49 protein-coding genes and 1 pseudogene (1 of these 50 cut by a window edge) are annotated in these 57,402 nt (G+C 73.0%); 29 read left to right on the forward strand and 21 right to left on the reverse strand.

The window, feature by feature from the left end:
- Positions 1–160: 160 nt before the first annotated feature.
- Entirely contained in the window at positions 161–1,441 is a 1,281-nt protein-coding gene (locus tag ACIQKA_RS10370) for a ricin-type beta-trefoil lectin domain protein (RefSeq protein ID WP_402540636.1), read from the reverse strand.
- 214 nt (positions 1,442–1,655) lie between these two features.
- Between ACIQKA_RS10370 and tpx the strand changes: the two genes are divergently transcribed.
- Positions 1,656–2,156, forward strand: coding sequence for a thiol peroxidase (gene tpx / locus ACIQKA_RS10375; protein ID WP_383448782.1), 501 nt, complete (start codon positions 1,656–1,658; stop codon positions 2,154–2,156).
- A gap of 87 nt (positions 2,157–2,243) precedes the next feature.
- On the opposite strand, the gene ACIQKA_RS10380 is transcribed toward tpx, so the two are convergent.
- On the reverse strand, positions 2,244–2,660 hold the full coding sequence (locus ACIQKA_RS10380; protein WP_356546595.1) for a Fur family transcriptional regulator: 417 nt from the start codon (positions 2,658–2,660) through the stop codon (positions 2,244–2,246).
- Positions 2,661–2,908: 248 nt separating this feature from the next.
- Here ACIQKA_RS10380 and katG point away from each other — a divergent pair, with 248 nt between their 5' ends.
- From katG to ACIQKA_RS10395, 3 genes are all read left to right on the forward strand, one after another.
- Positions 2,909–5,161: a catalase/peroxidase HPI gene (katG, locus tag ACIQKA_RS10385; protein WP_383160457.1), complete on the forward strand. Its 2,253-nt coding sequence runs from the start codon at positions 2,909–2,911 to the stop codon at positions 5,159–5,161.
- A gap of 250 nt (positions 5,162–5,411) precedes the next feature.
- Positions 5,412–8,231 (forward strand): alpha/beta hydrolase family protein, encoded by a 2,820-nt coding sequence (locus ACIQKA_RS10390; protein WP_402540638.1) that lies wholly within the window; start codon positions 5,412–5,414, stop codon positions 8,229–8,231.
- Between the two features lie 148 nt (positions 8,232–8,379).
- A complete protein-coding gene (locus ACIQKA_RS10395; protein ID WP_383156458.1) occupies positions 8,380–9,120 on the forward strand; it encodes a class I SAM-dependent DNA methyltransferase in 741 nt (246 codons plus the stop codon).
- Positions 9,121–9,200: 80 nt separating this feature from the next.
- Here the strand turns inward: ACIQKA_RS10395 and ACIQKA_RS10400 are convergent, their stop codons facing one another.
- The 5 genes from ACIQKA_RS10400 to ACIQKA_RS10420 form a co-directional block, all read right to left on the reverse strand.
- Complete coding sequence (locus ACIQKA_RS10400) at positions 9,201–10,952, reverse strand: flavin-containing monooxygenase (RefSeq protein ID WP_402540639.1); 1,752 nt, start codon at positions 10,950–10,952, stop codon at positions 9,201–9,203.
- Between the two features lie 124 nt (positions 10,953–11,076).
- Positions 11,077–12,297 carry an MFS transporter gene (locus tag ACIQKA_RS10405; protein ID WP_402540640.1) on the reverse strand — a complete coding sequence of 407 codons (1,221 nt, stop codon included), beginning with the start codon at positions 12,295–12,297 and terminating at the stop codon, positions 11,077–11,079.
- Positions 12,294–12,869, reverse strand: coding sequence for a hypothetical protein (locus tag ACIQKA_RS10410; RefSeq protein WP_402540642.1), 576 nt, complete (start codon positions 12,867–12,869; stop codon positions 12,294–12,296). The genes ACIQKA_RS10405 and ACIQKA_RS10410 overlap by 4 nt, the downstream gene beginning before the upstream one ends.
- Positions 12,870–12,942: 73 nt before the next feature.
- On the reverse strand, positions 12,943–14,169 hold the full coding sequence (locus tag ACIQKA_RS10415) for a hypothetical protein (RefSeq protein WP_402540643.1): 1,227 nt from the start codon (positions 14,167–14,169) through the stop codon (positions 12,943–12,945).
- A gap of 92 nt (positions 14,170–14,261) precedes the next feature.
- Complete coding sequence (locus tag ACIQKA_RS10420) at positions 14,262–14,414, reverse strand: hypothetical protein (protein WP_383437245.1); 153 nt, start codon at positions 14,412–14,414, stop codon at positions 14,262–14,264.
- 785 nt (positions 14,415–15,199) lie between these two features.
- Here ACIQKA_RS10420 and ACIQKA_RS10425 point away from each other — a divergent pair.
- Positions 15,200–15,781: a carbonic anhydrase gene (locus ACIQKA_RS10425; RefSeq protein WP_402540644.1), complete on the forward strand. Its 582-nt coding sequence runs from the start codon at positions 15,200–15,202 to the stop codon at positions 15,779–15,781.
- A gap of 17 nt (positions 15,782–15,798) precedes the next feature.
- Positions 15,799–17,259 (forward strand): SulP family inorganic anion transporter, encoded by a 1,461-nt coding sequence (locus ACIQKA_RS10430; RefSeq protein WP_402540951.1) that lies wholly within the window; start codon positions 15,799–15,801, stop codon positions 17,257–17,259.
- A gap of 140 nt (positions 17,260–17,399) precedes the next feature.
- Here the strand turns inward: ACIQKA_RS10430 and ACIQKA_RS10435 are convergent.
- Positions 17,400–17,561 (reverse strand): annotated as a pseudogene (locus ACIQKA_RS10435) (pirin family protein); the annotation flags it as partial.
- A gap of 535 nt (positions 17,562–18,096) precedes the next feature.
- Between ACIQKA_RS10435 and ACIQKA_RS10440 the strand changes: the two are divergent.
- From ACIQKA_RS10440 to ACIQKA_RS10465, 6 genes are all read left to right on the forward strand, one after another.
- The gene (locus ACIQKA_RS10440) at positions 18,097–18,591 is read left to right on the forward strand and encodes a Pycsar system effector family protein (RefSeq protein ID WP_383447931.1); all 495 of its coding nucleotides are present in this window, start codon (positions 18,097–18,099) and stop codon (positions 18,589–18,591) included.
- A gap of 18 nt (positions 18,592–18,609) precedes the next feature.
- Positions 18,610–19,314, forward strand: a complete 705-nt coding sequence (locus ACIQKA_RS10445) for a Crp/Fnr family transcriptional regulator (protein WP_383447928.1) — start codon at positions 18,610–18,612, stop codon at positions 19,312–19,314.
- A 110-nt stretch (positions 19,315–19,424) separates the two neighbouring features.
- Positions 19,425–20,207, forward strand: coding sequence for a hypothetical protein (locus tag ACIQKA_RS10450; protein ID WP_402540647.1), 783 nt, complete (start codon positions 19,425–19,427; stop codon positions 20,205–20,207).
- Positions 20,207–22,225: a hypothetical protein gene (locus tag ACIQKA_RS10455; protein WP_402540648.1), complete on the forward strand. Its 2,019-nt coding sequence runs from the start codon at positions 20,207–20,209 to the stop codon at positions 22,223–22,225. The genes ACIQKA_RS10450 and ACIQKA_RS10455 overlap by 1 nt, the downstream gene beginning before the upstream one ends.
- Positions 22,222–22,998, forward strand: a complete 777-nt coding sequence (locus ACIQKA_RS10460) for a hypothetical protein (protein ID WP_402540649.1) — start codon at positions 22,222–22,224, stop codon at positions 22,996–22,998. Before ACIQKA_RS10455 ends, ACIQKA_RS10460 begins: the two co-directional genes overlap by 4 nt.
- Positions 22,995–23,189 (forward strand): hypothetical protein, encoded by a 195-nt coding sequence (locus ACIQKA_RS10465; protein WP_383447918.1) that lies wholly within the window; start codon positions 22,995–22,997, stop codon positions 23,187–23,189. Before ACIQKA_RS10460 ends, ACIQKA_RS10465 begins: the two co-directional genes overlap by 4 nt.
- Before the next feature lie 59 nt (positions 23,190–23,248).
- Here ACIQKA_RS10465 and ACIQKA_RS10470 read toward each other — a convergent pair whose 3' ends face one another.
- Positions 23,249–27,760, reverse strand: coding sequence for a hypothetical protein (locus ACIQKA_RS10470; protein WP_402540650.1), 4,512 nt, complete (start codon positions 27,758–27,760; stop codon positions 23,249–23,251).
- A 430-nt stretch (positions 27,761–28,190) separates the two neighbouring features.
- Positions 28,191–29,156 (reverse strand): pirin family protein, encoded by a 966-nt coding sequence (locus ACIQKA_RS10475; protein WP_383447912.1) that lies wholly within the window; start codon positions 29,154–29,156, stop codon positions 28,191–28,193.
- Positions 29,157–29,326: 170 nt separating this feature from the next.
- Between ACIQKA_RS10475 and ACIQKA_RS10480 the strand changes: the two genes are divergently transcribed.
- The 3 genes from ACIQKA_RS10480 to ACIQKA_RS10490 all read left to right on the forward strand — a co-directional run bounded on the left by ACIQKA_RS10480 (position 29,327) and on the right by ACIQKA_RS10490 (position 30,876).
- Positions 29,327–29,671, forward strand: coding sequence for a tetratricopeptide repeat protein (locus ACIQKA_RS10480; RefSeq protein ID WP_383156475.1), 345 nt, complete (start codon positions 29,327–29,329; stop codon positions 29,669–29,671).
- A 52-nt stretch (positions 29,672–29,723) separates the two neighbouring features.
- The gene (locus ACIQKA_RS10485; RefSeq protein WP_383156478.1) at positions 29,724–30,119 is read left to right on the forward strand and encodes a DUF6153 family protein; all 396 of its coding nucleotides are present in this window, start codon (positions 29,724–29,726) and stop codon (positions 30,117–30,119) included.
- Positions 30,120–30,231: 112 nt separating this feature from the next.
- Positions 30,232–30,876: a DUF305 domain-containing protein gene (locus tag ACIQKA_RS10490; protein ID WP_402540653.1), complete on the forward strand. Its 645-nt coding sequence runs from the start codon at positions 30,232–30,234 to the stop codon at positions 30,874–30,876.
- Between the two features lie 136 nt (positions 30,877–31,012).
- Here the strand turns inward: ACIQKA_RS10490 and ACIQKA_RS10495 are convergent, their stop codons facing one another.
- The gene (locus tag ACIQKA_RS10495; protein ID WP_402540655.1) at positions 31,013–32,680 is read right to left on the reverse strand and encodes an amidohydrolase; all 1,668 of its coding nucleotides are present in this window, start codon (positions 32,678–32,680) and stop codon (positions 31,013–31,015) included.
- Between the two features lie 46 nt (positions 32,681–32,726).
- The gene (locus ACIQKA_RS10500; RefSeq protein ID WP_383156483.1) at positions 32,727–34,142 is read right to left on the reverse strand and encodes a purine-cytosine permease family protein; all 1,416 of its coding nucleotides are present in this window, start codon (positions 34,140–34,142) and stop codon (positions 32,727–32,729) included.
- Positions 34,143–34,324: 182 nt separating this feature from the next.
- On the opposite strand from ACIQKA_RS10500, the gene ACIQKA_RS10505 reads away from it, so the two are divergent.
- Positions 34,325–34,933, forward strand: a complete 609-nt coding sequence (locus ACIQKA_RS10505; protein ID WP_402540657.1) for a TetR/AcrR family transcriptional regulator — start codon at positions 34,325–34,327, stop codon at positions 34,931–34,933.
- A gap of 99 nt (positions 34,934–35,032) precedes the next feature.
- Here the strand turns inward: ACIQKA_RS10505 and ACIQKA_RS10510 are convergent, their stop codons facing one another.
- Positions 35,033–36,472, reverse strand: a complete 1,440-nt coding sequence (locus ACIQKA_RS10510; RefSeq protein WP_383156488.1) for a dihydrolipoyl dehydrogenase family protein — start codon at positions 36,470–36,472, stop codon at positions 35,033–35,035.
- 115 nt (positions 36,473–36,587) lie between these two features.
- Here ACIQKA_RS10510 and trxA point away from each other — a divergent pair, with 115 nt between their 5' ends.
- A complete protein-coding gene (gene trxA, locus ACIQKA_RS10515; protein ID WP_383156490.1) occupies positions 36,588–36,968 on the forward strand; it encodes a thioredoxin in 381 nt (126 codons plus the stop codon).
- A 107-nt stretch (positions 36,969–37,075) separates the two neighbouring features.
- Here trxA and ACIQKA_RS10520 read toward each other — a convergent pair whose 3' ends face one another.
- Positions 37,076–38,263 (reverse strand): thiolase family protein, encoded by a 1,188-nt coding sequence (locus ACIQKA_RS10520; protein WP_386371011.1) that lies wholly within the window; start codon positions 38,261–38,263, stop codon positions 37,076–37,078.
- A 172-nt stretch (positions 38,264–38,435) separates the two neighbouring features.
- On the reverse strand, positions 38,436–38,699 hold the full coding sequence (locus tag ACIQKA_RS10525) for a hypothetical protein (protein WP_383156495.1): 264 nt from the start codon (positions 38,697–38,699) through the stop codon (positions 38,436–38,438).
- 163 nt (positions 38,700–38,862) lie between these two features.
- On the opposite strand from ACIQKA_RS10525, the gene ACIQKA_RS10530 reads away from it, so the two are divergent.
- The 3 genes from ACIQKA_RS10530 (at position 38,863) to ACIQKA_RS10540 (ending at position 41,325) form a co-directional block, all read left to right on the forward strand.
- Positions 38,863–39,570 carry an alpha/beta fold hydrolase gene (locus tag ACIQKA_RS10530; protein WP_383437256.1) on the forward strand — a complete coding sequence of 236 codons (708 nt, stop codon included), beginning with the start codon at positions 38,863–38,865 and terminating at the stop codon, positions 39,568–39,570.
- 14 nt (positions 39,571–39,584) lie between these two features.
- The gene (locus ACIQKA_RS10535; RefSeq protein WP_366378589.1) at positions 39,585–39,815 is read left to right on the forward strand and encodes a hypothetical protein; all 231 of its coding nucleotides are present in this window, start codon (positions 39,585–39,587) and stop codon (positions 39,813–39,815) included.
- Between the two features lie 82 nt (positions 39,816–39,897).
- Positions 39,898–41,325, forward strand: a complete 1,428-nt coding sequence (locus ACIQKA_RS10540; RefSeq protein ID WP_402540659.1) for an SPFH domain-containing protein — start codon at positions 39,898–39,900, stop codon at positions 41,323–41,325.
- 336 nt (positions 41,326–41,661) lie between these two features.
- On the opposite strand, the gene ACIQKA_RS10545 is transcribed toward ACIQKA_RS10540, so the two are convergent.
- Together ACIQKA_RS10545 and ACIQKA_RS10550 are read right to left on the reverse strand one after the other, a co-directional pair.
- Positions 41,662–41,829 carry a hypothetical protein gene (locus tag ACIQKA_RS10545; protein ID WP_383156502.1) on the reverse strand — a complete coding sequence of 56 codons (168 nt, stop codon included), beginning with the start codon at positions 41,827–41,829 and terminating at the stop codon, positions 41,662–41,664.
- A 77-nt stretch (positions 41,830–41,906) separates the two neighbouring features.
- On the reverse strand, positions 41,907–42,737 hold the full coding sequence (locus tag ACIQKA_RS10550) for a TIGR02452 family protein (protein WP_383156505.1): 831 nt from the start codon (positions 42,735–42,737) through the stop codon (positions 41,907–41,909).
- A gap of 286 nt (positions 42,738–43,023) precedes the next feature.
- On the opposite strand from ACIQKA_RS10550, the gene egtA reads away from it, so the two are divergent.
- From egtA to egtD, 4 genes are read left to right on the forward strand one after another with little or no spacing between them, the layout of a single operon-like run.
- A complete protein-coding gene (egtA, locus tag ACIQKA_RS10555; RefSeq protein WP_383447901.1) occupies positions 43,024–44,301 on the forward strand; it encodes an ergothioneine biosynthesis glutamate--cysteine ligase EgtA in 1,278 nt (425 codons plus the stop codon).
- Positions 44,298–45,659 (forward strand): ergothioneine biosynthesis protein EgtB, encoded by a 1,362-nt coding sequence (gene egtB / locus ACIQKA_RS10560; RefSeq protein WP_402540662.1) that lies wholly within the window; start codon positions 44,298–44,300, stop codon positions 45,657–45,659. The genes egtA and egtB overlap by 4 nt, the downstream gene beginning before the upstream one ends.
- Positions 45,659–46,411, forward strand: coding sequence for an ergothioneine biosynthesis protein EgtC (egtC, locus tag ACIQKA_RS10565; RefSeq protein ID WP_383156512.1), 753 nt, complete (start codon positions 45,659–45,661; stop codon positions 46,409–46,411). Before egtB ends, egtC begins: the two co-directional genes overlap by 1 nt.
- A complete protein-coding gene (gene egtD, locus ACIQKA_RS10570; RefSeq protein ID WP_402540664.1) occupies positions 46,408–47,373 on the forward strand; it encodes an L-histidine N(alpha)-methyltransferase in 966 nt (321 codons plus the stop codon). Before egtC ends, egtD begins: the two co-directional genes overlap by 4 nt.
- On the opposite strand, the gene ACIQKA_RS10575 is transcribed toward egtD, so the two are convergent.
- The 3 genes from ACIQKA_RS10575 to ACIQKA_RS10585 all read right to left on the reverse strand — a co-directional run bounded on the left by ACIQKA_RS10575 (position 47,268) and on the right by ACIQKA_RS10585 (position 50,402).
- Positions 47,268–48,215, reverse strand: coding sequence for a lysophospholipid acyltransferase family protein (locus tag ACIQKA_RS10575; protein ID WP_383437276.1), 948 nt, complete (start codon positions 48,213–48,215; stop codon positions 47,268–47,270). The two genes, egtD and ACIQKA_RS10575, sit on opposite strands and share 106 nt — an antisense overlap.
- The gene (locus ACIQKA_RS10580; RefSeq protein ID WP_402540665.1) at positions 48,212–49,012 is read right to left on the reverse strand and encodes a GNAT family N-acetyltransferase; all 801 of its coding nucleotides are present in this window, start codon (positions 49,010–49,012) and stop codon (positions 48,212–48,214) included. Before ACIQKA_RS10580 ends, ACIQKA_RS10575 begins: the two co-directional genes overlap by 4 nt.
- Positions 49,013–49,154: 142 nt before the next feature.
- Positions 49,155–50,402: an extracellular solute-binding protein gene (locus ACIQKA_RS10585; RefSeq protein ID WP_383437282.1), complete on the reverse strand. Its 1,248-nt coding sequence runs from the start codon at positions 50,400–50,402 to the stop codon at positions 49,155–49,157.
- Positions 50,403–50,677: 275 nt separating this feature from the next.
- On the opposite strand from ACIQKA_RS10585, the gene ACIQKA_RS10590 reads away from it, so the two are divergent.
- The gene (locus tag ACIQKA_RS10590) at positions 50,678–50,893 is read left to right on the forward strand and encodes a dodecin (RefSeq protein ID WP_366378578.1); all 216 of its coding nucleotides are present in this window, start codon (positions 50,678–50,680) and stop codon (positions 50,891–50,893) included.
- Between the two features lie 105 nt (positions 50,894–50,998).
- Here the strand turns inward: ACIQKA_RS10590 and ACIQKA_RS10595 are convergent, their stop codons facing one another.
- Positions 50,999–51,487, reverse strand: coding sequence for a hypothetical protein (locus ACIQKA_RS10595; protein ID WP_390108487.1), 489 nt, complete (start codon positions 51,485–51,487; stop codon positions 50,999–51,001).
- Between the two features lie 338 nt (positions 51,488–51,825).
- Here ACIQKA_RS10595 and ACIQKA_RS10600 point away from each other — a divergent pair, with 338 nt between their 5' ends.
- From ACIQKA_RS10600 to ACIQKA_RS10615, 4 genes are all read left to right on the forward strand, one after another.
- Positions 51,826–52,848 (forward strand): MsnO8 family LLM class oxidoreductase, encoded by a 1,023-nt coding sequence (locus tag ACIQKA_RS10600; RefSeq protein WP_391095413.1) that lies wholly within the window; start codon positions 51,826–51,828, stop codon positions 52,846–52,848.
- A 188-nt stretch (positions 52,849–53,036) separates the two neighbouring features.
- On the forward strand, positions 53,037–55,421 hold the full coding sequence (locus tag ACIQKA_RS10605) for an ATP-binding cassette domain-containing protein (RefSeq protein ID WP_402540666.1): 2,385 nt from the start codon (positions 53,037–53,039) through the stop codon (positions 55,419–55,421).
- A gap of 356 nt (positions 55,422–55,777) precedes the next feature.
- Complete coding sequence (locus tag ACIQKA_RS10610; protein ID WP_402540668.1) at positions 55,778–56,899, forward strand: M23 family metallopeptidase; 1,122 nt, start codon at positions 55,778–55,780, stop codon at positions 56,897–56,899.
- Between the two features lie 75 nt (positions 56,900–56,974).
- Positions 56,975–57,402 carry the 5' portion of a GNAT family N-acetyltransferase gene (locus tag ACIQKA_RS10615; protein WP_402540670.1) on the forward strand. The gene runs 274 nt beyond the window's last position, so the window shows 428 of its 702 coding nt (coding positions 1–428); it begins with the start codon at positions 56,975–56,977; its stop codon lies off the right edge, out of view.

The following is a 57,402-nucleotide window of genomic DNA, read 5'->3' on the forward strand; positions in this document are numbered from 1 at the left end:
CGCGCCGGCGCGCGCGGCGCCGCGCGGGGCCGCCCCCCCGGGCCCCTCCCCCCCCCGGGGGGGGCGCCCGGGGGGGGGCCGGGGGGCGGGGGGGCGGGGGGGGGGGGGGGGGGGGCCGGCGCCGCCCCCCCGCCCCACGGGGCTGTCGGGACCGTCCGGGCTACCGGGTCACCGTCCACTTCTGGTTGGCGGTGCCCGCGCAGGTCCAGATCTGGAGCCGGGTGCCGTTGGCCGAGCTGTTGCCGGTGGCGTCCAGGCACTTGTTCGCGCGCGGGTTCACCACGTCCCGGGCGTCGTTGGCGACCCAGCGCTGGGCCTCCGTGCCGTTGCAGTCCCACAGCTGGAGGGGCGTTCCGTCGGCGGTGCCAGCGGAGGTGACGTCGAGGCACTTGCCGAGCGCGCGGACGGTTCCGTCCGCGCCGACGGTCCACCGCTGGGCGGCGGTCCCGTTGCAGTCGTACAGCTGGATCGGGGTGCCGTTCGCGGTGTGGGAGGCGGCCACGTCGACGCACTTGCCGCCGATGCCGGTGATCGGTCCGCCGCCGGCGGGGGCGTCGGAGGTGGTGACGCGGACGTGGTCGACGACGAGCTGTCCCGGGAAGGGGGTCGAGCCGTCCGGGTCGCCGGGCCAGTAGCCGCCGACCGCGAGGTTGAGGATCAGGAAGAAGGGCTTGTCGAAGGCCCAGGCCCGGCCGCCGAGGTCGGCGGGCGTGCGGGTCTGGTAGACGGTGCCGTCCACGGACCAGGTGATCCGGCCCGGCGACCAGTCGACGGCGAAGGTGTGGAAGGCGTCGGCGAAGGCCTGCCCGCCGGGCAGGGTGTACCCGGCGCCGATGCCGCCGGAGCCCGAGTAGCCGGGGCCGTGCAGGGTGCCGTGGACGGTGGAGGGTTCGAAGCCGACGTTCTCCATGACGTCGATCTCGCCCGAGTTTGGCCAGCCGACCTGGCCGATGTCGTTGCCGAGCATCCAGAAGGCGGGCCACATGCCCTGGCCGCGCGGCACCTTCATGCGGGCCTCGACGTGCCCGTAGCGGGTGGTGAACTTCCCGGCGGTGTTGAGCCGCGCCGAGGTGTACTCGCACCGTCCGTACCAGCACTGGTAGTTGCCCGGGTTCTCCTTGCGGGCGGTGATGACCAGGTGGCCCTGGCCGTCGAGCGCGGCGTTGCGGTTGCCGGCCGTGTAGTACTGCCGCTCGTGGTTGCTGACGTTGTCGCCGGTCTCGATCTGCCACTTGCTGCCGTCCACGGCGGCGCCCGCGGGGCCGTCGAAGTCGTCGGAGAAGGTGACGGCGGCCGCCCCGGCGGCGGGCTGGAGGGCGGCGGGCGAGCCGGCGGCGGGGCCGGCCGAGGCCGCCGGGCCGAGCGCCGTGACGGCGAGGGCCAGGGCGAGGGCGGACAGGGCGGAGGACAGCGTGCGCCGTCGTGCGCGGGAGGAGGTCATGGCTCTCTCTTCCGTCGGATGTGGGGGGGGACGGCACCGTGGGAGCACACCTCGCATGCATGTCAGGTACATGACACACATGGAGGCCGACCACTTCGCCGCCCACCTGATTTAAGAAGTGAAGGAAGGGGGCGTCAAGGGGTGCGACCGCGCGAGCGGCCCGGACTCCGTACGATGCGCTTCGTTGCCACTCGTACCCCTTAAGGAGATCACCATGGCCCAGGTCACGCTGAAGGGAAGCCCGGTGCAGGTCAACGGCGCGCTGCCGGAACCCGGCAGCCAGGCGCCCGACTTCACGCTCGTCGCCGAGGGCCTCGCCGACAAGTCGCTGAAGGACTTCGCCGGCGTGCGCAAGGTCCTCAACATCTTCCCGAGCGTCGACACCCCGACGTGCGCCTCCTCCGTTCGCGCCTTCAACGAGAAGGCCGGCGCGCTGGAGAACACCGTGGTGCTCTGCATCTCCGCCGACCTGCCCTTCGCGCAGGCGCGCTTCTGCGGCGCCGAGGGCCTGGAGAACGTCAAGAACCTCTCGACGCTCCGGGGCCGCGAGTTCCACACGAACTACGGCGTGGAGATCGCGGACGGCCCGCTGGCCGGCCTGACCGCCCGCGCGGTCGTCGTCCTCGACGAGAACGACAAGGTCCTGCACGCGCAGCTCGTGGGCGAGATCGCGGACGAGCCCGGCTACGACGAGGCCCTCGCCGCCCTGAAGTAGTCCACCCGGCGGCCCCGGAGCGGGAGCCGCCACCGCGGAGGGGGCCGTCACCGACACCGGTGACGGCCCCCTTCCGCGTGCGCGCGCTCATCCTCCCGAGCAGTCCGGGCACAGCCCCCGGTACGTGACGTCGGCCTTCTCCACGGCGAAGCCGAAGCGCTCCTCCGACGGGAGGACCGCCAGCGGGTCGCCCGTCGGGTGGACGTCCCGGATGAGCCCGCAGCCCGAGCAGACCAGGTGCTGGTGCTCCCGGCGCGCGTTCGGGTCGTAGCGCTTGGCCCGCCCGTCCGTGGAGAGCTCCACGACCTCCCCCAGGGCGACGAGCTCGCCGAGGGTGTTGTAGACCGTGGCCCGCGCGATCTCCGGCAGCCGCTCGACGGCGCGCGCGTGCACCTCGTCCGCCGTGAGGTGCACGTGGTCGCCGGCCAGGACCTCCGCGACCACGCGCCGCTGGGACGTCATCCGCCAGCCTCGGGATCGCAGCCGTTCCAGCAGGTCGCTCATAGGTTCACCTCTTCGGCTCGGACGCGGGGCCCGTGGTGTCCGGTGTGCGGCCGGTGCTCCTCGGACAGGATTTGGCATTGTTCTTGACTTGGACAAGGTCCATTGTAGGATCGATTTCGTTGATGGCCAAGGGACAGGAAGACCTCAGCGCGGCGGGAGTCCGATACGTGACGGCTCTCCGGGCACGACCCGGCCGCTCCGATCGCACTTCCTGAGTACTGTTGTCCGCCAGGTCCGGAAGGATTCCGATGTCTGAGAACCGCGTGCCCGAGAACGAAGCGCCCGAGAACCACGACGCGATCGTCGTGGACGCGAAGCTGGACGAAGCCGGGGGCGGTTGCCCGGTCGCGCACGGCCGCGCCGCCCACCCGACCCAGGGCGGCGGGAACAACCAGTGGTGGCCGAACCGGCTGAACCTGAAGATCCTGGCCAAGAACCCCGCCGTGGCCAACCCGCTGGGCGAGGAGTTCGACTACGCCGAGGCGTTCCAGAACCTCGACCTGGCGGCCGTGAAGCGCGACATAGCCGAGGTCCTCACGACCTCCCAGGACTGGTGGCCCGCCGACTTCGGCCACTACGGCCCCCTCATGGTCCGGATGGCGTGGCACAGCGCGGGCACGTACCGCATCAGCGACGGCCGCGGCGGCGCCGGCGCCGGCCAGCAGCGCTTCGCGCCGCTCAACAGCTGGCCGGACAACGTCAACCTGGACAAGGCCCGCCGCCTGCTGTGGCCGGTCAAGAAGAAGTACGGCCAGAACCTCTCCTGGGCCGACCTCCTGGTCCTCACCGGCAACGTGGCCCTGGAGACGATGGGCTTCGAGACCTTCGGCTTCGCCGGCGGCCGCGCGGACGTGTGGGAGCCCGATGAGGACGTCTACTGGGGCCCCGAGACCGTCTGGCTGGACGACAAGCGCTACACGGGCGACCGCGAGCTGGAGGAGCCCCTCGGCGCGGTCCAGATGGGCCTCATCTACGTCAACCCCGAGGGCCCGAACGGCAACCCGGACCCGGTCGCGGCGGCCCGCGACATCCGGGAGACCTTCCGCCGGATGGCGATGAACGACGAGGAGACCGTCGCGCTCATCGCGGGCGGCCACACCTTCGGCAAGGCGCACGGCGCCGGCCCGTCGGAGAGCGTCGGCGACGACCCCGAGGCCGCGCCGATCGAGTCCCAGGGCTTCGGCTGGGCGAACTCCCACGGCACCGGAAAGGGCGGCGACACGATCACCAGCGGTCTGGAGGTCACCTGGACCACCACCCCCGCGCGGTGGGGCCACGACTTCTTCAAGCACCTCTTCGAGTACGACTACGAGCTCTCCAAGAGCCCGGCCGGCGCCCACCAGTGGGTGGCGAAGGACGCCGAGGCGATCATCCCCGACGCGCACGACCCGTCGAAGAAGCACCTCCCGACGATGCTCACCACCGACCTGTCGCTGCGCTTCGACCCGGCGTACGAGCAGATCTCGCGGCGCTTCTACGAGAACCCGGAGCAGTTCGCGGACGCCTTCGCCCGCGCCTGGTACAAGCTGACCCACCGTGACCTGGGCCCGATCTCCCGCTACCTCGGCCCGGAGGTCCCCTCCGAGGTCCTGCTGTGGCAGGACCCGCTGCCGGAGCGCGAGGGCGAGCTGCTGGACGCCTCGGACGTCGCCTCCCTCAAGGAGCGGATCCTCGCCTCGGACCTGACCGTCGCGCAGCTCGTCTCCGCGGCCTGGGCCTCGGCCTCCTCCTTCCGCGGCAGCGACAAGCGGGGCGGCGCCAACGGCGGCCGCATCCGCCTGGAGCCGCAGCGCAACTGGGAGGTCAACGACCCGGACCAGCTGGCGCAGGTGCTCCGCGTCCTCGAAGGCGTCAAGTCCGCCTTCGACGCCGAGGGCGGCAAGAAGGTCTCGATCGCCGACCTGGTCGTCCTCGGAGGCTCCGCGGCCGTGGAGAAGGCCGCCAAGGACGCGGGCTTCGACGTCGAGGTGCCGTTCGCCCCGGGCCGGGTGGACGCGAGCCAGGAGCAGACGGACGTGGAGTCCTTCGCCGCCCTGGAGCCCAGGGCGGACGGCTTCCGCAACCACCTCGGCAAGGGCAGCCGCCTTCCGGCCGAGTTCCTCCTGGTCGACCGCGCCAACCTGCTGAACCTGAGCGCCCCCGAACTGACGGTCCTCGTCGGCGGTCTGCGCGTCCTGGGCGCGAACCACCAGGGCTCGAAGCACGGCGTCCTGACCACGGCCCCGGGCACCCTGACGAACGACTTCTTCGTCAACCTGCTCGACATGGACACCATCTGGCGGCCGGTGGCCGGTGACGCGAACCTCTTCGAGGCCCACGACGCCGCGACGGGCACGGTCCGGTGGACCGGCACCCGCGCCGACCTCGTCTTCGGCTCCAACAGCGAACTGCGCGCGCTGGCCGAGGTCTACGCGAGCGACGACGCGAAGGAGAAGTTCGTGAAGGACTTCGTCTCCGCGTGGGACAAGGTGATGAACCTGGACCGGTTCGACCTCGTCTGACCCCACTCCGGCCGCGGCCGGACGGCGCCCCCCGCCGTCCGGCCGCGGCACGTCCGGCCCGGACGGCTCCCCCGCCGTCCGGGCCGGTCCCGTTCCCGGCTCCGCCCCTCCGGCGCGCACACGACGCCGTGCGGGGAGGCAACCCCGGCACGTCCGCCGCCGTCCTCCGGGGCGAGAGGGGGCACCGGGGAGCCGGGCGGCCGACGCCACCGGCGGTGCCCCCACGGGAACGAACGTGAGGAAGACCGTCTTGATACGTGGCATACGCGGCGTGACCACCGCCGCCGCCTTACTCGCGCTGGCGGCGGCGACGCCCGGCGCGGCGCACGCGGGGGAACCGTCGCCCGGACCGGCGGCGACGGCCCGGGGGTCCGGGCCCGGGAAACCCGAACTCCCCCCGGGCTGGCGGGTCACCGGGACCGGCGCGGACCGGCAGCTCGTGTGGACGTCGCCCGGACCCGTCCCCATGGGCGACGCCCGGGTCGAGTTCCACGCCGGCGACCGGCTGCTCGGCCGTCCGGCGGCCGATCCCGACGGACGCGCCTTCCGGCTCCCCCTCGGGGACGCCCGGCTCGACGGGGGCGACCGGCTGCGGGTGACGGCCGGCGGCAAGCGGCTGGACGCCGCCGCCCCCTCCGCCCGGCCCCGGCCCCTCGCCCCGCCCACCGGGCCGCAGGCCCCGCCCCGGCCCGCCGCGCCGGAGGCCTCCCTCCCGGCGAACCCGGTCGACCCGGGCACGCCCGGCCCCTACCGGACCGTGAGCGGCGAGTACGCCCTGCCGTCCGTGAAGCTGCCCGACTTCCCCGTGCCCGTCGAGATGCGCGCCGTCGTGGTGGGTCCGGCCGGCGCGCCGGGCAAGCGGCCGGTGGCCCTCTTCCTGCACGGCCGGCACGCCACCTGCTACGCGCCGGGGACCGAGGACGCGACGGGCGCGTGGCCCTGCCCGGCGGGCACCCGGGAGATACCGAGCCACCGGGGCTACCTGAACGCCCAGAAGCTCCTGGCCTCCCAGGGCTACGTGACCCTCTCGATATCCGCCAACGGCGTCAACGGGCAGGACCACAGCATCGACGACGCGGGCGCGCAGGCCCGTTCGTCCCTGGTCCGGCTGCACCTGGCCCGCTGGGCCGACTGGTCCGCGAACCGGCGGGGCGCGCCGGCCGCCGTGCGGAGGACCGCGCCCGCCGACCTCTCGCGCGTGCTGCTCGTCGGCCACTCGCGCGGCGGCGAGGGCGTCAACCGGGCGGCGCTCGACAGCCTCTACCCGCCGCCGGCCGACCGGGACGGCCTCCACGGGCCCGTACGGTGGAAGATCCGCGGCAACGTCCTGATCGGGCCCACGATCTTCGGTCAGAACCCGGCCCCCGACGTGCCTTCCACGACGATCCTGCCGGGCTGCGACGGGGACGTGAGCGACCTCCAGGGCCAGATCTACCTCGACGGCACCCGCGGCGTCGGCCGGGGTGCGGCCCTGCACAGCTCGGTCTACATGGTCGGGGCCAACCACAACTTCTTCAACACCGAGTGGACCCCGGGCCAGGCCCAGGCCCCGGCCTCCGACGACTTCTCGTCCGGCGAGACGCCCGACCCGGTCTGTTCCCCCGGCGCGGCGACCCGGCTGACCGCCGGGCAGCAGCAGAAGGCGGGCGCGGCCTACGTCGCGGCGTCGGCGCGGCTGTTCGTCGGGGGCGACGACCGGGTGCGGCCGCTGCTCGACGGCACCGGCCGCCGCGCGCCCTCGGCGGGCCCGGCCCGGGTCCTCACCCACGCCGTCGGCGGGCACCGCGTCCCGGCCTTCCTGCCGGACGCCTCGACGGCGGTCTCCGGCTCCGGCCGACTGTGCGCCCAGGTCGATCCCGACGCCGCACGCGCCTGTCTGAACCCCGAGGAGGGCGGCGCCTCCCCGCACTTCGCGGTCTGGGACGCCTCTCCCGAGCCGGGCCGCGACGCCGTCGCGCTGCGGTGGGGCGCTGCCGGGAAGCCGGTCGCGGTACGCCCGTCCCGGCCGGTCTCGCTGGCCGGCTCCGACGCCCTGGCCCTGCGCCTGGCCGTGCCGCCCAACAGCGCGGGCACCCGGTTCGACGTCGCCGTGACCGACGCCTCGGGCCGCCGCGCGCACCTGGGCCGCGTCCGGGTCGACGGGCTGCCGGGCAGCGACCGGACCGCGTCCGTGTGGGCGCGCGAGGTCCGCGTTCCGCTGTCCGCCGCGAGCCGCGCGGGCCTGGACCCGAAGCGGATCGCGTCGCTCGAACTGTCCCCGGGCGGCGGCGCGGGCCGCGCGTGGCTCGTGGACGGGTGGGGCTGGCGTCCCGGCACCCCGGCGGTGCGGCCGGCCGCGCTGCCGCGCGTCGACGTCGGGCGCCTGACGGTCGACGAGGGCGACTCCGGGGTGCGGACCTACCGCGTCCCGGTGCGGGTCTCCGGGAAGGGGGCCGGACAGGTCCGCCTGTTCGTGCCCGGCCCCGACGGCGACGGGGCCGTCTCGCGCCTGGTGACGGTGCGCCCGGGACGGCACGACATCGACGTGCCGGTCGAGGTCCGGGGCAACACCCGCTTCGGCTACGACACGGCGCACGACGCGTTCGTGAAGGCGGTGCGCGGGGCCGTGGTCGGCTCCCACCGGGGCGGTGTGACCGCCCGCGACGACGATCCCCTGCCCACGGCGACCGTGACCCCCGTCGCGGACGACGTGGCCGAGGGCCGGGCCCTGGCCTGGCGGGTGACGCTGTCCGCCGCGGCGGACGCCGACATCGTGGGCACGGTCGACGTGCTGCCGGTGACCGGCGGCGCCGAACTGTCCACGGCGGACGTCGACCCGGAGTGGCTGGAGCAGCAGATCGGGGAGGTCCCGGATCCGGCGGTGCCGCTGTCCGAGGCGGTCCCGGGCGGTCTGTCCCTGTGGTTCTCCGTCCCCGCCGGGGAGACGGGCGCGGAGCTGACCGTGCCCACCGTCGCGGACGGCGTCGAGGAGCCGACGGAGTCCCTGCGGGCCGTCCTGTCCCTCTTCGACGGCTCCTGGGAACCGGTCCCGGGGCCGGAGTTCACCGGACGGGTGCGGGACGCGGCGTAACCCCGCCCCGCACGGGAGACAGAGCGGCCGGCGGGCCCCGGGGAGAGGTCCCGGGGCCCGCCGGCCGTCCTTCCCACCGTCCGGAACGCGGGCGGTGGGGACGAAAACGCGTCGACAGCGCCCCGCGCGCCTGGCAGTGTGACGCCCCGTGACGAGCAGCGAACTGTGGACCCGTGAGACCGCCGACCGCTACGACGCCGAGGACGCCGGGATGTTCTCGGCCGCCGTCCTCGGACCGACCCTCGACTTCCTCGCCGAACTCGCCGGAGACGGCCGGGCCCTGGAGTTCGCCATCGGGACCGGGCGGGTGGGCGTTCCGCTCCGGGAGCGCGGCGTGCCGGTGGTGGGCATCGAACTGTCCGAGCACATGGCGGCGGTCCTGCGCCGCAAGGCGGACGAGGAGACCCTCCCGGTGACCGTGGGGGACATGGCCACCACCGTCGTCCCCGGCGAGTTCTCCCTGGTGTACCTCGTCTACAACACGATCTCGAACCTGCTCACCCAGGACGAACAGGTCGAGTGCTTCCGCAACGCCGCGCGGCACCTGGCGCCCGGCGGCCGGTTCGTCGTCGAACTGGTCGTGCCGCCGCTGCGGTTCCTGCCGCCCGGCCAGGTCGCGGTGCCGTTCGACGTCTCCGAGCGGCACCTCGGCTTCGACACCTTCGACCTGGTCGAGCAGGTCCTCGTCTCGCACCACCTGACCCGCGACGGCGACGACGGCCGCTACCGGCGCGGCAGTTCCCGGCACCGGTACGCCTGGCCGGCGGAGCTGGACCTGATGGCCCGGATCGCCGGACTGGAGCTGGAGCGCCGCGTCGCGGACTGGAGCGGCGCGCCGTTCGCCCAGGACTCCGCGCAGCACGTCTCCGTCTGGCGCAAGCCGGCCTGAGCCCGGTCGGTTCGGAGGGGGGCGAGGCCTGTCGCCGAGCGCCGATCCGCGAGGGTTCCCGGACTCCGGACTCCGATCGCTCACGGCCCGGGATCCGCTCCCGGCGCGCGGTCCGGGTCCGGGTCTCGGTCCGGGTCCGGACCCGGGTCCGGGAGGGAACGCCCGTCCGTGGAGGAGGCGAGGACGAAGCCGGTGTAACCGTCGCGGGCTGCGGCGTCGCACTCCTCCCGGTACCGGTCGAGTCCGCCCGCGTAGGCGAGGAACACACGGGGTTTGCCCGGGACGTTCGCCCCGGTGTACCAGGAGTCCACCGCCGGATAGAGCGTACGGGCGGCGAGTTCCGCCACGCGTGTCCCCCAGGCGGCCTCGGCGGACGGGGTGGCGTCGATCTCGGTGAGGCCGTTCCCGAGCAGGTGGCCGACGCAGTCGGTGATCCACTCGACCTGCTGTTCGAGGGACACCGTGATGTTGGTGAGTACGGAGGGGCTGAGCGGCCCGAGGACGGTGAAGAGGTTGGGGAAGCCGGCCGAGACGAGCCCGAGGTGGTTCCGGGGGCCTTCGGCCCACCGCTCCCGGAGCGTCGCGCCTCCCTTGCCCACGATGTCGATGGCGAGCTGGGAGCCGGTGAGGGCGTCGAAGCCGGTGGCGAGGACGATCACGTCGAGGTCGTGCTCCCCGTCCGAGGTCCGGACGCCCCGGGGGGTGATCCGCTCGATCGGGGTCGCGCGCAGGTCCACGAGCGCCACGTGCGGCAGGTTGTACGTCTCGTAGTAGCCGGTTCCCAGGCAGGGGCGCTTGGTCGCGAACGGGAACGTGCGCGGGGAGAGCAGCTCCGCCGTCGCGGGGTCGGTCACGATCGACCGGATCTTGGACCGGACGAACTCCGCCACGGTCTCGTTGGCCTTCCCGTCGGTGAGGATGTCGGTGTAGGTGCGCAGCAGTCCGTTGAGGAAGCCCTCGTCCCAGGCCGCCTCGTAGGCGGCGGTGCGCTCCGCCTCGTCCGCCTCCAGCGCCGAGCGGGTCGGGGGCGCGAAGACGGTCCCGCCCCGCGAGCGCCGCTGGGCCCGCCGGAACTCGGGGTACCCGGCTTTGAGCGCCGCGCGCTCCGCGGCCCGTAGCGGGCGGTTGCGGGCCGGCAGGACGTAGGCCGGGGTGCGCTGGAAGACGGTCAGGGAGGCCGCCTCCTCGGCGATGACGGGAACGGCCTGGACGCCCGAGCATCCGGTGCCGATGACGGCGACCCGCTTCCCGGCGAAGGAGACGTCCTCGCGCGGCCACCGCGCGGTGTGGTGGACGGCGCCGGTGAAGCTGTCGGCACCGGGGATCCCCGGGTCCTTGGGGACCGACATGCAGCCGGTCGTCAGGATCACGAAGCGGGCGGTGACGGTCCGTCCGGTGTCCGTGGACAGCCGCCAGCGGTGATCGTGCTCGTCGTACACGGCGCGCGTGACGCGCGTGCGTAGGACGACATCCTCGCGCAGGCCGAACCGGTCGGCGACGTGGTGGACGTAGCGCAGGATCTCCGGCTGGGCGGCGTACCGCTCGCTCCACTCCCACTCCTGGTCGAGTTCCGGGGAGAAGGAGTAGGAGTACGAGGTGCTCTCGATGTCGCAGCGGGCCCCGGGGTAGCGGTTCCAGTACCACGTTCCGCCGATGTCGTCGCCGGCCTCGAAGGCCACGGCCGTCAGGCCGAGTTGCCGCAGCCGGTGGAGCTGGTAGAGGCCGGAGAGCCCGGCCCCGACGATCACGGCGTCGACCCGGTCGGCGGCGGCGGACGGGTGGCCGCCGGCCGCCGCCGGGACGCTCGTCGGCGGGTTCGTCGGACGGCTCATCCGGTGGCTCCTGTTCTGTCGGACCGGGAACGAAGGACTGCGGGAACGAAGGACTGCGGGGGCGGGGAGGCTGCCGTGGCGGGTGCGGGGTCGTCGTCCCGCGTGCGTACCGCCCGGCCGCCCGTCAGGCGGGGCGGCCGCCGCCCCTCGCCACGGCGGGGATGACCGCGAGGGCGAGGGCCCCGGCGGCAGCCGTCAGGACCGGGTATCCGCCGCCCCCCATCACCAGCCCCGAGGCCATGCCGCCGGTCGCGCCCGCCACGGACATCCCCACGTCCGCGAGGCCCTGCACCGCGGCCCGGTTCTCGGCGGGCGCGGCGTCCGTGAGCACGGCCGTGCCGCCGAGCAGGGCCAGGTTCCAGCCGGCTCCGAGCAGGACCAGCGCACAGGCCAGGAGGGGGACGGAGTGCGGCGGGGCGAGACCGGCGAGCAGAGCCGCGCCCAGCAGGACGGCTCCGGCCGCGACGGCGACCCGCCGCCCGCCGATCCGGTCCGCGAGCAGGCCGCTCAGGGGTGACGGCAGGAACATCGCGCCCACGTGCAGGGCGATGACCAGCCCCACCGCCTGTGTCGTGTGGCCGTGGCCCGCCATGTGGACGGGCGTCATGGTCATCACGGCGATCATCACGAGCTGCGCGGTGATCATCACGGTGGCGCCGGTGACGACACCGGGGGCGGGGCGGCCGGTACGGGCGGCTCCGGGCTCCCGGGGCGGGGCCGGGGGCAGTTGGTCCGGGCGCGACCACACCAGCAGGACGAGCGCCGCGGCCACGTACACGACCGCCGCCAGCAGGAAGGGGCCCGTCAGCCGTGGCAGGCCCCAGGCGTCGGCGAGGTCTCCGGTGGGTCCGGTCAGGTTCGGGCCCACGACCGCTCCCAGGGTCATGGCGAACAGGACGGTTCCGGCGGCCCGGCCGCGTCGCTCGGGCGGCGCGAGGTCGGCGCCCGCGTAGCGCGCCAGGAGCCCGGTGACCGTACCCGCCCCGTAGACGAAGAGGGCGGCCAGGAGCAGGGCGGGCCAGCGCGCCGCGGCTCCCGCGACCACGCCCGCGCTGCCCAGCGCGGCGATGCCGTTGCCGAGCGCCAGTGCCGGACGGCGCCCGAAGCGCTGTCCGACGCGCCCGAGACCCGCCGCTCCGAAGGCCGCGCCGATCGTGTACAGCGCGGCCGGGAGTCCGGCCAGACCGGTCGAGCCGAGCAGGTCCTGGGCGAGCAGCGCGCCGACCGTGATGCCGGCCGCCATGCCCGCACCGCCGAACACCTGCGAGATGCCGAGCACCGTCAGGGCGCGGCGCTGTTCAGGGGAGAGACCCGCCGCCGTGGCCGAGGGGGCCGTCCGGGTCACGCGTGGTCCCGCGCGGGGACCGCCGGTCCGTCGGGCGTCTCCGTCCCGCCGGCCAGGCCGGCTATCTCCGCCAGCGACATGTGCAGTTCGTCGTGCAGGAACCGCACGATCGTCCAGTGCGGCAGGGCGTCGGCGTCGAAGGGGCCGAACGCGGCCGTGTAGAGGGGGATCCAGCGCAGGGCCTCCTCGGCGGCGGTCTCCCGTCCGGGCGCCTCCTGGTAGGCGTCGTAGGAGATGCTCCGGTGGTGGACGAAGTGGCCGCCGGGCAGCCGCCGTTCGCACAGGTCCCGGTACTCGCGCGTCTGCAGGATGAGGTAGTGCCATATCTCGTCGATCTCCTGCTCGACGGGGAGGAAGAGGCCGCCGAGGCGGTCGGGGTGGCGGGAGACGAGGTAGAGGTAGCGCAGACACTCGCGGACCCGGTGCCGCACGACCGCCGCGGACGGGGCGTCCGGCTCGGCCGTGAAGTGACGTACCACCTCCTCGTGCAGGGCCGGGCCGAGCAGTTCTTCGGCGGTGGGCGCCCGATCGGCGGCGCTGTCCGGGGGGACGTGGGCGGTGGACGTGGGCACGAGGCTCCTTCGGGGACGTCGTCGAGCGCGTCGGCCGGCCCCGTGGACGGGGGACGACGGGCGACGGGATCGGTCAGGACGGGTCGTGCGCGGTCAGCCAGGCGTACTTGCCGGAGCGCCCGACGGAGAGGGCGGTACGGTGCTCCACCCGACAGGTCCGTCCGGTCAAGGCACGGACGGAGGAGGTCAGTTCGGCCGTCTCGCCGGCCGTGAGCGGCGCGTCGTCGAAGGTCGTGTACGCCAGGCGGCAATGGTCTTCGCCGACCAGGTGCAGCCGGTGCAGGAAGACGCGGGTGCAGACCCCGGCGATGCGGGCGTCCAGGTCGGCCTGGGAGACGGGCCCGCCGGGCGTGCGCAGCAGCTCCTTCTCCCGCCCGCAGAAGGAGACGATCCCCTTCGGATCGGCGCTGCCGTCGCGCGTGCGGACGCAGTCGCCGGACCGGTAGCGGACCAGCGGCATGTAGGGGTTGCGGGTACTGGTGACGATGAGGCTGTGGATGCCGCTGCCCGGTTCCACGGGGATCAGCTCCACGCTCATGTCCTGTAGATAGGGCTGGTATCGGCCTTCCGCGTCGCTGTAGAAGAGGTAGCCGAGTTCGGTGCTGCCGAAGAGGTCGACCACCGGGCAGTCGAAGTGGGCGCGCAGGTGGGCGCGGACGTTCGACGGTGTGTACTCGTAGGCGTGGACGATGCCGGCGGGGCGGGGAAAGTCGCCCCACAGGCCCCATGCGGAGACTTTGCGGACCAGGTGCGCCAGGTGGTAGCCGGAGCAGTCGAGCAGATAGGTGCCGTCGGGGTGGGCGGTGGCGGCCCCACGGATCTCGGCGAGCATGCACTCGACCTCGTCGCGGTCCCAGTCGGCCGGGTCGAGGCGGCGGTTGAGGTACAGGGTGCGGTCGTCGAGCCAGCGTTCACCGGGGGTGGCGCCGGGCTTGCGGGCGTTCACCCGGGCCACGTGCTCGGTGGCGAGGACGGTGGTCAGTGAGACCCGTCGGGCGCCCTCGTGCCACGAGGCGCCGAGATCGGGGTGCTCGCTCCACAGCCGGTAGTACGAGCGGAGCAGGAAGTAGGGCGGCCGGATGATCTGCATGCGGGCGTGGTTGGTGCCGGTGGAGAGCACGAACTCGGCCTCTCCCGCCTCCAGCGCGCGGGCCAGCTCGGGAGTCATCCAGTTGTCGGGGAAACCGCGGGCGATCTCGGGTTTCTCCAGGACCGGGAAATGACCGCGTTCGACGGAGGCGCGGTAGATCGGGATGTCGCGCACCTTGTCCAGGACGTCGGCGCTCGGCAGGCGCTTCACGGGAGCTCTCCGGGGAGGGTCGGCGGCGGGCGGAGCGAGCGGGGGCCGCCGGCGCGGCGACGACCGCGCCGGCGGCGTGGGTCACCGGCGGGTCAGGAGATACAGCCGCTCTTGGGGGCGGCGCTGATGCAGCCGCTCTTGGTGGTGGCGCTGATGCAGCCGTCCTTGGCGGCCTGGGCGGAGTTGGCGGCGACCCACTTGCGCCACACGGACTCCTCCGTCATGTGCTTGATGAGCTGATCCATGGTGGAACCTCCTGAAAGAGAAGAGGGAGGGGTGGACTTCCGTCAAGAGATGGTTCTGCGATGGTCATCCATCGGCACCGAAGGTAAAGAGATGGTCAATCGACCGTCAAGGGCAGGCTTGCCGATTGACCTGAACTGCACGCCTCGCGCGAACGGGTCCCGGCTCCTCCGGGAACCCCGGAACGGCGGACCCTGGTGGCCACGAAGGGGCCGATGACCACGTGGTCGAGGGGGTGGGGCGGCGCATGGCCCACGATCGCGGATCCGGCCAAACAGCCCACACTTTCCGGGCTCTTTCCCGGCCGACACGTGCGGTCGGCCCGCCGCGCGACTTTACTTGTCTATGGTTCTCTTGACCATCGGTTGGGCATCCCTTGGTGCGATCCATAGGTATGGACCGCACCGGGAGGAAGGGCGTGCCGCGAGCCGTGACGACCCGGAGCGCGTCGACGTTCCGCGCCGTCCCGCTGCCCGTGTCCACGCCCCTCACCCCCGGGACCTGCCCCACCCACGCCCACGTCCCCGATCACCCCACCGTCGGGCGGGCCGAAAGCACCCCTCTCGGCCCGCCCGACCACGCGCCGAAGGCCTCGAACCGAGGACCGGCGGCCGGGCTCGACCACGCCGCGCCCAACGCCGTGCGCGGCCACGCGTCGAGCGGATCCGCGGCCCCTTCCGGGGCCGCGCCACAGATGTTCCGCCGCTGACCGGGCGGAACGCCCCCCACATCTCTGTCGTGCAAGCCCGACGCGCCGTAACGGCGCGCCAGGAGGAATCACCACACCATGCAGCCTCTCATCGACAACGCACGTACCTTCGGCCGTCGCCCCGAGGAGTTCGCGGGCCTCGCCGCGGGCCAGTCCCCCGAGGTCCTGTTCATCACCTGCTCCGACTCCCGGGTCGTGCCGGCCCTGATCACGGGCGCCCGGCCCGGCGAACTGTTCGAGCTGCGCACCGCCGGCAACATCGTTCCCCCGTACTCCTCCGCCACCCCCACCGGCGAGGCGGCGACGATCGAGTACGCCGTGGAGGTCCTCGGCGTCAAGGACGTCGTGGTGTGCGGCCACTCCCACTGCGGCGCGGTCGGCGCCGTGGTGCGCGGTGACGACCTGAACTCGGTTCCCGCCGTACGGGACTGGCTCGCGCACGCCGCGAAGGAACCCGAGTGCTCCGACCCCGCCGACCCGACGGTCGCCGAGGCCGTGCAGAACCACGTCCTGACGCAGCTCCTGCGACTGCGCTCCTACCCCTGCGTCGAGCAGCGCCTGCAAGCCGGCGGACTCCGCCTGCGCGGCTGGTACTACGAGGTCCACACCGGACTCGTACGCGAACACCGGTCGGACACCGACGCGTTCGAGACGCTCTGAGGGGACGGGTGACCACCGTGCTGTCCAAGTTCCCTCATTTACGTCAGGACTTCCTCGCCTCCATCGTCGTCTTCCTCGTCGCGGTGCCCCTGTGCGTGGGGGTGGCGGTCGCCTCCGGCGTCCCGGCCGAACTGGGGCTCGTCACCGGCATCGTCGGCGGACTCGTCACCGGCCTCATGCGCGGCAGCAGTCTCCAGGTGTCAGGACCGGCCGCCGGCCTGACCGTGATCGTCTTCGAGGCGGTCAGCGAGTTCGGGGTGGGCACGCTCGGCGTGATCGTGCTGATCGCCGGCCTGCTCCAACTCGCCATGGGGTTCTTCCGGATCGGCCGCTGGTTCAGGGCCATATCCGTCTCCGTCGTCGAGGGCATGCTCTGCGGCATCGGTCTGGTGATCATCGCCGGGCAGATCTACGCCGCGGCCGGCCTGAAGGCTCCGGAGACCGGCATCGGGAAGATCACGGGCCTGCCCCGCGCGTTCGCCGACGCGCTCGGGAGCACCGAGGCCCTGGCCTCCCTCGCCGTCGGCGCGGGCACCATCGCCGTCATCGTGCTGTGGCGGAGACTGCCGAAACGGGTGCGGTCCGTGCCCGGGGCCCTCGCCGCGGTGGTGCTGGCGACGGCCGCCACGCTCGGCCTCGGGCTGCCGGTCGCCACCGTCGAGGTGGAGGGCCTGCTCGGTGTCGTCCAGCCGCCCGGCGCCGAGGCCTTCGGCGAACTGGCCGGCCCCGCCATCTGGGGCACGATCATCGCGTTCGCTCTGATCGCCTCGGCGGAGAGCCTGTTCAGCGCGGCCGCCGTGGACCGGCTGCACGACGGTCCGCGCACCGAGTACGACAAGGAGATGGTCGCCCAGGGCACGGGCAACACGGTCTGCGGCCTGCTCGGCGCCCTGCCCATGACCGCGGTCATCGTCCGCAGTTCGGCCAACGTCGACGCCGGTGCGAGGACCAGGGCGTCGCGGGTCCTGCACGGCGTGTGGCTGCTGCTGTTCGCCGCCGCGCTCCCGTTCGCCCTGGCGCTGATCCCCCTGCCCGCGCTCGCCGGCATCCTCGTGCACGCGGGCTGGAAGCTGATCCCGTTCCGCCAGCTCGCCGCGTTGTGGCGGGAGCACCGGGGCGAGGCGGCGATCCTGGTGGTCACGGCCCTCGCCATCGTCGTGGTGAACATGTTCGAGGGCGTCCTGATCGGTCTGGCCCTGGCGGTCGCCAAGACCGCCTGGGAGGCCTCGCACGTCAGACTGGAGGTCGTCGACAAGGGCGCGGGTCCCATCGAGGCGTGCCTGGCGGGCAACGCCACGTTCCTCCGCCTGCCGAAGATCCTCGACACGCTGGAGTCCCTCCCGCAGGACCGCCCGGTCGAACTCGACCTGTCAGGACTGCACCACCTCGACCACGCCTGCCGCACGGCACTGGAGAGCTGGGCCGAACGGCACAGCGCGACCGGCACCGAACCGGTGAAGCTCACCACCGCGGCCTGATCCGGAGGACGACGGGCCGGCGCCCCCGGCCGCCGGAGGCGCCGGGGCTGCCGCAGCCCCGGCGCCCGGCGGTCCGGGGGCGGTCGGGTGAACGCGCGCGGGGGCGTCGGGCCCCGGCTCCCCGGCCGTGCCCCTCCGGGTCACCGCACCCGCCCGCGCGGCTTCAACGGAACGGCGGGCAGCTCGGGAGCGGACAGGCGGGCACCGTCGTAACCGTGCACCTCGCCGAAGCGCGAGCCCCGCTCCCAGTCGTCGCGCGCCTGTGCGATCTCGTCGCCGGACCGGGCGACGAAGTTCCACCACTACTTGATCTGCCGACGTTTTCGCAGGTCAGAGGCTCGCTAGTCCATCAAAGTCAGCAAAGTCAGCATTGGAGTGTCTCTGGACGGCCGATTCAGCCCATAGTCCAGCCGCTGATTGCGGAGGGGGGACAGACAGCAAGGACCGATGCTGGGCATCCGGTCGCAGTCGACGAGGTGCAGCTAAGGCTCCCGGGGCGCGATGCGCGCCCCGGGAGCCTTCGGGAGGTCGGTCGCACTGCGCAGAGGACTGGATCGCGTTCCACTCGGTGGAGGTAGTGACCTCGTTGAGGACGCATGCGGTGGCCCGTCGTGCTGGTTGCGGACGGCCTGTACGGCGTCGGCGGGCAGGTCAAGGGTATACGGCCCTTCAGGCAGGGTCAGACCCCAGGCGGTCAGAGCGCGGTCAGACTCGTCGCTGCCGTTCCACCACGTTCAGGCCAAGATGTCCGCCGTGCGTTTTCGTTCGGCCGTGCTTGCGCAGCCTTCAGCGCAGCACCAGTGAGTAGTCAATCGCTGTACCCAGGGGGATGTCACCGTGCCGACTGAGCCGACCGAAACAGCGTGGAAGATCCAGTCCGCCGTCGCGGATGCGACGGCCAAGGCGGACTCGAAAGCCGCGCTCGCCTTGACCCTGCAGTCCACCGCGCTGGCCGTACTGAGCCTGCTGGCGAGTTCTCGGCGGGCAGCGGGCGAGTTCGAGTCCGCTGCGTCGCAGACGCTTTTATGGCTCGGTGTCGTACTCATCATGGCGGGTGTCTGTTGTGCCGCGTCGGCTGTTTCTCCCCGGCTCGGCAAAGAGCGGCGAGGGCCAGAACCGGATGGCGACTTCCTATACTTCGGACACCTGCGGCTCATGGAACCCGCCGCATTGGAAGGCGTGCTGCGCAACACAGATCCACTGCCCTCGCTTACCCGACAAGTCGTGGTGATGAGCGAGATCGCCTGGGCCAAACACCGCCGGGTGCAGTGCTCTCTCGTCCTGTCAGTCGCGGGCTGCGGCTGCTTCGCCATGGCCACCGCCTTCGCGTGAGGGTGAGGAGGTGTCACGGTGAACTTCCTTTCCCTCGTGCCTCCTGAGGTATGGCGCGACTTGCTCGAACGCGGGCATCGGCGCACCTACCGGAGCCAGGCGGTGCTCCTTTCACAGGGCGAGTCGCCCGACGGTGTGATCGCGCTGGTCGACGGTCTCGTCAAGGTAGTACAGGGCAATGAGGCTGGGGACAGTTTAACGTTGATGCTCCGCGGCCCCGGCGAGGTCCTCGGTGAGATGGGTGTGCTGCTCGACCGGCCGCGTTCGGCGACCGTGACAGCGGTACGCCCCTGCACGGGTGTCGTCATGGCTGCGCACGCCTTCCGCGGATATGTGGCCCGGCATCGCCTGGAGCCTGTCGTGTACCGGCTCAGCGTGGACCGACTGAACACTCAGGAGCGTCTGCGCGCCGACCTTGTTCACCTGCCGCCGCCGGCCCGCCTGGCACGGGTGGTCGTTCATCTCGCGGACGAGGTGGGGCACCGTGATGGGACTGGTGGTGTCGTCGTCGAACTCGGCATACCCAGGGAGGATTTGGCCACGATGGCGGGCATGAGCCGGTCATCGGCATTTGCCGCCCTCGCGCGTCTCCAGTCCGACGGCATTGTCACGCTCGGCCGTCGGCGGCTCGTTGTCAGAGATCCTGCCCTGCTGAGGGCCGCAGCCCAGGACGACGGGGTGGGTGACGGCGACCGACCGCCGCGCGGAGCTCCTGTGATGTGACGTGCGGCACGCCCGTACCGTCCAGCGCTGGACGGTCGGCTCCCCGCTCCTCGAACAGGTTGGTGCTCTTCCCGCCGCATGGGCAGGGAGAGCTACGAGAGGAGCGGCGCATGCTGCCGTCATGGGAGCCTTTGTGGCCCTACCGGGCCGTGCTGGCCGTCGACGCCAGGGACTTCGGATCACTCGACAGCAAAGGGATGCAGCGAGTCAACGCCGACATCCCACCTCTGCTGGCCCAGGCGCTGAGCGCCAGCAACGTCAGCGCGCACTGGGAACGGCGCGTGTTCGGCCAGCACACGGGCGACGGTTACGTCGCCGGCATGGACCCCGAGGTCTTGCCCGCCCTGGTGGGGCACTTCCCCGACGCACTGCGCCAGGCGCTCTCCCGTCGGCGGGCCGAGAACCCGCACCTCAAGCCCCTGCAGCTGCGGGTCAGCATCCACGTCGGCCCGTTGCCTCAGAGTGGTCTGGGCGTGCCCATGGTGCACACCCACCGGCTCCTGGACGACAAGGCGCTGCGGGCAGTGCTCGAGCGCGGACATCCCGAGATCACCAACACCGCCGTGATCGTCTCCCAACGGGTGTACGAGGACGTCTTCGACAGCGGCTGCGTCAACGACGACGTACTGCCGACGCACTTCCATCGGCATCTGGTGAGGGTGAAGAAGTTCGAGCAGCCGGCCTATCTGCACCTTCCCGGTTTTGACTGGGGGCTCGCGGATCCGGACATCTTCGAGCCGTCCGCTGCGGCGGCAAATGAGGAGGAGCCGGGGTCTGGGGCGCTTGTGGCGTCGGCTCCCACGGCTCCGGCAGGTCCCGGTGCGGTGAACTTCCACCAGTACGGCGAGCACGGCAAGCAGGGCTACAACTTCTACGACGAGCGGGGGCGGTAATGAACGACCGCAGCAGCGAAGCATCCGAGCCGCCGTACCACGGAATCAATCCGGTGAGGCCCCGGGTGCACCAGGAGCCGGCCGACGCGCCGCCATCGAACGCGTCGGAGTTCCACCAATACGGCGATCACAGCGTCCAGGCGGTCCACTACGCCGTACACCTGAACGGTGACTACGTCCAGACTCTGCCCATCGACGGCAACGACCTCGCCTACCGTGCGAGCGAAGACGGTCGCTTCGTCGAGCCCCGGGATCCGAACCGTCTGCTCGACGCGGCCAAGATCCTCGAAGCGCACGGCGTCGTGGTGCTGTGCGCGTCCGCCGGCAGCGGCCGACGGACCGCAGCGGTGCGACTCCTGCGCCGTACGGCGGGACCGCAGGAGCCGGAGCTGTTCGACCTGGAACCGGAGTGGACCAAGCCCGGGACCCAGTGCTTGCCGGTGCGCTCGGCGACGGGCTACCTGCTCGACCTCTCCGACCTCCCGGACGAGCCGCCCGCCCGCTTCGGCCAAGACCTGGTCCATCATGGAGCCGCACTGTGTAAACAGGGGTCTTTCCTGGTCGTGCTCGCCACCCCAAACGACTGGCAGGGCGCATGGGCCGACGCCACCGGCGACATCACGGTACGGCTGGAGTCCCCCAGTGCGCGGCGCCTCGTCGAGACCGAGCTCGGCGCGCACGGTCACGCAGACCGGGTGGCCTGGCTGACGGACGAAAAGCTCTCCCCGATCTGGGAAGCCGACCCCTCCGCCCGTGACGCGTGCTGGCTGGCCGGGCTCATCGGTGCGGTGAGCGACCGGGAGCAGCTCAAGGAAGCCGTGGACCGTTTCGGGGACTGGCACACCACGGTAGAGAAGCTGCTCAATAAGCGCGGTGCCGTGGACGGAAACCCGTCGTTGCTGTCCACTCGGGTCACGGTGTGGGCCGGAGCGCTGCTCGACGGAGGGCGGCGCGGTTCCCTCGTCCGCGCGTCCGACGACCTGCTCGCCTCGCTGGGCCAGGCCCGGGGGCCGGCCGACGTACTCACCGACGCGACGTCGTCCCGTCGACTCCAAGCAGCTGGGATCGAGTCCGTCGGTGACCGCGCCCACCACGACCGCAGCTGTCAGGGGTTGCCCGCCGCCATCCTGCGTCATCTTTGGGAGGAGTTCCCCACCCAACACGACCTGCTGACGAGGTGGGCGGTCGGTGTCGCCGCGAATCGGTCCGTACCGGAGGACGACGCCCGACTGGCAAGCGAGGCCCTCCTGCGCCTGGCAGTGCGTCAGCACGACAGGCACGTGCTCGACGCTCTCGCAACGGGACTCATCGGCCCTCGGCGGATCTTGGCCGTCGAGGCGCTCACAAAGGCCGCGACCGACGCCGAACTCGGCCGCTATGTCCGCGACCGCCTCCTCAACTGGGCGGAGTCCAACAACGCGGAGAAGGTCGATCTGGTCGTCGACGTCTGCGGCGGGCCCTGGGGCCTGGAGCAGCCGGCGCTCGCCCTGACCCGCCTGGGCAAGGCAGCGGGTGGGAAGGATTTCGGCGCCGAGAAGCTGGTCGATGCCTTCCGGGAGCTTGTCCGGCACGCTCCTGGCCTCGTGGACAAGACGGTCGTGCAGTGGCTGAAGAGGCACGGGACCGAGGCCAGCGGAGAGGCGCACCGCCAAGCGTTGGGATCCTTCCTGGCACTCGTCTCCAGTGACACGGGCACGGACCTGGTCCTCGCCTCGGCCGGCGACGCGTCCAGCAGGGAGCACTTCGTCCATGCCTGGCAGACGCTGCTCACCACCAACGACGCCGTGGAGGCCGTGCTCGACCAGCTCACCCGCTGGCAAGAGCGGTTCGAGCACGACGCCGACCAGAGGGACGCGGTAATCGCCCTGCTGGCTGAAGTCTTCGCCCCGCCGCGGCTGCGGTTGCGGCTCGACCGGCTCTTGGTGGCAGACGGAGCGGTGGTCCGGCCGTTCTGGCGGGACATCCTCGGCCACGCCATGCAGCACTACAGCCTCGTCCGGAAAGCGTCGGAGGCATGACCGAGCGTCCCGGTCCCTGGTGGAGACGGCGGGTCGGCCGGTTCAAAGCGTACTGGCCCACCTGCCTGCCGGGCGTCCGCTTCCTGGCACATGGCACTCTCACCCATCTGGTCCCTCACCGGGCGACCGGGACCTACCACGCGACCGCCGCACGAGCGGCGGCCCGTCTGGCCCTGGACGAACTCGGCCGCGGCATCGCCGGGAGGCATCGACCCGAGGAACTGGAATGCGCTCAACAGAGGCTCACCCTGGCGGTCTCGGCGTGGCACAGCCCCGACAGCCATCCCGGCCTCTGGCTCAGGGCACAACTCACCCTGCTGCTCCCCCAGCAGGACGCCGAGCGAGCCCAAAGGCACCAGAATGCCCTGCGCGAGGTTGAACTCGGTCTCGCACAGGACCGGTTGCGCCGGCAAGAACTGGCTCGGACCGTGTGCACCGACCGTGACAGCGCCCGCCTGTGGTGGCTGGAGCGACATCTGGACGACCTGTCGGCTCTCAGCTGGGCATCGTTCAGGGACACGATCCTGCCCCTGGTGGGGACGTCGGTCACCGAGCACACGCAAGCCGAGCGGCTCGCCCACTCCCTCCTCTACGTCTGGGAGCGATTGGACGACGTGCCGGGACGGCAGGCGCGGTTCATGGCCACGGCCCGCACGCTCTTCGAGCAGATGGGTTGGTCCAACGGATTCCCCTGGCCGTCGCCGTCCGACGACCTGGAGTCTGTGGCTCCGTCCCCGGCAACCGTCCCCTACGCAACGGAGGACGAGCAGTGAAGACCTTCCTACTGCGCTGGCTGCTCGATCCGCTCACCAGTCTGCTCGCCCTCCGCCTGTGGTCCCGGGAGCGCAGCCGCAGGTCGTACGATGCGGCGTGGCGGCTGGCCAGGGTCATGCGTCACCCGGACGAGCTCCTGTACCGCGTTCACGGCCACCGACCCGACGATCCTGGAGACCTGCTTCCCTGATCACTGGGCGGTGCTGTCCTCCATCGCTGGGACCGGCGCACCGATCCCAGCGATCGCACCTACTGCTTGTGGGGGCGCGGGATATTGATCACCATGGGCCGAATATGAACAAGGCCTGCCTGGGAGAGGCTCATCGCTTGGTCCAGCAGATCGACCAGCAGCTTGTCAGGCTGAAGCCTCCTCGCCCGGGTCTTACGACTGTCCCCCGTGGCAGTCCAAAGCTCGATGGGATACCAACCGACGATGTAGATGCCTGCATCCGTCCCCGCTTCGGGTAGATACCGGCCAACCAGCTGATCTTTTTGAGCCGTTGGAACTTCATCGTTCCAGGCACCCTTGACCTCGATGACCAGTTTTATGGACTCCCTTGAAGCGATGTTGGGGTCGTCACCCGGTGAGGGGATCGCTTCGATGAGGAGGTCAGTACGGTCGCCGGCGCCGTATGGATCGGTCGGGTGGATCAGCACCTCACGGTTGATAGCGACGCGGTGACCGGCCAGCCTCAGACTCAGCTCGTGCGTGAGGTAAGCGCACAGGGCTGCTTCGGGTTTGGGGCGCCAGACATCGGGGATTGCTGGGCTGTCTGCGGATGGCTTTCGAGGAGTCTTCCCTGGTGTACGGTCCCATAGCAGTTCGCAGTGGGCGGGAAGGTCCTGGCTCATGTCCTCGATGGCCTCCTGCACCATCTCCAAGAGGTCTGTAGTGGTGCGGATGACGCGCCGAGCTGGGTCCTGCAGGAGCCGTATCACGTCCTCCGTACATACTTGACTCCAGCTCGCAGCGGCATATTGCTTGGTCGCCGCGACGAGCGCTGCGGCGATAGCCAGCCGATTGGGGTACTGGGCCGCAAGTTGGCGCAGTTGTTGAACTGCCTCTGTGGTGGCTCGTCGACTTAGCTCAGGAAGTAGGCGGTCTCTCCATTCTCGGGCTTGCTCGTCAGCGTCGATCCAGCGCGCGCCACGAAGGGGCCGGTCCTCTTCGGGGTCGTACAACCCGCTGAGCCACAGATACAAGTCGCCAACACCGGCCTCACTGAGGGAGCTTTGGATTCGCTCCGCCACAGTCCTGGCGCACGCTTCGGCCAGTCTCCGACCGAGCTCGGGGTCGGTTGCCGTGAATTCCTTGACGCGTGGCCAGTGCGTCTCGGCGTCTGCGGTCAGCAGGGCTTTGGCGGCGAGGACAGCGGCTTGTGTGGCAAGCGGAGTTTCCCAGGCTCTGTCGAGGGTGCTGTCAATAATGCTGCGCGCAATCCGACTGTCGGTAGTGAGAAGAGAGGCCAGAATGCTGTGCCAGTTCCGCAGCGCGGCCTCGCGTGCCTCATCGCTCTCGGGCAGACGAATGGGCTGGCCTTCGCTTGCTGGTGAGCCTGCTTCGGCCCTTTCCGCCGCGTTGGGCACGAGCCCGAGGCAGGTGGAAAGTTCCGTAGCAAGGTGCTCTATGGCCGTACGCAATTCTGCAGCCCAGCGCGGGTCGATGGGGTTAAGTTCGATGGGTTGTCGGCCTGTCGTGAGTGCGGCGCGAGCTGCCTGGGTGACGCGCAGAGCCAAAGACTCAGGGGCGTGACGGGCTGCAAGGCGCAGCAGGTCCACCCGTGCGGGTTCCATGTAGCTCGTCGACATTCCCAGGTACTCGGTCAAAAGCGCGGCGGTCCACGAGCTCCACACCGACGGGGGCAGTTTGAATAGGCGGTCTGATCGTTGGAGTTCGGTCAGCAGGGCATACCCGGCCCATGAGCACTTGTTGCGGCGCGAGTGTTGCAGCCAGGAATCCGCGCGGTCGTGTTCGGTTGTGAGATAGCGCAGGGCTAGCTCAGGGAGGTCCGTCAGACCGTCATCGAGTGCTACGGCGCCCGGCCAGGTTGACATGGCGTCTGATGCGTCCTGCACCAGCCTTCCCGTCCGCGGGTCCACGCGTAGGTTCCATACGAACTGCCACAGACTGTCGTTGTCCCCCTCCCTAGCCTCACCGAGGAGTCGCACTTGCTCGGCCATGAAATCCGCTGCTTCCGGCCAATGCTTTTTGCCGGCACTGTGGTTGCGGCGGAGCGCCTGAGCGAGACGACTATCGAGGGCTATCGCATCGTAGAAGGAACGCACATATGGCCATGCCGGGTGCTTGTCGTCATAGGCCAGTTCGAACGCATGGTGGTCATCAGGAGGAAATGTGCAGAAGGCCAGCTCGCCGTAGACCTGGATGTGCGCATGGTCGCCGGACGCCGCTGCCTGGGCTGTTTGCTCCAGCATCCACGGAAAGTCCTTCCGGTCCACCAACTGGTGGCGGGTAGCTGGCTCGGGGGCCGAAGGTCCGTCGAGCCGCAGCAATGGGCGGCGTTCCCAGTCGTACGCGATCAGGCAGGCCGCTTCCCGCGGGTCGACATTGGCCCGCACAGCTTCCGTGACGAGGGCTTGGGTCAGAAGCCTGCGCAGTGACTGAGTCTCCTGGGTTTCGTGCCCGTGCTCGTCGGGTTGCAGGCAGTCCGGGACCTCGACCTTGTGGTGGTCACGGAGGAGGCAGATGATGATCTTCGCCAAGGTAGCCGTGTGCTGATCCGCTTGCGGGGCCCGGAGCGCACGATCGATCACCCCGTTGATCAACGAGATCTCGAAACGGTCATGAGTGAAGACGAAGCCACTGTCCGGCTGGAGGATCGCTCTATGTGTCCAAGCCAGGAGCTCAGGCAGATCCTCCTCCCTGCACTGCTGGGGCATGCTCCTCAAGAAGTGGGCGAAGTTGCCGTATAGGTCTGGGGACGGGGGGCGAAGGGCGGCCAGCATCGTCGCGGCGTCCAGATGGTGCGGCCAGAGTAGGCTCAGCAGGGTGCCTCGCAGCTCGTGCTCGGGGTCCACACGCTCGGCGTAGGAAAGGTCAGAGAGCGAGTCTAGAGTCCCAGCTAGGACAAGCGCTGCACGTCCTGGGTCACACGTGAACGCGGCGCGGGCCGCCAGACGACGTTCCGTCTGGTGCCATGCCTCGTTCCTCACCAGCTGCAGCAGCGCATCAGCCAACCTGGGATGAGCCATGCCGGCATCCTGGGCCAGCTGGATCGCCAGGCGGATTCGCGCTGTGGTCTGCCAATCGGCCACACCTTCGCCGGGGGTCGCCTCCAGCACGTCGGCGAGCTGGTCAGCGAGCCCAGGATGGCGCAGGTCCCAGCGAGAGAGCTGCCACCTTGTGTCGCTCAGTTCCACTTGTGCCGCACGTTCCAGCAGTCTGCTCACGGTCAGTCGGCGGACCTCGTCGGAACGCACTAGAGCGCTGTGAACTGCCAGGCTTTCCGGATCGGCGGTTGCCAGCCAGCTGCTGGCAGAGGGCTTCATGGCCACCAACCAGGCGGCAGTCTCCCGCAGAGGTGCGGGGATTATTGCTGTCTCTCCGTCCGGTGAGCCGATCAGGAAGAGGTTCTCCAGCTGCCGCGGCGTGGTCTTCCGATCGGTCAGGTACCGGGCAGCGAGATAGGCCGCTACGGAAGAATGCCGGAAAGCCACCCTGTCGTCGTCCGGTGCTGTGAACAGCGCGGTAGCCAGGCATTCCTCGACCACCTGGGGCGTCACCTCGAACGGGCCAGCAGCGGTTCGCTCCTTTCCGCCCGCCAGTATCTCGCCCGCCAGGTCGTATGTGCCCGCCTCGAAGGTGGCGCCGCGCCAAACGGTACGGTGGCCGGACAGGAGCATCCACGCCGCAACGCGGCCCGCCACCGTCAGGCGCTGCGGGGCCGTGGTGATCAGGGACTTCTTAAGTCGGCGAGCGTCGGGGTCTTCAGCAAGCCGTGCCACACCGCGAGCGAACAACTCTTCTGGCAGCCCGTGCAGCTGGCCGTCAGCCCGATAGGTCATGACCAGCAGTTCCAAGGTCAGCGGTACGCCGGCCAGCGCGGCGGCACCAGCCGCCTCAGCCCCTGCCACCAACTCTTCCCCCGGCACGCCGGCGCTGTCAGCCAGCGCCACAGCCTCCTGTCGACTCAACGGAGCGAGATCAACGCACCGACAGGCACCGAAAGCCTCGGACAATACAGGCGTCAGTGTCGCCGGATAGTCGGCTGTGCGGCAGGCCATGAGAAACCGAACCCGGCTGAGATCCCGGCCGCTGAGCGACCTTCTCAACCGCCTGGGCAGAGACGGCAGAAGTGGGCTCTCGTCAGCCTGGTCTAGGACTACCGTCAGAACTCCACCACGCCCGACGGCGCCTCCCTCCCCAGGCAAGGAGGCAAGATGACTTCCAAGCTCCTCCTGGTAGGAGAGCTCGGTGAGGTCACCACCCGTCACCCAGAGGCACGCATCGGAGTCTCTGTCCCAAGCATCGACAACGATGCGGGGCAGCCGATCTGTGAGCTGTGTCAGCAGAGAAGTCTTCCCGGCGCCCGGCTCCCCCAACACGATCATCGCGCCCGCCGCCGCAACCACAGAGGGAAGCGCCAGGGCACCCTCACGAAGCCGCCCAGCCTCCCTGACCACGTCACCATCATCCGCACGGAACGCCTCGGTGACCTGCGGGATCAGATCTTCAACAGCGACACGTTCCCCCCGCACCCTGCACACCCGAGGAACCTGAAAGCCAAACACATAACCTGCCACTCCCTCATCGTCTCAGCCCTTACTGACAAGCGCCTCTGTCGGCCCATGTACCGACGCGAGAGAGGCCCTTGCCGAGCATGACGCATCCGATGCCGCCCAGGGCGCATAGCAGGAGGGGCTCATACAGGACCTGCGTCTACCACAACGTCTCGCCAGCCCATGAACGGCGCGGGCTACAGTGCCGAGACCGGCCCTCTCTCCCCCTGCGCCGCACTGACAAAATAACTGACAACCCGTCAGTAGAGTCAGCAAAAGGTCAGCATTCAGTTGACTAAACCTGCTCGCACACGAGCACACGCTGGACACGCACCCGTCGACGGCGGTGACTGCGGGAGGCTGCGATACGTCCCCTCCCGCAGTCACCACGACAGCCACAGGCAGGGGTCGGGCATTCCCCGACTCTGCATCGGCTCAACAAAGAAAACGCAGGTCAGCGCACTCGTCCCCGCGCCTTCAGCTGCGTCGCCGGGACCTCCGGGGCGTCGAGCCGGTCACCGTCGTAGCCCACCACCTCGCCGAAGCGGTCGCCCGTCATCCAGTCCTCCCTCGCCTGGCGGATCTCCTCGTCCGTGCGGCCCACGAAGTTCCACCACATGACGATCTCCTCCGCGAAGGGTTCGCCGCCGAGGAGCATCAGGCCCGCGTCCGAGAGGGCGTGGAGGGGGAGTTCGGTGCGGCCGCAGCCGAGGTAGAGCATCGAGCCGGGCAGGACGGGCACGCCGTCGACGCGGGCCTCGCCGGACATGGCCAGGACGGCGTACTCGAAGTCGGGCTCCAGCGGGAGGTTCTTCTCGGTCCCGGCCGCGAGGGCGAGGTCGGCGCCGACGATCGGGGTGTACGCGGTGCCCGGTGAGGCGGCGCCGTCCAGGGAGCCCAGGATCACCGTGGCCGTGAGGCCGGGGGCGGTGGCGCGGGGCAGGTCGGCGTGGTGCTCGAAGCGGGGTTCCACGTGGCGGTGGGCGTCGGGGAGGGCGACCCAGAGCTGGGCGCCGTGCAGGAGGCGGGCGTGCGGGCGGGGGCTCTCCTCGGAGTGGGAGATCGCCCGGCCGGAGGTCATCAGGCCCAGCTCGCGCGGGCGGATGGTCCGGAGGCTGCCGGTGGAGTCGCGGTGCAGCACCTCGCCCTCGTGGAGCCAGCTGACGGTCTGGAGCCCCGTGTGGGGGTGGGGCGGGACCTGCATGCCGGGTTCGTCGGCGATGTCGTCGGGACCGTAGTGGTCGACGAAGACCCAGGCGCCGACCATCCGGCGGCCCAGGTTCGGGAGCAGCCGGCGCACCTCGGTCGATTCGCCGAGCCGGACGCGGCGGGGGCTGAGGAGTTCCCGCACCGGCTCGGCGACGACGAACCCGCGTCCGCCGCAGACGGTCGGCACGGCCTGGCGATCGAGATTGCTCATGGCGCCCAACCTATTCCCGTCCGGGTGCCGCGGGGCGAGACGCTCCGGTGGGGCCGCGAGAAGCCGGGACCACCGGAAGGCGTTGGTGGAATGTTCAACCAAGTCGGGGTGTTGAACCGGTCGACCGCCCCCACCGGGCGGCGGATCCTCGGCTCCGGAAAGGAAGAGCAGTGAGCGACACCTACTACGAGTTCGGCACGGCCGGGGAGCGCTGGGACCGGGCGCGGCTGTTCTTCGACGCGAAGGAGTACGGGACCGCCGTCCGCATCCTGCGCGGTCTCGTCGCCGAGCACCCGGACCAGACGGCCCAGCGGCTCCTCCTCGCCCGTGCGTACTACCACTCCGCCCAGTTGTCGCGGGCCGAGGGCGAACTGCGGGCGATCCTGGAGCGCGACCCGGTCGAGCACTACGCCCGGCTGATGCTCGGCCGCGTGCTGGAGCGGCAGGGGCGCCCGGAGGAGGCCGCGCCGCATCTGCGGATGGCCGCCGCCATGGCGGGCGAGACGGTGTCCTGACGCGTTCTTGATACCCCCGCACGGTATATTCGGCGGCCGGGAGGTCCTGACCGTGCGCACACACCGGGCGGAACGCCGTCGACGAGCAGGAGGTGCCCTCGCGCACCTCCTGCTCGTCGTCGTGCTCGCGCTCGGCGTGTTCCTGATGCACACCGTGGGCCACCCGGAGGGCTCCGACGGCGGTACGCACACCACCGCCACCGCCCCTTCCGCGCACGACGGCGGCGGCTCCGACGCCCGGCACGATCCCGGTCCCGGGACGGACACGACCACGCTGTGCGTGGCCGTCCTCGGCGTCTGGCTGCTGGCCCGGCTCGTCCTGGCCGCGCTGGGACGCGGCCCCGAACGGCTCGTGCCCTTCCCGGCGCGCCTCGCGCACGTACGGGTTCCGCACGCCCCGCCCCGGCGCCCTCCCGACCTCGCCCTGCTGTCCGTCCTGCGGATATAGGCGGCCGTCCCGCCCACGGGTGCTCCACAGCGCCCGTGAGCCGCTTCGACCCGCCCTTTTCCCTCCGTACGGAACCGTGAGGTCCGTACGCACAGCACACGAGGTACCACCCATGCGCATGCGCGCCTTCACGAACCGCGCCACCCGGACGTCCGCCCTCGCCGGCGCCGTCGCCGCGACCGGACTCCTGCTCACCGCCTGCGGTGCGGACGGCACCGCCCCGCCGGCGTCCGCCACCGCCTCCCCGTCCGCCACCGCCGCCGCTCCGGGGTCCGCCGCCTCCCGGGCGCCCTTCAACGACGCGGACGTCATGTTCGCGCGGATGATGATCCCCCACCACGAGCAGGCCCTGGAGATGGCGGGGCTCGCACGCGGCCGCGCCGAGGACGCCGGCGTCAAGGAGCTGGCCGCCGCGATCGAGCGGGCGCAGGACCCGGAGATCCGGAGGATGCGGGCCTGGCTCAAGGCCTGGGGCAGGCCCGAGTCCGCCGGTCACGCGGGCGGCCACGGCTCCGGTCACGCCATGGCCGGAATGATGTCCGAGCAGGACATGAAGGACCTGGCGGGGGCAAGGGGCAAGGAGTTCGACCGGACCTTCGCCGAGTTGATGATCGCCCACCACGAAGGCGCGGTGACCATGGCGGAGGAGGAGCGGAGGAACGGTCTCGACCCGGCGGCCAGGAAGCTCGCCGACGACGTCGTGCGGACCCAGTCCGCCGAGATCACCGAGCTGCGGAAGCTGCTCGACCGGCCCTGAACGCCTTTGGTCCGTCCCCGGTCCGGCCGCGCCGGGCCGGGGACGGACCACGTCCGCGTCAGCGCCGAGGACGGTCCGCGTCCGGATACGGTCCACGTCCGCATCGGGTACGGCCCACGTCCGGACCGGGAACGGGTCACTCCCCCGCGCGGCGCTCCACGACCACCTCGCCGCCGACCACGACGGTCTCCGCGACGGTGCCCGGGATGTCCTCGGGGGCGACGCGGAGGATGTCGCGGGAGAGGACGACGAAGTCGGCCAGCTTGCCCACGGTCAGGGAGCCGCGCTCATGCTCCAGGAAGTTGGCGTACGCCGAACCCCTCGTGTAGCCCTCGACGGCGGTGGCGACGTCGATCGTCTCGCCGGCCGTCCAGGCCTCGCCGCCACCGGGCGGGCGGCGGGTGACGGCGGCGTGGATGCCGACCATGGGGTCCATCTCGGCGACGTTCCAGTCGCTGGAGAGGGCGAGGACCGCGCCGGCCGCGTGCAGGCTGCGCAGCGGCCAGGCCTTGTGCCAGCGGTCGGGGCCGACGTTCTCGGCCCAGTCCCGGCCCGGTCCGGCGATGTCGGGGGCGGCGTGCCGGGGCTGCATGCAGGCGACGACGCCGAGCTCGGCGAAGCGCGGGGTGTCGTCCGGGTCGAGGCACTCGACGTGCACGACCTGGTGGCGCGCGTCGCGCGGTCCGTTGGCGGCGCGGGCGCGTTCGACGGCGTCGAGGACGGTGCGGATGCCCCGGTCGCCGGTGGCGTGCACGAAGCACTGGAAGCCGCGCGCGTCGAGCCGGGTGAGCAGCTCGGCGAACTCCTCCGGCGGGTAGAAGGTGTCGCCCCGGTGGTGGGAGCAGCCCGCGTACGGCTCCAGGAGGGCGGCGGTGCGGGGTTCGACGACGTCGTCGATGTACAGCTTGAGCGGGCCGACCCGCAGCCGGTCGTCGTCGTGCGCGTCGGCCGCCGCCGCGAAGGCGTCGAGGTCCGCCTCGGTGGTGCCGCGCGGGTGGAAGAGGGCGGCGACGATCCGGGAGCGCAACCGGCCCTCGGCACGGGCGCGCGCGAAGAGGGCGAGGTCGTCGAGGGAGTTCTGCGGTTCGACGACGGTGGTGATGCCGAAGCCGATGGCGTCGTCCAGGCTCTTGGCGAGCCGTCCGTACTGGCGGTCGGGCGAGGCCCAGGGCAGGCCGAGGTCGCGCAGGGCGCGGTGGCCGTCGCGCGAGAGGCCCTTGATCGCGAAGTCCTTGACGAATCCGGTGGGTTCGCCGGTGGCCGGATCGGTGACGGCCCGGCCGAAGGGCAGGTCGGTGTGGTCGCGGTCCACGCCGAGCCGCTTGAGCGCGGCGGTGTTCAGCCAGGCGGTGTGCACGTCGTAGCTGAGGACGAGGGCGGGGGTGTCGCCGGTGGCCGGGTCGAGGTCGGCGGCGGTGGGCATGCGCCCGCCGGGCACGGCCGAGTAGTCGAAGGCCTCGGCCTCGATCCACTCGGCGTCCGGGTTCGCCGCGTGCCAGGTGCGGATCCGCTCGTGGATCGCGTCGAGGGTGCGGGCGCCGGCGAGCTGGACGCAGGCGTCGTCGGAGCCGAGGCGGACGTGGTTGTGGGCGTCGACGAAGCCGGGCAGGACGAGCCGTCCGCCCGCGTCGAGGACCCGGGTGCCGGGGCCGGTCCAGGCGGCGGCGCCGTCGTCGGAGCCGATCCAGACGATGCGCCCGTCGCGGACGGCGAGGGCCTCCGCCTCGGGGAGGCCGGGGTCGACGGTGTGGATCCGGGCGCCGGTGAGGACGAGGTCGGCGGGGACGGAGGCGGTGCTGTTCATGCGGGATGGCTCCATGGCGTGCGGGAGGGATGGGGTGCGGTGGCCGTCAGGGGCGGTGCGGCGCGACGTGCCCGCGGGCGAGGAGCACGTACACCAGGGCGGAGACGGCCGCGCCGAGCAGGGTGAGGTCCGCGCCGCCGAGCGGGGCGACGAGGGGGCCGGTCCACAGTTCGGAGTCGCAGGTGAGCGCGGAGAAGACGAGGCCCGCGAGGAGGGCGGTGAGGCCGGCCGGGTGCAGACCGGAGCGGTACCAGTAGGCGCCACCGGTGTCCGCGTGCAGGCCGGCGGAGTCGTAGGTGCAGCGGCGCAGCACCATGTCGGCGAGGAAGACCCCGCCCCAGGGGGCGAAGACGATGATCAGGAGGGAGAGGAAGGAGAGGAGCGAGGTGGTGAAGTCGGTGAGGAAGAGGGCCCCGAGGGAGCCGGCGGCGGTGACGGCGGCGCTGATGACGATGGCGCGGGCCCGGCTCCAGGGGATGCCGAGGACCTGGAGGTTCAGGCTCGACGAGTAGAGCGTGATGATCGAGTTGGTGACGGAGCCGCCGAGGACCAGGGCGAGGAAGAGCGGCTGGAACCAGCCGGGGAGCAGGCTCTCGGTGCCCGCGACGGCGTCGGTCATGTCGACCTGGGTCGCGGCGGCCGCGCCGGCGACGCCCAGGGCGACGGAGGAGAGGAAGCCGCCGAGGGCCGCGCTGCGGGTGACGGCCTTGAGGGAGGTCGTGCGGGGCAGGTAGCGGGTGTAGTCGGCGGGCATCGGGAGGTACGAGAAGGGGCCCGCGAGCACGACGACGAAGGCGAGGCTCCAGGCCTGGGCGCCGGGCGCGGCGGCGGGGGCGGAGGTGTCGGCGCCGGGCAGCACGAGGACGACCAGGGCGGCGAAGCCGACGGCGAGGACGTACGCCATCCAGCGTTCGGCGAACTGGACGGTGGCGTGGCCCCAGAGGGCGACGGCGAAGGTCAGCGCGAGGGTGACGGCGAGGGCCAGGGCGCGGGGGGCGGGTCCGCCGCTCCAGCCGAGGTCGGCGAGGAAGGCTTCGAGGGCGAGGGTGCCCACCACCGTGTTCACGACGGTGTAGCCGATGCTGACGATCCAGTTGAGGAGGCCGGCGGGCCAGTTGCCCCGGCGGCCGAAGGCGGCGCGGGAGACGACGAGGGTGGCGGTGCCGGTGCGCACGCCGCTGAGGCCGGCCGCGCCGATGGCGAGGAAGGCGAGGCCGCCGATCACGACGACGGCGGCGGCCTGCCGGAAGGAGAGGCCGAAGGCGACGGCGAGGGCGCCGTTGATGACGTAGGTGAAGGTGAGGTTCGAGCCGAACCAGAGCCAGAAGACGTCCTTGGCGCTGCCGTGCCGTTCGGCGTCGGGTATGGGGTCGATCCCGTGTTCCTCGACCTGGAACACCTCGTCGCGGCCCGTGGTCCGCGCGGTTCCCGTGGTCACGGGCGCCGTCTCGTGTCCGAGCACACCGCACTCCTGTCTTGAATGCCGTTCTAAGTTTTAGAACGGCATTCAAGATGTGCGACGAGTTCCGGTCACGTCAAGACCTTCGGAGGTTGCGGTTAGGGTCGGTCCGTACGGGGCGGATCCGCGCACGACGGATCCGCGCGCGGCGGAACGGGCGGAAGAGCGGGACGGGGACGGCGACGGTGGCAGGCACGGCACGACGGCGGGACGGACACGTCACCCAGGAGCGGATGCTGGAGGAGGCCATGGCGGCGATCGCCGAGGACGGCCTCGCCTCCCTCACCATGTCGGCGCTCGCGGAGCGGCTCGGCACGAGCGGCGGCCACATCCTGTACTACTTCGGCAGCAAGGACCTGCTGCTGCTCGCCGCCCTCCGCTGGAGCGAGGCGGCGCTGGCCGGGGAGCGCCGGGCGCTGCTCGTCCGGCGGGTCGCGGCGGAACGCAAGCTGGACCTCTTCCTGCGCCTCTACCTGCCGCGCGGGCCCCGCGACCCGCGCTGGACGCTGTGGATCGAGCTCTGGGCCCGCGCGGCCGGGAACGACGCGCTGCGCGAGGCCCAGGTCGAGCTGGACCGGGGCTGGCAGGAGGACCTGGAGGCCCTGCTCGCGGCGGGCGTCGCCCGGAAGCGGTTCGTCCCGCTGGACACCGGCGCCCGCGCCTCCGAACTCCTCGCCCTGCTCGACGGGTTGAGCACCCGGGTGGTCCTGGGACAGGGAGCGGCGGGCGCCCTGGAGGTGGCGCGCTCGGCGGCGCGGACCCTGGTCCCCCGGTGCGCTCCCGCCGGGCGGTGACGGGTCGGGGGACGGGGCCTCGGCCCCGGTGGTCCCGGACGGGTCCTCGCCCCCGGTGGGCCTCCAGGAGCCACAGTCCCGGCGGTCCCCGACGGGGCCTCAGCCCCGGTAGGCCTCCAGGAGCCGCAGCCACGCCTCGCTCAGCGTCGGGTACGAGGGGACGGCGTGCCACAGGCGGGCGATCGGGACCTCGCCGACGACCGCGACCGTCGCCGAGTGGAGGAGTTCGCCGACCCCCGGGCCGACGAACGTGGCGCCGACGACGACCTCCCGGTCCAGGTCCACGACCATCCGCGCATGGCCCCGGTAGCCCGGCGCGTAGAGGCCGGCCCCCGCGACCTGCGTCATGTCGAGGTCCACGGCCCGGACCCGCAGCCCGGCCCGCTCCGCCTCCGCGAGCGAGAGGCCGACGGCGGCCGCCTCGGGGTCGGTGAAGACCACCTGCGGCACGGCGGCGTGGTCGGCCGTGGCGGCGTACGCGCCCCAGCTCCCGGAGTCCGGGAGGGCGTCCTCCTTCGCCCTGGCGGCGATGGCGGCGCCCGCGATCCGGGCCTGGTACTTGCCCTGGTGGGTCAGGAGCGCGCGGTGGTTGACGTCCCCGACGGCGTAGAGCCAGTCGGTGCCGAGGACCCGGAGGCTGTCGTCGACGTCCAGCCAGGAACCGGGCTCCAGGCCGACCGTCTCCAGGCCGACGTCCTCGGTGCGCGGGGCCCGGCCGGTCGCGAAGAGCACCTCGTCGCCCTCGACGTGGTCGCCGCCCTCCAGGACCACGGTGACCGGACCGGTGCCCCCGTCCCGCACCACCGCGGTGACCGTCGCGTCGCGGACGTCCGCGCCGCGCGCCCGGAGCGCCTCGGCGACGTGCTCGCCGACGAAGGGCTCCATGCGCGGGAGCAGGCCCCCGCCCCGTACGAGCACGGTCACCTTCGAGCCGAGGGCCTGCCAGGCGGTGGCCATCTCCGCGCCCACCACTCCCCCGCCCACCACGACGAGCCGTTCGGGCACCTCCTGGGCCGAGGTCGCCTCGCGGCTGGTCCAGGGCCGCGCGCCGGGCAGTCCGGGCAGCTCCGGCAGGACGGCGCGGCTGCCGGTGCAGACGGCGACCGCGTGCCGGGCGGTGAGCAGGCGGCGCTCGCCCTCGGGACTCACGACCTCGACCCTGCGCGGCCCGGCGAGGCGGCCGTGGCCGCGCAGGACCCGGACGCCGATCGAGTCCAGCCAGTCGAGCTGGCCGTCGTCCTTCCAGTCGCCGACGACCTCGTTCCGGTGGGCGAGGACCGCCGCCGCGTCCAGGGGACCGCCGGCCGCCTCGCGCAGACCGGGCAGCGCGCGGGCGTCGGAGCGGGCGATCCCGGGGCGCAGGAGCGCCTTGCTGGGCATGCAGGCCCAGTACGAGCACTCGCCGCCGATCAGCTCGCTCTCGACGATCGCCGCGCTCAGACCGGCCGCCCGCACCCGGTCGACGACGTTCTCGCCGACCGGTCCCGCGCCCAGTACCACCACGTCGTAGACCTGCTCGTCTTCCACCGTATGTGTCATGATCCCAGTCTGCGGGCAGGGGCCTGGAATAGTGCGGCCCGATACGCCGTTGTGCCCGGCGAGTCCCCCGGGGACCGTGAGGACACCACCAGGAGACCCCGAAAGGCAGGCAGGTATGAGCACCGTAGAGCTCACCAAGGACAACTTCGATGAGATCGTGAGCGACAACGAGTTCGTTCTGATCGATTTCTGGGCTTCGTGGTGCGGCCCCTGCCGTCAGTTCGGCCCGGTCTTCGAGGCGGCGTCCGAGCGCCACCAGGACCTCGTCTTCGCCAAGGTCGACACCGAGGCCCAGCAGGAGCTGGCGGCGGCCTTCGAGATCCAGTCGATCCCGACCCTGATGATCGTGCGCGACAAGGTGGCCGTGTTCGCGCAGCCGGGCGCGCTGCCGGAGGCCGCCCTGGAGGACCTCATCGGCCAGGCGCGGAAGCTGGACATGGACGAGGTGCGCCGGTCCGTCGAGAACGCCCAGGCGCAGGGGAACGCGCAGCAGTAGCGGACCCGCTCGGACGGGGACGGACACGAGAGGGGTGCGGGAGGATCTCCCGCACCCCTCTCGCATGTCCGGCACGGTCCCGGCCGTTCCGGCGCGTCCGCGCGGTCTCAGCGCTCCAGGACCAGCGCCAGGCCCTGGCCGACGCCGATGCAGAGGGCGGCGAGGCCCGTGCCCGAGCCGGCCGCCGCGAGCTGGTGCGCCACGGATCCGGCGAGGCGGGCGCCGGACGCGCCGAGCGGGTGGCCGATCGCGACGGCCCCGCCGCGCGGGTTGACGAGCTCCGGGTCCAGCTCCGGCCACTCGGCGAGGCAGCCGAGCGCCTGGGCGGCGAAGGCCTCGTTGAGCTCGAAGGTCCTCAGGTCGGCGAAGGAGCGTCCCGACTTGTCCAGGGCCCGGCGGACCGCCTCGACCGGGCCGAGGCCGAAGAGCTGGGGCTCGATGCCGGTGACGGCGGAGGCGCGGATCCGGGCGAGCGGTTCGCGGCCGGTCTCGCGCAGCCCCTCCTCGTCCACCAGGAGCAGGGCTGCCGCGCCGTCGTTGAGCGGGGAGGAGTTGCCCGCCGTGACGGTGCCGCCCTCGGCCCGGAAGGAGGGCTTGAGCCGGGCGAGGGCCTCCGGGGAGGTGTTGTCCCGGATCGACTCGTCGCGGGTCAGGTCCACGTCGGGGTAGGGCACGACCTCGTCGTCGTACAGGCCCTTCGCCCAGGCCTCGGCGGCCTTGCGGTGACTGGCGAGGGCGAAGGCGTCCTGCTGCTCGCGGGTGATGCCGTGCCGGTCGGCGACCAGTTCGGCGCCCTCGCCGAGGGAGACCGTCCACTCGGCGGGCATCCGCGGGTTCGTCATGCGCCAGCCGAGCGTCGTGGAGTGCAGCTGCTGGTGGCCGGCGGGGAAGGCCCGCTCGGGCTTCTGGAGGACCCAGGGGGCGCGGGACATCGACTCGACGCCGCCGGCGATCACCACGGAGGCGTCCCCGAGCGCGATGGCGCGGGCCGCCTGAATCACGGCCTCCAGGCCGGAGCCGCAGAGGCGGTTGAGGGTGACGCCGGGGACGGTGACGGGCAGTCCGGCGAGCAGGACGGCCATCCGCGCCACGTCGCGGTTGTCCTCGCCCGCGCCGTTGGCGTCGCCGAAGTAGACGTCGTCGACGCGGGCCGGGTCCAGCGCGGGCGAGCGGTCGACGAGCGACCGCACGACATGGGCCGCGAGGTCGTCGGGGCGCACCGGGGCGAGGGCGCCCCCGAACTTCCCGATCGGGGTGCGGACGGCGTCGACGATGTAGACGTCGCGGATGCTCATCGGTTCTCTCCCACGTGACCTTCGGAACGACTCTGTTCGTCTGTTCGACCGGTGGAGCCGTTTTCGTCCCACCGGGCGCGCAGAGTCTCTGCCCGACGGCCCGCCCTGTCAACGGAGCGTTTCAGGACGTACGCGGGTGATGCGGGGCACTTCGGCGGGCGGGAAGGACCGGTCAGGGAGCGGGACGGACCAGGGGCGTGAGGGCGTAGTCGAGCTCCCGGCCGTCGACGAGCAGCGCCTCGACCGTGCGCGTCTCGGGGTCGATGTCGGCCCGGACGCCGTGCCCCTCGTAGATCGGGTAGCCGGTCTCGCCGTGCCGTCCGGTGGCCTCCACGACGGCCGAGCGGACGGCGCTGTCCGCGACGGAGGCGCCGTGGCGGTCCTCGACGTGCCCGGGCACCAGCAGGATCTCGAATCGCTTCGGAACTGTGCTCATGCGTCGACGCTAAGCGCTCGGCGGGGCTCGCGCCGGGCGACCCGCGAGACCGGCGTCCCCTTCCCGCGCCGCGACGCCCTACCCGCCCGCCGCCGTACCGTGTCCGGTACCGGAGGCGCCGGCGGGCGCTCCGGACGGCGGAGAGGGACGGAGGGGCGGCACCGTGCGTCTGCACACCACCACGTGGGGGTCCGGGGACCGGACGGCCCTGCTGGTCCACGGCATCATGGCCGACCACCGCACCTGGCGACGGGTCGGGCCCGCGCTCGCGGAGCGCGGCTACCGGGTGGTGGCGGTGGACCTGCGGGGGCACGGGGCGAGCGGGCGGGGCGCGGGCCCCGGGGAGTACCGGCCGGAGGACTACGCCGACGACCTCGTGGAGACCGTGCCGGACGGCGTCGAGCTGGCCGTCGGCCACTCGCTGGGGGCGCTCGTGCTCTCCCGCGCGGTGGAGCGGCTGGGGCCGAGCCGGGCGGTGTACTCCGACCCGGCCTGGCACCTGCGGTCGGGACCCTTCGGTTACCGGGCCGAACTCTTCGTCCGGGGCAAGGAGTTGACCCGCGAGATGGTCCGGTCTCTCAACCCGGCCTGGTCGGACGAGGACGTCGAGGACGAGACGGCGGCGGTACGGGTGTGGGACGAGCGGACGGCGCACGGCCTGACGCCGTTCGTGGGCGCCGACCTGTGGCCGGCCCGGCCCGCCGTCCCCTCGCTCGTCGCCCTCGCCGACCCCAGCGCGCTGGTCACGCCCGACGACGCCCGGATGCTGGCAGAGCGCGGCTTCGAGGTCCGTACGGTGGCGCGGGCCGGCCACACCGTCCACCGGGACGACTTCGACGGGTTCATGTCCGCCCTGGACGGCTGGATCTGACGTACCGTTCGGTCATGGACGACGCGTCGATGGAGACCTCGATGGTGGGACTGCTCGGCCGGGTGACCGGCACCGTCGGGCCGGGGCTCGTCGGCGAGGTGATCGTCCGGATCCGGGGCGGCGCCGAGCACTTCCTCGCCCATCCGGCCGTGCCGAAGCAGCGGATCGAGGTCGGGACGGTCGTCACCGTCATGGAACATCTCCCTCCGCGCACCGTCTACGTCACAGCCGCGTACGAGGGCTGACGGAGGCGTTGAGCGGCGCCCCTCGCGGGCGCACACTCCCCTCACCGGGTCCGCTCGGCTCCGGTGAAGGGGGACCTTGCCCATGGGCATCGCAATCATCGCGGGCGCCGCCGTCGGCGCCGTCGCCGTCCTGATCGCCGTCTTCAAGATGATGTGGCGCGTCGCCGAACCCAACGAGGCGCTGATCATCTCCGGCTCCCACCACAAGAACGAGGGCCTCGGCGAAGGCATGGGGTTCCGCATCGTCACCGGCCGCGGCACCCTCGTGCTGCCCGGGGTGCAGGCGGTGCGCAAGCTCTCGCTCGACCTCAACGAGACGCAGCTGTCCGTCGAGTGCGTCACCCACCAGGGCATCCCGCTCAAGGTGCGCGGCGTGGTGATCTTCAAGGTCGGCGACGACTTCGTGTCGATCGCCAACGCCGCCCGCCGCTTCCTCGACCAGCAGAAGCTGATGAGCGAGCGGGTGCACATCGTCTTCGCCGGTCATCTCCGCGCCATCGTCGGCGGGTTGACCGTGGAGGACATGATCCGCGACCGGGAGAAGCTGACCGGGCAGGCGCGGTCGGCCTGCGGCACGGAGATGGAGAAGCTCGGGCTGATCGTCGACTCGCTCCAGATCCACGAGATCGAGGACCCGACCGGGTACATCAAGAACCTGGCCGCGCCGCACGCCGCCGCCGTCCAGCGGGACGCGCGGATCGCGCAGGCGGAGGCGAACCGGCGGGCGACCGAGGCGGAGCAGCAGGCCGCGGCGCGCATGTCGGAGGCGACCAGGGACAGCGAGATCCTCCAGGCGGGCTACCAGGCCGAGCGGGACCAGGCCTCCGCCCGGGCCCGGCAGGCCGGTCCGCTGGCCGAGGCGGCCTCGCGGCAGGAGGTCGTCGTGCAGGAGACGCGCGTCGCCGAGCTGGAGGGCCACCGCAAGGAACAGCAGCTCCAGGCGGAGGTCCGCAAGCCGGCCGACGCGATGGCGTACGAGACCCGGACGCTGGCGGAGGCCGAGCGCGACGCCCGGATCTCGGCCGCCGAGGCCGAGGCGAAGGAGACCGAGCTGGCGAGCGCGGCCAGGGCCACGGCGACCCGGCTCACGGGCGAGGCGGAGGCGGCGGCCCAGCACGCGAAGGGCCTCGCGGTCGCGGAGGCGGCGCGGGCGAAGGGGCTGGCGGAGGCCGAGGCGATCAAGGCGCGGGCGGCGGCGCTCGCGGAGAACCAGGAGGCGGTGGTCGCCCAGCAACTGGCCGAGAAGTGGCCGGAGATCGTCTCCGCGGGCGCGTCCGCCTTCGGGAACGTCGACCAGATGGTGCTCCTGAACGGCGCCGACGGCATGGCGGACGTCTTCGCCAAGGCCCTGACCATGGGCGGCACCGGCCTCGGTCTGGCCCGTCAGCTCCTCGCCACGACGAGTCCGGCGGCGCGGGACCGGCTGGGCGGGCTGGTGCCGCCGGCGCCCCGGACGGCGGACAGCGTGTCGGAGAAGGTGGAGATCACGGTCCGGGAGGAGGAGGGATAGGTCCCGACGACGGCCCGGGGCCGCGTCTCCACGGGTGGGCCGGGGCCGGTGCTCCGGGTACGGGCCCCCGGTCCGTGCCCGGGGCGCCGCGGACCGGCTTCGCGCCCCGGGCACGGACCGGGCCCGCAGCCCGGGTGCGGACCGTACGTGCCGGGCCCCGCCCGCGTCCCGGGCACGGCCACGGACCGGGTTCGCACCCCGACTGCGGGCCGTGCGTACCGGACCCCGCCCGCGTCCCGGGCGCGGCCGGGCCCGGCGCCGTGGTGGCGTCGGGCCCGGCGGTCCCACCGCGGCCGTGGACGTCGGCCGTGGTCCCCGGTCGCGGTCGGACCGGTGTCAGTTGTGGCCGAACCTGCGTTCCTTGCGGTGGCCGTGCTCCACCGCCGAGATCGGCGTCTCGCGCTCGGTGACCCGGGAGGCCTTCTCCTTCGCCGCCGCGTCGGTGCGGTGTTCGTGGCCGCCGGTGCGGGCCCCCTTGTTCACACGGGTCTGTTTCTTGCCCACGATCGTGCCTCCCGTGACGGGTTTCGGACATCGGTCCGTATCCCTTCAGCGTGGCACGCGCGTGCGGGGGCCGCACGTCAGGCCGTACCGCCGACGACCCGGGCGAAGGCGGCGAGCGTCGGCGTGCCGGAGGCGCGGTCCAGGACGGCGAAGACGACCTCCTCGAAGTGGCCGGCGAACCGGCCGTCCCCGGTGAGCAGCGCCGTGAACGCGCCGGCGACCCGTTCCGGGTCGTTCCGGAAGACCCCGCAGCCCCAGGCGCCGAGGACGAGCCGTCGGTATCCGGCCGCGGCGGCCGTCTCCAGGACGCGTTCGGCCCGGGCGGCGAGGGCCGCGGGCAGCCGGTCGGCGCGCTCGGGGGTGGTGCGGCGGACGACGCCCGCGTTGGGGGCGGGCGAGGTGAGGAAGCCGACCGCGAAGGGCTCGGCGAGCAGGTCGCCCCGGTCGTCGCGGAAGACCGGCACCCGGGGCGAGTGGATGACGCGGTCGGAGTAGAAGGCGTCCCGGTCGGCGCGGTGGTGGGCGTAGTAGTCGGGGGCGCGCAGCAGGGTGGCGTACAGGGCGGAGGACCGGCAGAGCGCCTCCTCCTGGGCCTGGGCGCCGTTGAGGTAGCCGCCGCCGGGGTTGCGGGCGGAGGCGAAGTTCAGGACGGCCACCGGGCGGGCGGGGTCGGCCGCGGTCATCCGGCGGGCGGCGGCCAGGCTGCTCTCGCCGGTGACCTCCAGGGTGGGCGTGCGGTCGGTGTCGGGGGTGACGGCCACGGGGCCGGGCCCGTGGAGCCGGGTGCCGGCCAGGGCGGCGGCCAGGTCCTCGGCGACGGAGACGGTCCGGCCGTCCCGGGTCCGGTAGTGGCCGGCGGCGACGATCTCCTCGGTCCGGGCCGCGATGTTGCGCAGTCGTGCACTCATGGACGCAGGATGATCGTTTCCTTCCGTTCGGGACAACGGGTTTTCGCCGGTCCGTGACGAGGGTGAATGTTTCCGTGACGACGGGGAAATCCGGACGGACGGGGGCACGGGGAGCGCGTACGGCCCGTTCGGGGCGCTCTTGCACGCCGCCCGACCGTGGCTTTAGGTGGAACCAGTGGCGTTCCGGGGGCTCCGTTCCCGGAGTCTGTTTCCGGTGCGTCCGGGATCGCGTTCGCGGGACGGACCGTCCCGGGACCGGTCCCCCGGAGGACCAGGAGGTGTACGGATGTCGCCGAGCGGCATACCGCGTGGCGGCCCCCCTCTCACCGAGGTGGAGGCGGAGGAACTGCTGCGATGTATCTGCTTCAAGACCGGCCCGCCCCGCACCGTGGGGGTGGAGCTGGAGTGGCTGGTGCACGAGTCGCGGGACCCCCGGGTGCCCGTACGGCCGCAACGCCTCACCGCAGCCCTCGACGCCGTACGGGCGCTGCCCCTGGTGTCGGCCCTGACGTTCGAACCCGGTGGTCAGCTGGAGCTCAGCTCGCGGCCCGCCGGGTCCCTCATGGAGTGCCTCGACTCGCTCGCCGCCGACCTGCGGGCGGTGCGGGGCGCGCTCGGGCCCCACGGCCTCGCCCTCAGCGGTTACGGGGTGGACCCGTGGCAGGCGTCGCGCGGCCGGGTGCTCCACGAGCCGCGGTACGACGCGATGGAGGCCGCGCTCGACCGGACGGGTCCGGCCGGGCGGGCGATGATGTGCGAGTCGGCGTCGGTGCAGATCTGCCTGGACGCCGGGGTCGACGGGCCGGGCCCGCTGAACTACCGGCGGCGCTGGCGGCTGGCCCACCTGCTGGGCGCGGTCCTCGTGGCCGCCTTCGCCAACTCCCCGGTGCACGGCGGGCGCCGCACCGGCTGGCGGTCGACGCGGCAGTCCCTGTGGGCGGAGCTCGACCCGGTGCGGACGCTCGCGCCGCGGCGGACGCCCCCGCCCCCGCCGGACGGCGACCCGCGGACGGAGTGGGCGGCGCACGTCCTCGACACCCCGGTGCTGTGCGTGCGGACCGAGGAGGGTCCGTGGGCGGTGCCGGAGGGGCTGACCTTCCGGGAGTGGCTGCGCACGGGGCTCCCCCGGCCGGCCGACGTCGACGACCTGCGCTACCACATGACGACCCTCTTCCCGCCGGTGCGGCCGCGCGGCCACCTGGAGTTCCGGATGGTGGACGCGCAGCCGGGGCTCGACGGCTGGATGGTGCCGGCGGCCGTGACGACGGCGGTGTTCGACGACCCGGAGGCGGCGGAGACCGTGTACCGGGCGGTGAAGCCGCTCGCGGAGCGGGCCGGCGAGGATCCGGCGCCGCGCAATCCGCTGTGGGTGGCGGCGGCCCGTGACGGTCTGGCCGATCCGGACCTGCACGCCGCCGCGCGGACGGTCTTCTCCGCCGCCCTGGAGGCGCTGCCCCGGATCGGGGCGAGCGAGGAGGTGCGGCGGGCGGTCGCCGCCTTCCGGGAGCGGTACGTGGTCCCGGGGAGCTCCCCGGCCGACACCCCCGAGGCGGTGACGTCATGACCGGGAACACCGGGAGCACGGACACGGACACGGCCGGGACCGGCTCCGGGGCCGGCGGCGCGGAGGCGCTGCGCGCGCGGGCCCTGGACGCCCTCGCCGCGGCGCGGGACCGGACCCTGCGCCTCACCTCCTGCGTGGAGGACGACGACCTCACCGCCCAGCACTCCCCCCTGATGTCGCCGCTCGTCTGGGACCTGGCGCACATCGGCAACCAGGAGGAGCAGTGGCTGTGGCGGGCCGTCGCGGGGCGCGACGCGCTGCGGCCCGAGATCGACTCGCTCTACGACGCCTTCGAGCACCCGCGCGCCGAGCGCCCGTCGCTGCCGCTGCTCCCGCCGGGCGAGGCCCGCGCCTACGCGGCGGACGTGCGGCTGAGGGTCCTCGACGTGCTGGAGCGGGCGCCCCTGGAGGGGCGGCCGCTGCTCGACGCGGGGTTCGTCTTCGGCATGGTCGCCCAGCACGAACAGCAGCACGACGAGACGATGCTGATCACCCATCAGCTGCGGAAGGGGCCGCCCGTCCTGACCGCTCCCCCGCCGCCGGTCCGCCGGACCGGCCCGTTGCCGGCCGAGGTGCTGGTCCCCGGCGGCCCGTTCACCATGGGGACCTCGGACGAGCCGTGGGCCCTCGACAACGAGCGTCCGGCGCACCGGCGGGAGGTCGCCGCCTTCCACATCGACACCGCTCCGGTCACCAACGGCGCCTATCTGGCCTTCATCGCGGACGGCGGCTACGAGGACCGGCGCTGGTGGCACCCCGCGGGATGGGCGCAGATCCGGGAGCACGGCATCGGGGCGCCGCTGTTCTGGCGCCGGGACGGCGGGCAGTGGCTGCGCCGCCGGTTCGGAGCGACCGAACCGGTGCCGGAGGAGGAGCCGGTCCTGCACGTGAGCTGGTACGAGGCGGACGCCTGGGCGCGCTGGGCGGGGCGCCGGCTGCCGACGGAGGCCGAGTGGGAGAAGGCGGCCCGGTTCGACCCGGCCTCGGGCCGCTCCCGCCGGTATCCGTGGGGCGACGGGGACCCGGGGCCCGGGCACGCGAACCTCGGTCAGCGGCACCTCGGCCCGGCGGCGGCCGGAAGCTATCCGGAGGGCGCCTCGCCGCTGGGCGTGCGGCAGCTGATCGGGGACGTGTGGGAGTGGACGGCGAGCGACTTCCTGCCGTACCCGGGCTTCGCGGCCTTCCCGTACAAGGAGTACTCGGAGGTGTTCTTCGGGCCGGAGCACAAGGTGCTGCGGGGCGGTTCGTTCGCGGTGGACGCGGTCGCCTGCCGGGGCACCTTCCGCAACTGGGACCTGCCGGTGCGGCGCCAGATCTTCTCCGGCTTCCGCACGGCCCGCTCCGCGGAGCTCGGCTGATGTGCCGCCACATCGCCTACGTGGGCGTTCCGGTGGCGCTCGGCGAGCTGGTCGTGCGGCCGGAGCACGGCCTTCTGCGCCAGTCCTGGGAGCCCCGCGCGCAGACCAGCGGGGTGGTGAACGCCGACGGGTTCGGGGTCGGCTGGTACGCCGAGGGGGATCCGGTGCCCGCGCGGTACCGGCGCGCCGGGCCGATCTGGGGCGACCTCTCCTTCGGGGACCTCGCCCGGGTGGTGCGCTCCGGGGCGCTGCTCGCCGCGGTCCGGGGGGCCACGCTGCCCGGCGCGGACGGGGAGGCGGCGGCCGCGCCGTTCGCCTCCGGGCGCTGGCTGTTCAGTCACAACGGCGCGGTGCCGGGCTGGCCGGACACCCTGAACCCGCTCGCCGCGACGCTGTCCGCCGGGGAGCTGCTGCGGCTGGAGGCCCGTACCGACTCGGCGCTCGTGTGGGCGCTCGTCCTGCACCGGCTGCGGGCCGGGGACGCGCCGGGCGAGGCGCTCGCCGCCACCGTGCGGGAGGTCGCGCAGGCGGCCCCCGGGTCCCGGCTGAACCTGCTGCTCACCGACGGCGACCGGATCGCCGCGACCGCCTGGGGCAACAGCCTCTGGTACCTGACGGGTCCCGGCCGGGCGGTCGTGGCCTCCGAACCGTACGACGACGACCCCCACTGGCGGGAGGTGCCCGGGCGGACGCTCGTGACCGCCGACCGCACCGACGTCGCCCTCACCACGCTCAAGGAGCCGCCCGCGTGAGCCCGTACCAGCTGACCCGCACCCTCGACCCGGACGCCGCCGGCGCCGATCTGCGCACCGACGTCGTCCACGGTCTGACCCGCTCCCCCAAGGAGCTGCCGCCCAAGTGGTTCTACGACGCCCGGGGCAGCGAGCTGTTCGAGGAGATCACCCGGCTGCCCGAGTACTACCCGACGCGGGCGGAGCGGGAGATCCTGGCCGCACGGGCGCCGGAGATCGCCGCGGAGACCGGGGCCAGGACCCTGGTGGAGCTGGGCTCGGGGTCCTCCGAGAAGACCCGGTTCCTGATCGACGCGCTGCTGCCCGGCCTGGACGGCTACGTGCCGGTGGACGTGAGCGAGTCGGCGCTGACCGGGGCGGCGGAGTCGTTGCTCGCGGAGCGGCCGGAGCTGCGGGTGCACGCCCTGGTCGCGGACTTCACCCGGGGCCTCGCGCTGCCCGGGACGCCGGGGCCGCGCCTGGTGGCCTTCCTCGGCGGCACCATCGGCAACCTGCTGCCCGAGGAGCGGCGGACCTTTCTGCGCTCGGTCCGCTCGATGCTCGCGCCGGGCGACTCCCTGCTGCTCGGCACGGACCTGGTGAAGGACGAGGCGACGCTGGTGGCCGCCTACGACGACGCGACCGGGGTGACCGCGGAGTTCAACAGGAACGTGCTGTCCGTGATCGACCGCGAGCTGGGCGCGGACGCCGATCCGGCGGACTTCGAGCACGTGGCGGTGTGGGACGCCGAGCGGGAGTGGATCGAGATGCGGCTGCGCGCCCGGCGGGCGCTGACCGTGAAGATCCCGGAGCTGGACCTCGTGGTGCCGTTCGCGGCGGGCGAGGAGCTGCGGACGGAGGTGTCGGCGAAGTTCCGTCAGGAGGGCGTGCGGGAGGAGCTGGCGGCGGCGGGCCTCGAACTGGCGCGCTGGTGGACGGACGGCGGGGACAGGTTCGCGCTGTCGCTGGCGACGGCCCGCTGAGCCGGAATCCGCCGGGCCGGGTCCTGCCGGGTGGTTCCGCGCGGGGCCACGGCCCGCTCGGCGGCGGCCGCCAGGGCCCGCCGGTCCGGGTACCGGCCGCTCGGCAGGGGGTCCGCGAGGCGGACCTCGGCGGTGGGGCGGCGGGCGGTGACGACCCGCCACAGGGAGGCGCCGAGCGGGTCGTCCCCGACGTACGCGGCGGCGTCGGCGGGCCGGTAGTCGATCCGTACGGGCTGTACGGCGCAGCCGGCGTCCAGGGCGGCCTGGAAGGCGGCGGGCCGGAACCGCCCGCGCTCCCGGCCGCACCAGGTGGAGCCCTCGGGGAAGACGGCCACCCGGCCGCCGGCCGCGAGGATCGCGGCCATCGCGCGGACGGTGCCGGGCAGGGCCCTGAGCCGGTCCCGGTCGATGAAGAGGGTGCCGCCGAGGGCGGCGACGAGGCCGAGGACGGGCCAGTGGCGCACCTCGGCCTTGGCGACCGTGCGGGCGGGCAGGACGGCCGCGAGGAGCGGGATGTCCAGCCAGGAGACGTGGTTGGCCACGACGAGGAGGGGGCCGGTGGCGGGGGTCCCCGCGTAGCGGACGCGGACGCCGAAGGCCCGGACCGCCGTGCGGGTCCAGAGGCGGACGAGGGCGAGCCGGGCGGCGGTCGGGAGCGGGGCGGCGGCCGGGGCGAGGAGGACGCCGAGGAGGACGGTGGCGGTGCCGGCGGCGAGCCGGGCCAGGGCCCGCAGGGGGCCGGCTCCGGGTTCGGGGCCGGTGCCGTCCGGGTGGGCGGCGCAGCGGCCCGGGGTGCAGGGCGCCGTGGGGAGCCACGGCGGGAGGGTCGCGGGTCCGTTCACCGGGCCGGGACGAGCGACAGGAAGTGGTTGAGGTAGCGCGGGTTGGTGCGGCGCAGCGAGAGCAGGACGTAGAGGTCGGCGACGCCGAAGTCGGGGTCGTGCGCGGGGGCGCCGCAGACCCAGGCGCCGAGCCGGAGGTAGCCGCGCAGCAGCGGGGGCAGCTCGGTGCGGCCCTCGGGGCGGGCGACGCCCTCGGGGCTCCAGAGGCGGTGCGGGGTGACCCAGTACTCCTCCGGGGCGAGGTGCTTGGTGCGGACGGCGTCCCAGGTGGCGACGGCGAGGGCGCCGCCGTCGTCGAGCGGGACCGAGCAGCAGCCGGCGATCCAGTTGTGGCCGGTCTCGGCCATGTAGCGGGCGAGACCGGCCCAGATGAGGGCGATGACGGCGCCGTTGCGGTGGGCGGGGTGGACGCAGGAGCGGCCGACCTCCACCAGGTCGTGCCGGACGGGGGCGAGCCGGGCGAGGTCGAACTCGCCCTCGGAGTAGAGGCGTCCGGCGACGGCGGCCCGCTCGGGCGGCAGGAGCCGGTAGGTGCCGACGACCTCGCCGGTGGTCTCCTCCCGTACGAGGAGGTGGTCGCAGTACGCGTCGAAGGCGTCGGAGTCGAGGCCGGGCTCGGGCCCGTCGAGCCGGGCCCCCATCTCGCCGGCGAAGACCTGGTGGCGCAGCCGCTGGGCGGCGCGCACGTCCTCCTGGTGGCGGGCGAGGCCGACGGCGTACCGGGGCGTGGGCTGCTCGGCCCGGGTGCGGGCCCGGGGCTGTGCGGGGACGGCGAGCGTGTGCGTCGGTGCGGACATGGCGGGCGCCTCCGGGCGGAAGGGAAGGGCGGGGCCGGGACCGCTCGCGCGGTGGCCCGGCTCCTTGCTCCTTCACTTCTTCCGTGACCGGCTGGATTCGACGTGACCGTCCGGGGGCCCGCGGGTGTGCGAACGCTGAATGCTATTCGGCGAGGGTGTCGGTGATCGCGTCGGAGGCCTTCCGGGCCGCCTTGATCGGGTCCTCGCCCTGGAGGACGGCGGTCATGTAGGGCTTGATCGGGTTGTCCCCCTCGACGTTCGCCCACTGCGGGGAGTTGGGGGTGGCCCGGCCGCGCGCGGCGCCCCGGGCCATGACGGCGGTGGCCTCCTGGCCGGCGACGACGGAGGCGAGGCCCTTCTTGTTGGGGACGTAGCCCATGGCGCGGGCGAGTTCGGTCTGCCACTTCTCGCCGGCCATCGCCTTGACGACGTCGAGGGCGGCGCCGCGCTGGGGCGCGTTCTCCGGGATGACGAGGTCGGAGCCGCCGGTGAAGACGGCGCAGGGCTGGTCGGCCTTCTTGCCGGGTATCGGGAAGTAGCCGAGCTTGTCCTTGAGCCCCGGGTTGGTCTTGAGGATCGCGGCGACGGCGCTGGGGGTGGCGATGAGCTGGGCCACGTCGCCCTTGGCGAAGACGTCGGCCTGCGGCGGGTTCTGCTCGTCGGCGTTCTTGGGGCCGGAGCCGAGGGACTGGAGTTCCTTGTAGAAGGCCATGCCGCGCTGGGCCTCCGGGCTGTCGAGGACGCCCGTCCACTGGCCGCCCCTCTCGACGGCCAGTTCGCCGCCCTCGTCCCAGACGAAGCCGGAGAGGGTGTACCAGTCCTGGCCGGCGAGGTAGATGCCCTGGGAGCCGTTCTTGTTGAGCTTCTCGGTGTCGGCGAGCCACTGGGCGCGGGTGGCCGGCGGCTTGTCGATGCCGGCGTCGCGGAACAGGTCCTTGTTGTAGATGACGATCCGGTTGGCGGCGTACCAGGGGATGCCGTACTGGGAGCCGGAGATGTTGCCGGGCTCGGCGAGGCCGGGCAGCCAGTCCTCGCTGCCCAGGTCGCGGACCGACTCCAGGGTGAGGTCGAACAGCTTCTCGGTGTCGGCGTACTGGGCGACCTGGGTGTTGCCGACCTCGATGACGTCGGGTCCGCCGGGGCCCTCGATCGCCTCGGTGACCTTCTTGCCGATGCCGGTCCACTCCTGGATGGTGAACTGGAGTTCGACCCCGCCGTGCTCCTCCTCGTACGCCTTCTTGAAGCGCTCGATGTAGTCCTCGCTGGCGCTGTCCCGCATCAGCCAGATGTTGACGGTCTTCGTGCCCTCGCCGCCCGGCAGCATCCCGCAGCCCGAGAGGGCGAGCGCGGTGGCGGCTGCCAGGGGACAGACGAGACGTCGGTTCTTCACGTGGGTCACCTTCTGCGGTTCAGCACAGGGTCGTGCGTAGGGGCTGACCCGGCATGGGGGGACCGAACGGGGTGTTCGCGCGGGTATGTGGCCTGGATTCTGGTCTGGACCAACGGGATGGTCAAGTCCTTGACCATCCCGTTCCGCCCCCCGGAAGGACGGTCTGTTCCATTACCGACGGTAATTCCCCGTGGTCCGCCGGGAGGTCGTCGTGTCGCGCCCCGGCGCGCCCTGGGGCACGGTGGAGGGAACGCACCGAGAGGAGTCCGTCCCCCATGTCGAACCACACCTACCGCGTCACCGAGATCGTCGGCACCTCCACCGAGGGAGTCGACCAGGCCATCCGCAACGGCATCGAACGCGCCTCGCAGACCCTGAGGGGCCTCGACTGGTTCGAGGTGACGCAGGTGCGCGGCCACCTCGTCGACGGCACGATCGAGCACTACCAGGTCGGCCTGAAGGTCGGCTTCCGCCTGGAGGACGAGAACTGACCCCGGGGGGCCGACGGTCTCCGGGACGTCACGGCCCCTCCCGGGCCCGACGGCCTCCGGGGGCCTGACGTCGCCGCGGACCCGGGTTCCGGGTCCGCGGCGACGTCAGGTCCGGCCCTCCTCCTCCTGCGCCTCCCGCAGCGCCTCGGAGGGGGCCGCCCAGCGGGCCCGTACGACGGTGAACCCGGCGGCCTCCGCCGCGTCGCAGACCTGCGCGTCGTCGTCGACCAGCATCCGCACCGCCCGGTCGGCGGCGAGCCCGCGCAGGACCTCCACCTTGGTCACCCGGGCCGGCCGGAAGTCGCGGTCGCGCCGCATGTGGACCGGCCCCGCGGGCAGCCCCTGCCGCGCCAGCCAGTCCACGGTCGCGCGGCGGCACCGCTCGGGCCGCCCGGTGAGGTAGACGACCTCGCACTCCCGGGCCGCCTCGCGGCACAGCGCGAGGCCCTCCTCCAGCGGCGGGTCGTCGGGCGCCGCCGCGAAGAACGCGCTCCAGTCCTTGGGCCTCCGCTCCAGGAAGTGCTGTCGGTGCGCGGTCGCGGCGAGGGTGTTGTCGAGGTCGAAGACGGCGAGGGGCCTGTTGTCCTGTGTCACGGGGCCAGGGTAGGAGGCGGGACCCTCATCGGGAGGGACGGCCGGGGAAGGGGGAGGAGTCCCTCCGGGGCGGCGGGCGGAGACCGGGCGCGATGTTCCCCTCCGGGGCGGCGGGCGAGGACCCGGGGCGGAGTCCCCTCCGGGGCGGCTGGCGAGGACCGGGGCGAAGTCCCGTCCGGGGCGGTGGGCGAGGACCCGGGGCGAAGTCCCGTCCGGGGCGGCGGGCGAGAACCGGAAGCGGGTGGCCCCTCCGTGGCGGCGGACGAGGCCGGGGCGGAGGCGGGGCCTCCCGGCACGGCGGCCGGGAATCCCCCGCGCTCCACGGCGTTGAACCCACCGTGAGCAGCTTCCCCGGCGACGTCCGCTTCTCCGTCCTCGACCGCTCCCGCACCCGGGAGGGCGAGGACGCCTCCCGCGCGCTGCGCGAGACCGTGCGCCTCGCCCGGGAGGCCGAGGCCCTCGGCTACCACCGCTTCTGGGTGTCGGAGCACCACGGGGTGCCCGGGGTCGCGGGATCGGCGCCCACGGTCCTCGCCGCGGCCGTCGCCGCCGCGACCTCCGCCGTCCGCGTCGGCACGGGCGGGGTGATGCTCCCGAACCACCGCCCCCTGGTCGTGGCCGAGCAGTTCGGCGTCCTGGAGTCCCTGTTCCCCGGCCGGATCGACATGGGCGTCGGCCGCTCGGTGGGCTTCACGGACGGCGTCCGCCGGGCCCTGGGCCGGGACAAGGACGACGCCGACCGGTTCGGGGAGCAGCTCGCCGAACTCCTCGGCTGGTTCACCGGCGAGCGGACGGCCCACCCCCAGGTGCACGCGCGGCCCGCCGAGGGCCTGCGGGTCCCGCCCTTCGTCCTCGCGACCGGCGAGGGCGCGGGGATCGCGGCGGCGGCCGGTCTGCCGCTGGTCGTCGGTGACCTGCGGGGCCGGGACCGGCTGCTGGCCGCCGTCGACGCGTACCGGACCGGCTTCCGCCCGTCCCGGTGGGCCGCCGAGCCGTACGTGGTCGTCGCCGGGACGGTCGCGGTGGCCGCCACCGAGGAGGAGGCCCGGCGGCTGCTCGTCCCGGAGGCGTGGGCGATGGCGTACTCGCGCACCCGGGGCGTCTTCCCGCCGCTCGACGCGCCGGAGCGGATCGAGCGGCTGGCGATGACGGAGAAGCAGCGCGGCTTCTACGAGGCGGCGCTCCGGGGGCACGTGCACGGCACGGAGGAGCAGGTGGCCGAGGCCCTGGAGCGGGCGGTGGAGGAGACCGGGGCGCAGGAGGTCCTGGTGACCACGAGCACGTACGACCGGGAGGCGCTGAGCGCGTCGTACCGGAGGCTGGCGCGGGCGGTGGGGCTGACGCCCCGGGCCCTCCCCTGAGGCGGGTCCGGCCGCGAGGCGGGTCCGGCCGCGCCCGTCCGAAGGGCCCGGCCCGCGCTCCCCGGAACGCCCCGGCCGCGCCCGCCGGGAGGACCCGCCCGGCCGGAAGGCCCGGCCCGCGCCCTCCCCCGCGTCCGTCCGGCCGCACCCGACCGGAGCAACCACCGGATAGCGCATAAAATCGGATCATGCACGCCAGCCCCCACGATCCGTACGTCCGCGTCCGAGGCGCCCGCGAGCACAATCTCGCGGGGGTCGACGTCGACATCCCCCGGGACGCGCTCGTCGTCTTCACCGGGGTCTCCGGCTCCGGCAAGTCGTCGCTCGCCTTCGGCACGGTCTACGCCGAGGCGCAGCGGCGCTACTTCGAGTCGGTGGCGCCGTACGCGCGGCGGCTGATCCACCAGGCGGGGGCGCCGTCGGTCGGCGAGATCACCGGACTGCCGCCCGCCGTCTCCCTGGAGCAGCGCCGGTCGTCGCCGAACGCCCGCTCCTCCGTCGGCACGGTCACCACCCTGTCCAACTCGCTGCGGATGCTGTTCTCGCGGGCCGGCCGCTACCCGGAGGGGGCCGGGCGGCTGGACTCCGACGCCTTCTCCCCCAACACGGCGGCGGGGGCCTGCCCTTCGTGCCACGGGCTCGGACGGGTCCACGAGACGAGCGAGGAACTCCTGGTCCCCGACCCGGACCTGTCGGTCCGTCAGGGAGCCGTCGCCGCCTGGCCCGGCGCGTGGCAGGGGAAGAACCTGCGGGACGTCCTCGACGCCCTGGGGTACGACGTCGACCGGCCGTGGCGGGAGCTGGCCGCGAAGGACCGGGAGTGGATCCTCTTCACGGACGAGCAGCCGGTCGTCACGGTGCACCCGGTACGGGAGGCGGGGCGGATCCAGCGCCCGTACCAGGGCACGTACACGAGCGCCCGGCGGCTCGTCCTGCGCACCTTCTCGGACTCGAAGAGCCCGGCCCTGCGCGCGAAGGCGGAACGCTTCCTCACCAGCGCGCCCTGCCCGGTGTGCGGCGGCGGGCGGCTGCGGCCCGAGGCGCTCGCGGTCACCTTCGCGGGCCGGAACGTCGCGGAGCTGGCCGCGCTGCCGCTGACGGCCCTGGCCGGGGTCCTCGCCACGGCGGCGGCCGGGGAGGACGCGACGGAGACCGCGCGGGTGCTCACCGAGGACCTCGTCGCCCGGATCGGGACGGTGACCGAACTCGGCCTCGGCTACCTGAGCCTGGACCGCGCCACCCCCACCCTCTCCAACGGCGAGCTCCAGCGGCTGCGGCTCGCCACCCAGCTCCGCTCGGGGCTCTTCGGCGTGGTGTACGTCCTCGACGAGCCGTCGGCGGGGCTGCACCCGGCCGACGCGGAGGCCCTGCTCGTGGTCCTCGACCGGCTCAAGGCGGCGGGCAACTCGGTCTTCGTCGTCGAGCACCACCTCGACGTGGTCCGGCACGCCGACTGGCTGGTGGACGTCGGCCCGGGGGCCGGGGTGCACGGCGGACGGGTGCTGCACAGCGGGCCGCCGCGCGAACTGGCCGGCGTCGGGGAGTCCGTGACCCGCCGGTTCCTCTTCGACCGGGAGCCCGCGCCCGCGCGGACCGTGCGCGAGCCGGCGGGCTGGCTGCGGACGGGGCCGGTCACCCGGCACAACCTGCGGGAGGTGGACGCGGCCTTCCCGCTCGGGGTGTTCACCGCCGTCACGGGCGTCTCCGGCTCCGGCAAGTCCACCCTCGTGGACGCGCTCGTGGACGCGTTCACCGAGCGGGGGGAGGGCGCCGGGCGTCTGGTGACGGTGGACCAGCGGCCCATCGGCCGCACCCCGCGCTCCAACCTCGCCACGTACACCGGCCTGTTCGACGTCGTCCGCAAGCTGTTCGCGGAGACCGAGGAGGCGAAGGCGCACGGGTACAGGGCCGGACGCTTCTCCTTCAACGTGCCCGGCGGACGCTGCGAGACCTGCCAGGGCGAGGGGTTCGTCTCGGTCGAGCTGCTCTTCCTGCCCAGTACGTACGCGCCCTGCCCCGACTGCCACGGCGCCCGCTACAACCCCGAGACCCTCCGGGTGCGGCTGCGCGGCCGCACGGTCGCGGAGGTCCTGGACCTGACCGTGGAGTCCGCCGCCGCCTTCCTCGCGGACGTCCCGGCCGCGGCCCGGAGCCTGCGCACCCTCCTCGACGTGGGCCTCGGTTACCTGCGGCTCGGCCAGCCCGCCACCGAACTCTCCGGCGGCGAGGCCCAGCGCATCAAGCTCGCCTCGGAGCTCCAGCGACCGCACCGCTCCCCCACCCTGTACGTCCTCGACGAGCCGACCACCGGGCTCCACCCGGCCGACGTCGAGGTCCTGATGCGCCAGCTCCACGGGCTGGTGGACGCCGGGCACTCGGTGGTCGTCGTCGAGCACGACATGGACGTGGTCGCCACCGCGGACTGGGTGGTCGACCTGGGCCCGGACGGCGGCGACCGGGGCGGCCGGATCGTGGCCGAGGGTCCCCCGGAGCGGGTGGCGCGGGCGGCGGACAGCCGCACCGCGCCGTATCTGGCCCGGGCCCTCTCCGGGGGAGCCCCGCACCCCTCCTGAGGCGGCCGGACGCCGTGCCGCCGCCCCGGGCCGGGGACGGTGCGGCGCCGAGGCGGTGCGGCGGCAGCGGTGGCGGCGGCGGGATCGGACGGGACCGGCCACCGCCATTGGCCCGATCAATGGCGACGCCTTGACACGGTTGACGCGCGTTGACAAGGGACGCCAGACTCGGTCAGGTACACGACAAAGTGACGAGGGGTCACGTCGTGCGCGGACGCGCTTCGCGCTCCCGCCTCCCCGGGCTCCCCCTCGTTTCCGCCCGCTCCGGCACCGCCGCACAGCCGCACCGCACCGCCGCACCGCACCGGCGCCCGTCCTCCGGCGGGCCCTTCTCCCCCGTGAAAGGAACACCGCCCGTGCTCTCCGGCCTCCCCGCGAGAATCGCCGTCACCGCCCTCGCCGTCACCGGCCTGCTGGCCGCCGCCCCTTCGGCGCCGACGCCCCCCTCGGCCCCGGCCGCGGCCTCCGCGACCGCCGCCGGGTCGCCGTCCGCAGGCGCCACCGTGAAGATGCCGGCCGCCGTCGCCGACCGCCTCGGCACCGACCGCGCGGCACTGGTGGACGCCGTCACCGCCGACGTCCTCTCCCGGTCCCACGACGCCGAGGGCCTCGCCCCGGCGACCGCCGTCGGCAAGCTCGCCGCCGAGGGCCGCAAGGTGGTCGTCGACGTGCGCACCGTCTCGCGCGACTGGGCCCGCGGCGTCGCCTACGTCGAGGCCTCGCGCGCGCGGCACGGCGCCCCCGAGGGCTGGCTCTACCTCGCCCACCGCGAGAACGGACGATGGGTCTCGGGCCTGGAGGGCGACCGCGAGTTCGCCGACCAGGTGGCCGGGTCCCCGCTGGTCGGCGCGGCGGAACGGCGGACCATGACGGCGTACGCCGAGCGCGCGGCGGCGCCCCGGGCGCGGGCGCTGCCCCTGGACGCGCATGCGGAACAGGTCTCGCCCGCCGGGGCCCAGGCCAACGTCAACGGCCTGCTGCTGCCCTGGATGCCGGACCACTACATGACCCTGACCGGCGGTCCGCACGCCCACGACAGCGGCTCCGGGTACTGGAGCGCCCTCGACTTCGCCGGCGGGAACGCCAGCGGCCTGGTCCGTTCCTCCCGCGAGGGCACGGCGACCTCGATGTGCGGCGCCGGCGGCGGCTGGACCCGGGTGATCCACCCCGGCGGCTTCTCCACGGACTACTACCACATGCGGAACACGACCTACTACAACGGGACGTCGATCGCCCGCAGCGCCCTGCTCGGCAGCATCGGCACCGACACCTGCGCCGGCGGCTCCGCGACCGGGGCCCACGTGCACTGGAGCCTGCGCACCTACGACGCCAACTACGTCGGCCAGTACACCTGGCTCAACGGCCGCACCGTCGGCGGCTGGACGTGGTGGAACGGCTCCGCCCAGTACTCCGGCTGCGGCGCCCGCCTCGGCGTCACCGCCTGCCCCGGCACGGCGCTCTACAACCGCACCGGCTGACCGGGTCCCGGACCCCTCGGCGGCGCTCCCCGGGCCCTGTGGAACAGTGGCGGTCCCGAGGAAAGGCGACACACGATGACGAACGACGGGGGCGACGGCCTCGCGGTGCTCGACGACCCGGTGGGCGAGTCGCTGCGCGGCCGTCACGCGGAGCTCGGCCGCCGGCACGGCCGGGCCGCCACGTACCTGCCGGAGGTCGCGACCTTCTCCGCGATGCCCGCCGACCCGGACGCGGCGGACTGGGCCGACCTCGCGCGGCTCCTCGGGCGTGACGCCTTCGCCGACATGTTCAGCTGCCCGGCCGTCCCGCCGCCGGACTGGGAGCCGGTCTTCGTGCTCGAAGGCCGGCAGATGCTCTGGTCCGGCGGCGGGGCCTCCGGCGCCGACGACGCCCGCGTGGTCGAACTCGGCGCGGCCGACGTGCCCGGGATGCTCGACCTGATCGCGCGCACCCGGCCGGGCCCGTTCTGGCCGCGCACCCGCGAACTCGGCACCTACCTCGG

This window comes from Streptomyces sp. NPDC092045 (genome assembly GCF_044756005.1).
Classification (GTDB): domain Bacteria; phylum Actinomycetota; class Actinomycetes; order Streptomycetales; family Streptomycetaceae; genus Streptomyces.

Coding starts and splice junctions, on each gene's coding strand:
- ACIQKA_RS10370 (WP_402540636.1), bottom strand. CDS start 1,441: ATGACCTCCTCCCGCGCACGACGGCGCACGCTGTCCTCCGCCCTGTCC.
- tpx (WP_383448782.1), top strand. CDS start 1,656: ATGGCCCAGGTCACGCTGAAGGGAAGCCCGGTGCAGGTCAACGGCGCG.
- ACIQKA_RS10380 (WP_356546595.1), bottom strand. CDS start 2,660: ATGAGCGACCTGCTGGAACGGCTGCGATCCCGAGGCTGGCGGATGACG.
- katG (WP_383160457.1), top strand. CDS start 2,909: ATGTCTGAGAACCGCGTGCCCGAGAACGAAGCGCCCGAGAACCACGAC.
- ACIQKA_RS10400 (WP_402540639.1), bottom strand. CDS start 10,952: ATGAGCCGTCCGACGAACCCGCCGACGAGCGTCCCGGCGGCGGCCGGC.
- ACIQKA_RS10420 (WP_383437245.1), bottom strand. CDS start 14,414: ATGGATCAGCTCATCAAGCACATGACGGAGGAGTCCGTGTGGCGCAAG.
- ACIQKA_RS10425 (WP_402540644.1), top strand. CDS start 15,200: ATGCAGCCTCTCATCGACAACGCACGTACCTTCGGCCGTCGCCCCGAG.
- ACIQKA_RS10450 (WP_402540647.1), top strand. CDS start 19,425: ATGCTGCCGTCATGGGAGCCTTTGTGGCCCTACCGGGCCGTGCTGGCC.
- ACIQKA_RS10455 (WP_402540648.1), top strand. CDS start 20,207: ATGAACGACCGCAGCAGCGAAGCATCCGAGCCGCCGTACCACGGAATC.
- ACIQKA_RS10460 (WP_402540649.1), top strand. CDS start 22,222: ATGACCGAGCGTCCCGGTCCCTGGTGGAGACGGCGGGTCGGCCGGTTC.
- ACIQKA_RS10475 (WP_383447912.1), bottom strand. CDS start 29,156: ATGAGCAATCTCGATCGCCAGGCCGTGCCGACCGTCTGCGGCGGACGC.
- ACIQKA_RS10490 (WP_402540653.1), top strand. CDS start 30,232: ATGCGCATGCGCGCCTTCACGAACCGCGCCACCCGGACGTCCGCCCTC.
- ACIQKA_RS10495 (WP_402540655.1), bottom strand. CDS start 32,680: ATGAACAGCACCGCCTCCGTCCCCGCCGACCTCGTCCTCACCGGCGCC.
- ACIQKA_RS10510 (WP_383156488.1), bottom strand. CDS start 36,472: ATGACACATACGGTGGAAGACGAGCAGGTCTACGACGTGGTGGTACTG.
- trxA (WP_383156490.1), top strand. CDS start 36,588: ATGAGCACCGTAGAGCTCACCAAGGACAACTTCGATGAGATCGTGAGC.
- ACIQKA_RS10520 (WP_386371011.1), bottom strand. CDS start 38,263: ATGAGCATCCGCGACGTCTACATCGTCGACGCCGTCCGCACCCCGATC.
- ACIQKA_RS10525 (WP_383156495.1), bottom strand. CDS start 38,699: ATGAGCACAGTTCCGAAGCGATTCGAGATCCTGCTGGTGCCCGGGCAC.
- ACIQKA_RS10535 (WP_366378589.1), top strand. CDS start 39,585: ATGGACGACGCGTCGATGGAGACCTCGATGGTGGGACTGCTCGGCCGG.
- ACIQKA_RS10540 (WP_402540659.1), top strand. CDS start 39,898: ATGGGCATCGCAATCATCGCGGGCGCCGCCGTCGGCGCCGTCGCCGTC.
- ACIQKA_RS10550 (WP_383156505.1), bottom strand. CDS start 42,737: ATGAGTGCACGACTGCGCAACATCGCGGCCCGGACCGAGGAGATCGTC.
- egtA (WP_383447901.1), top strand. CDS start 43,024: ATGTCGCCGAGCGGCATACCGCGTGGCGGCCCCCCTCTCACCGAGGTG.
- egtB (WP_402540662.1), top strand. CDS start 44,298: ATGACCGGGAACACCGGGAGCACGGACACGGACACGGCCGGGACCGGC.
- egtC (WP_383156512.1), top strand. CDS start 45,659: ATGTGCCGCCACATCGCCTACGTGGGCGTTCCGGTGGCGCTCGGCGAG.
- ACIQKA_RS10580 (WP_402540665.1), bottom strand. CDS start 49,012: ATGTCCGCACCGACGCACACGCTCGCCGTCCCCGCACAGCCCCGGGCC.
- ACIQKA_RS10590 (WP_366378578.1), top strand. CDS start 50,678: ATGTCGAACCACACCTACCGCGTCACCGAGATCGTCGGCACCTCCACC.
- ACIQKA_RS10605 (WP_402540666.1), top strand. CDS start 53,037: ATGCACGCCAGCCCCCACGATCCGTACGTCCGCGTCCGAGGCGCCCGC.